Annotated in this window: 50 protein-coding genes and 1 tRNA gene (2 of these 51 running past the window's edge); 32 read left to right on the top strand and 19 right to left on the bottom strand. The window is 46.7% G+C overall.

Annotated elements, in window-relative coordinates; translation table 11 throughout:
* Both nhaA and EZ315_RS12860 read right to left on the bottom strand, forming a co-directional pair.
* Positions 1-912, bottom strand: partial view of a Na+/H+ antiporter NhaA gene (gene nhaA / locus EZ315_RS12865; RefSeq protein ID WP_135472431.1) — the 5' portion only. 543 nt of this gene lie to the left of the window's left edge; only the first 912 of its 1,455 coding nucleotides appear in the window; it begins with the start codon at positions 910-912; its stop codon lies beyond the left edge, outside the window.
* Between the two features lie 177 nt (positions 913-1,089).
* The gene (locus EZ315_RS12860) at positions 1,090-2,085 is read right to left on the bottom strand and encodes a class II fructose-bisphosphate aldolase (RefSeq protein WP_135472430.1); all 996 of its coding nucleotides are present in this window, start codon (positions 2,083-2,085) and stop codon (positions 1,090-1,092) included.
* Positions 2,086-2,302: 217 nt separating this feature from the next.
* Between EZ315_RS12860 and EZ315_RS12855 the strand changes: the two genes are divergently transcribed.
* From EZ315_RS12855 to EZ315_RS12775, 17 genes are all read left to right on the top strand, one after another.
* Positions 2,303-3,820, top strand: a complete 1,518-nt coding sequence (locus EZ315_RS12855) for a capsule assembly Wzi family protein (protein ID WP_135472429.1) — start codon at positions 2,303-2,305, stop codon at positions 3,818-3,820.
* Positions 3,821-3,824: 4 nt separating this feature from the next.
* Entirely contained in the window at positions 3,825-4,274 is a 450-nt protein-coding gene (locus EZ315_RS12850; RefSeq protein ID WP_135472428.1) for a lipocalin-like domain-containing protein, read from the top strand.
* A gap of 27 nt (positions 4,275-4,301) precedes the next feature.
* Positions 4,302-5,291, top strand: a complete 990-nt coding sequence (locus EZ315_RS12845) for an NAD-dependent 4,6-dehydratase LegB (protein ID WP_135472427.1) — start codon at positions 4,302-4,304, stop codon at positions 5,289-5,291.
* 82 nt (positions 5,292-5,373) lie between these two features.
* Positions 5,374-6,819 (top strand): RNA polymerase factor sigma-54, encoded by a 1,446-nt coding sequence (rpoN, locus tag EZ315_RS12840; RefSeq protein ID WP_135472426.1) that lies wholly within the window; start codon positions 5,374-5,376, stop codon positions 6,817-6,819.
* 2 nt (positions 6,820-6,821) lie between these two features.
* Entirely contained in the window at positions 6,822-7,439 is a 618-nt protein-coding gene (locus tag EZ315_RS12835; RefSeq protein ID WP_135472425.1) for a phosphatase PAP2 family protein, read from the top strand.
* A 47-nt stretch (positions 7,440-7,486) separates the two neighbouring features.
* Positions 7,487-7,990 carry a 5-(carboxyamino)imidazole ribonucleotide mutase gene (gene purE / locus EZ315_RS12830; RefSeq protein ID WP_135472424.1) on the top strand — a complete coding sequence of 168 codons (504 nt, stop codon included), beginning with the start codon at positions 7,487-7,489 and terminating at the stop codon, positions 7,988-7,990.
* A 30-nt stretch (positions 7,991-8,020) separates the two neighbouring features.
* Entirely contained in the window at positions 8,021-9,679 is a 1,659-nt protein-coding gene (gene ispG / locus EZ315_RS12825; protein ID WP_135472423.1) for a (E)-4-hydroxy-3-methylbut-2-enyl-diphosphate synthase, read from the top strand.
* Positions 9,680-9,696: 17 nt separating this feature from the next.
* Entirely contained in the window at positions 9,697-10,662 is a 966-nt protein-coding gene (ribD, locus tag EZ315_RS12820; RefSeq protein WP_135472422.1) for a bifunctional diaminohydroxyphosphoribosylaminopyrimidine deaminase/5-amino-6-(5-phosphoribosylamino)uracil reductase RibD, read from the top strand.
* Positions 10,659-11,225: a GNAT family N-acetyltransferase gene (locus EZ315_RS12815; protein ID WP_135472421.1), complete on the top strand. Its 567-nt coding sequence runs from the start codon at positions 10,659-10,661 to the stop codon at positions 11,223-11,225. Before ribD ends, EZ315_RS12815 begins: the two co-directional genes overlap by 4 nt.
* Positions 11,225-12,544 (top strand): Na+/H+ antiporter NhaC family protein, encoded by a 1,320-nt coding sequence (locus EZ315_RS12810; RefSeq protein WP_135472420.1) that lies wholly within the window; start codon positions 11,225-11,227, stop codon positions 12,542-12,544. The genes EZ315_RS12815 and EZ315_RS12810 overlap by 1 nt, the downstream gene beginning before the upstream one ends.
* A gap of 63 nt (positions 12,545-12,607) precedes the next feature.
* Positions 12,608-15,019, top strand: coding sequence for a TonB-dependent receptor (locus EZ315_RS12805; protein WP_135472419.1), 2,412 nt, complete (start codon positions 12,608-12,610; stop codon positions 15,017-15,019).
* Between the two features lie 124 nt (positions 15,020-15,143).
* Positions 15,144-15,506: a 30S ribosomal protein S6 gene (gene rpsF / locus EZ315_RS12800; RefSeq protein WP_135472418.1), complete on the top strand. Its 363-nt coding sequence runs from the start codon at positions 15,144-15,146 to the stop codon at positions 15,504-15,506.
* On the top strand, positions 15,507-15,776 hold the full coding sequence (gene rpsR / locus EZ315_RS12795; protein WP_170957576.1) for a 30S ribosomal protein S18: 270 nt from the start codon (positions 15,507-15,509) through the stop codon (positions 15,774-15,776).
* Between the two features lie 21 nt (positions 15,777-15,797).
* Positions 15,798-16,238: a 50S ribosomal protein L9 gene (gene rplI / locus EZ315_RS12790; protein ID WP_135472417.1), complete on the top strand. Its 441-nt coding sequence runs from the start codon at positions 15,798-15,800 to the stop codon at positions 16,236-16,238.
* Positions 16,239-16,492: 254 nt separating this feature from the next.
* A complete protein-coding gene (locus EZ315_RS12785) occupies positions 16,493-19,000 on the top strand; it encodes an SLBB domain-containing protein (protein WP_135472416.1) in 2,508 nt (835 codons plus the stop codon).
* Between the two features lie 13 nt (positions 19,001-19,013).
* Complete coding sequence (locus EZ315_RS12780; RefSeq protein WP_135472415.1) at positions 19,014-20,144, top strand: Wzz/FepE/Etk N-terminal domain-containing protein; 1,131 nt, start codon at positions 19,014-19,016, stop codon at positions 20,142-20,144.
* Between the two features lie 114 nt (positions 20,145-20,258).
* Positions 20,259-20,900, top strand: a complete 642-nt coding sequence (locus tag EZ315_RS12775; protein WP_160655878.1) for a M23 family metallopeptidase — start codon at positions 20,259-20,261, stop codon at positions 20,898-20,900.
* 33 nt (positions 20,901-20,933) lie between these two features.
* Here the strand turns inward: EZ315_RS12775 and EZ315_RS12770 are convergent, their stop codons facing one another.
* Positions 20,934-22,901: an ABC-F family ATP-binding cassette domain-containing protein gene (locus tag EZ315_RS12770; RefSeq protein ID WP_135472413.1), complete on the bottom strand. Its 1,968-nt coding sequence runs from the start codon at positions 22,899-22,901 to the stop codon at positions 20,934-20,936.
* A 20-nt stretch (positions 22,902-22,921) separates the two neighbouring features.
* Positions 22,922-23,872, bottom strand: coding sequence for a ribosome small subunit-dependent GTPase A (rsgA, locus tag EZ315_RS12765; protein WP_135472412.1), 951 nt, complete (start codon positions 23,870-23,872; stop codon positions 22,922-22,924).
* 245 nt (positions 23,873-24,117) lie between these two features.
* Here rsgA and EZ315_RS12760 point away from each other — a divergent pair, with 245 nt between their 5' ends.
* Positions 24,118-24,543 carry a TIGR04076 family protein gene (locus EZ315_RS12760; RefSeq protein WP_135472411.1) on the top strand — a complete coding sequence of 142 codons (426 nt, stop codon included), beginning with the start codon at positions 24,118-24,120 and terminating at the stop codon, positions 24,541-24,543.
* On the opposite strand, the gene EZ315_RS12755 is transcribed toward EZ315_RS12760, so the two are convergent.
* A complete protein-coding gene (locus EZ315_RS12755) occupies positions 24,533-25,156 on the bottom strand; it encodes a helix-turn-helix domain-containing protein (protein ID WP_135472410.1) in 624 nt (207 codons plus the stop codon). The two genes, EZ315_RS12760 and EZ315_RS12755, sit on opposite strands and share 11 nt — an antisense overlap.
* 908 nt (positions 25,157-26,064) lie before the next feature.
* Here EZ315_RS12755 and EZ315_RS12750 point away from each other — a divergent pair.
* Positions 26,065-26,274 (top strand): hypothetical protein, encoded by a 210-nt coding sequence (locus EZ315_RS12750; RefSeq protein WP_135472409.1) that lies wholly within the window; start codon positions 26,065-26,067, stop codon positions 26,272-26,274.
* A gap of 143 nt (positions 26,275-26,417) precedes the next feature.
* Positions 26,418-26,795, top strand: a complete 378-nt coding sequence (locus tag EZ315_RS12745) for a hypothetical protein (protein WP_135472408.1) — start codon at positions 26,418-26,420, stop codon at positions 26,793-26,795.
* A 262-nt stretch (positions 26,796-27,057) separates the two neighbouring features.
* Here the strand turns inward: EZ315_RS12745 and EZ315_RS12740 are convergent, their stop codons facing one another.
* Genes EZ315_RS12740 through EZ315_RS16405 form a run of 3 tightly spaced genes read right to left on the bottom strand, consistent with a single transcriptional unit; the run spans position 27,058 to position 30,096 of the window.
* A complete protein-coding gene (locus EZ315_RS12740) occupies positions 27,058-27,384 on the bottom strand; it encodes a hypothetical protein (protein WP_242452602.1) in 327 nt (108 codons plus the stop codon).
* Between the two features lie 25 nt (positions 27,385-27,409).
* The gene (locus EZ315_RS12735; protein ID WP_170957548.1) at positions 27,410-29,485 is read right to left on the bottom strand and encodes an outer membrane beta-barrel protein; all 2,076 of its coding nucleotides are present in this window, start codon (positions 29,483-29,485) and stop codon (positions 27,410-27,412) included.
* A 2-nt stretch (positions 29,486-29,487) separates the two neighbouring features.
* The gene (locus tag EZ315_RS16405) at positions 29,488-30,096 is read right to left on the bottom strand and encodes a hypothetical protein (RefSeq protein ID WP_170957547.1); all 609 of its coding nucleotides are present in this window, start codon (positions 30,094-30,096) and stop codon (positions 29,488-29,490) included.
* Between the two features lie 250 nt (positions 30,097-30,346).
* Here EZ315_RS16405 and istA point away from each other — a divergent pair, with 250 nt between their 5' ends.
* Both istA and istB read left to right on the top strand, forming a co-directional pair.
* Positions 30,347-31,900 carry an IS21 family transposase gene (gene istA / locus EZ315_RS12730; RefSeq protein ID WP_135471434.1) on the top strand — a complete coding sequence of 518 codons (1,554 nt, stop codon included), beginning with the start codon at positions 30,347-30,349 and terminating at the stop codon, positions 31,898-31,900.
* Positions 31,901-31,933: 33 nt separating this feature from the next.
* Positions 31,934-32,656, top strand: coding sequence for an IS21-like element helper ATPase IstB (gene istB / locus EZ315_RS12725; RefSeq protein ID WP_135471433.1), 723 nt, complete (start codon positions 31,934-31,936; stop codon positions 32,654-32,656).
* Between the two features lie 10 nt (positions 32,657-32,666).
* Here istB and EZ315_RS12720 read toward each other — a convergent pair whose 3' ends face one another.
* Positions 32,667-32,855 carry a hypothetical protein gene (locus EZ315_RS12720; protein WP_135472406.1) on the bottom strand — a complete coding sequence of 63 codons (189 nt, stop codon included), beginning with the start codon at positions 32,853-32,855 and terminating at the stop codon, positions 32,667-32,669.
* 208 nt (positions 32,856-33,063) lie between these two features.
* Here EZ315_RS12720 and EZ315_RS12715 point away from each other — a divergent pair, with 208 nt between their 5' ends.
* Positions 33,064-33,597, top strand: coding sequence for a hypothetical protein (locus tag EZ315_RS12715; protein WP_135472405.1), 534 nt, complete (start codon positions 33,064-33,066; stop codon positions 33,595-33,597).
* Here the strand turns inward: EZ315_RS12715 and EZ315_RS12710 are convergent.
* From EZ315_RS12710 to murB, 8 genes are all read right to left on the bottom strand, one after another.
* Positions 33,589-33,783 (bottom strand): response regulator transcription factor, encoded by a 195-nt coding sequence (locus EZ315_RS12710; RefSeq protein ID WP_135472404.1) that lies wholly within the window; start codon positions 33,781-33,783, stop codon positions 33,589-33,591. The two genes, EZ315_RS12715 and EZ315_RS12710, sit on opposite strands and share 9 nt — an antisense overlap.
* A 179-nt stretch (positions 33,784-33,962) precedes the next feature.
* A complete protein-coding gene (locus EZ315_RS12705; protein WP_170957546.1) occupies positions 33,963-34,280 on the bottom strand; it encodes a GNAT family N-acetyltransferase in 318 nt (105 codons plus the stop codon).
* A gap of 502 nt (positions 34,281-34,782) precedes the next feature.
* Entirely contained in the window at positions 34,783-35,157 is a 375-nt protein-coding gene (locus EZ315_RS12700) for a RidA family protein (protein ID WP_135472402.1), read from the bottom strand.
* A 49-nt stretch (positions 35,158-35,206) separates the two neighbouring features.
* Positions 35,207-36,568 (bottom strand): YihY/virulence factor BrkB family protein, encoded by a 1,362-nt coding sequence (locus EZ315_RS12695; protein WP_135472401.1) that lies wholly within the window; start codon positions 36,566-36,568, stop codon positions 35,207-35,209.
* The gene (locus EZ315_RS12690) at positions 36,558-37,412 is read right to left on the bottom strand and encodes an outer membrane protein assembly factor BamD (protein WP_135472400.1); all 855 of its coding nucleotides are present in this window, start codon (positions 37,410-37,412) and stop codon (positions 36,558-36,560) included. The genes EZ315_RS12695 and EZ315_RS12690 overlap by 11 nt, the downstream gene beginning before the upstream one ends.
* Positions 37,393-39,591, bottom strand: coding sequence for a RelA/SpoT family protein (locus EZ315_RS12685; RefSeq protein ID WP_135472399.1), 2,199 nt, complete (start codon positions 39,589-39,591; stop codon positions 37,393-37,395). The genes EZ315_RS12690 and EZ315_RS12685 overlap by 20 nt, the downstream gene beginning before the upstream one ends.
* Positions 39,592-39,632: 41 nt before the next feature.
* Positions 39,633-40,943, bottom strand: coding sequence for a UDP-N-acetylglucosamine 1-carboxyvinyltransferase (murA, locus tag EZ315_RS12680; protein WP_135472398.1), 1,311 nt, complete (start codon positions 40,941-40,943; stop codon positions 39,633-39,635).
* Positions 40,944-41,017: 74 nt separating this feature from the next.
* Positions 41,018-42,034 carry a UDP-N-acetylmuramate dehydrogenase gene (murB, locus tag EZ315_RS12675; protein ID WP_135472397.1) on the bottom strand — a complete coding sequence of 339 codons (1,017 nt, stop codon included), beginning with the start codon at positions 42,032-42,034 and terminating at the stop codon, positions 41,018-41,020.
* A gap of 85 nt (positions 42,035-42,119) precedes the next feature.
* Between murB and EZ315_RS12670 the strand changes: the two genes are divergently transcribed.
* Positions 42,120-42,206: transfer RNA gene (locus EZ315_RS12670), tRNA-Ser, on the top strand.
* Between the two features lie 325 nt (positions 42,207-42,531).
* Here EZ315_RS12670 and EZ315_RS16400 read toward each other — a convergent pair.
* Entirely contained in the window at positions 42,532-42,675 is a 144-nt protein-coding gene (locus tag EZ315_RS16400) for a hypothetical protein (protein ID WP_170957545.1), read from the bottom strand.
* Between the two features lie 651 nt (positions 42,676-43,326).
* Positions 43,327-46,548: a carbamoyl-phosphate synthase (glutamine-hydrolyzing) large subunit gene (carB, locus tag EZ315_RS12660; RefSeq protein WP_135472396.1), complete on the bottom strand. Its 3,222-nt coding sequence runs from the start codon at positions 46,546-46,548 to the stop codon at positions 43,327-43,329.
* Positions 46,549-46,804: 256 nt separating this feature from the next.
* On the opposite strand from carB, the gene purT reads away from it, so the two are divergent.
* From purT to EZ315_RS12620, 8 genes are all read left to right on the top strand, one after another.
* Entirely contained in the window at positions 46,805-47,989 is a 1,185-nt protein-coding gene (gene purT / locus EZ315_RS12655; protein ID WP_135472395.1) for a formate-dependent phosphoribosylglycinamide formyltransferase, read from the top strand.
* 28 nt (positions 47,990-48,017) lie between these two features.
* Positions 48,018-49,598, top strand: a complete 1,581-nt coding sequence (locus EZ315_RS12650) for a DUF6377 domain-containing protein (protein ID WP_135472394.1) — start codon at positions 48,018-48,020, stop codon at positions 49,596-49,598.
* 598 nt (positions 49,599-50,196) lie between these two features.
* The gene (gene folP / locus EZ315_RS12645; RefSeq protein WP_242452601.1) at positions 50,197-50,976 is read left to right on the top strand and encodes a dihydropteroate synthase; all 780 of its coding nucleotides are present in this window, start codon (positions 50,197-50,199) and stop codon (positions 50,974-50,976) included.
* A 17-nt stretch (positions 50,977-50,993) separates the two neighbouring features.
* Entirely contained in the window at positions 50,994-51,770 is a 777-nt protein-coding gene (gene cdaA, locus EZ315_RS12640; RefSeq protein ID WP_135472392.1) for a diadenylate cyclase CdaA, read from the top strand.
* A gap of 77 nt (positions 51,771-51,847) precedes the next feature.
* Positions 51,848-53,791 carry a DNA topoisomerase (ATP-hydrolyzing) subunit B gene (gene gyrB, locus EZ315_RS12635; RefSeq protein WP_135472391.1) on the top strand — a complete coding sequence of 648 codons (1,944 nt, stop codon included), beginning with the start codon at positions 51,848-51,850 and terminating at the stop codon, positions 53,789-53,791.
* Positions 53,792-53,877: 86 nt separating this feature from the next.
* Positions 53,878-56,124, top strand: a complete 2,247-nt coding sequence (rnr, locus tag EZ315_RS12630; RefSeq protein WP_135472390.1) for a ribonuclease R — start codon at positions 53,878-53,880, stop codon at positions 56,122-56,124.
* Between the two features lie 39 nt (positions 56,125-56,163).
* On the top strand, positions 56,164-57,126 hold the full coding sequence (locus EZ315_RS12625; RefSeq protein ID WP_135472389.1) for a polyprenyl synthetase family protein: 963 nt from the start codon (positions 56,164-56,166) through the stop codon (positions 57,124-57,126).
* Positions 57,123-57,671, top strand: partial view of a TatD family hydrolase gene (locus EZ315_RS12620; RefSeq protein WP_135472388.1) — the 5' portion only. Its footprint extends 219 nt past the window's final position; 549 of the gene's 768 nt are visible here — the first part of the coding sequence; the start codon lies at positions 57,123-57,125; its stop codon lies beyond the right edge, outside the window. Before EZ315_RS12625 ends, EZ315_RS12620 begins: the two co-directional genes overlap by 4 nt.

Genomic DNA, 57,671 nt, shown 5'->3' with positions numbered 1-57,671 from the left:
ATGGCTGAGTATGGTACGTGAATTCGGGTCTAGATCGTCATCCTCACGGAATCTGCGTATGTTCTCACGTATGATTTTTATGTATTTGCCTGGGGCGTAGACAGGCACTGACGGCACACACAATGCCACAAGCACTCCGGCTATAGTGGGATGTATGCCGGAATTCAGGACAAGGAACCATACAACACCGCCTATGATGAAGTAGAACATCTTGGTCTGAATCTTAAGCACTGCCCCTCCGGCAAGAAGAACAAGCAGTCCGATGGCTGCGTAACCTATAAACGCCATGTCGATATGTCCGGAATAGAACGTGGCTATGACGATTATGCCTCCGATATCGTCGACAACAGCAAGAGTGGTGAGGAAAATTTTCAGTGATGACGGCACTCTTGAGCCGAGCAAGGCTATGATGCCTAACGAGAAGGCAATGTCGGTAGCCATGGGGATGGCGGCTCCGTCAGTATAAGTTGTGCCTTGTGACATGATGAAGAATATGCTCACAGGTATGATCATGCCACCTATCGCTCCGAGTACCGGAAGCAGTGCCTTACGGAAGGAGGATAGTTCTCCGACAAGTATTTCGCGCTTGATTTCCAACCCGATATTGAAGAAGAATATCGCCATCAGTGCATCGTTGATGAACTGTAGGACGGTCATTGGATGGCCGGCGTGGGAGAACAGGTTGAAGTCTCCGATCTGCAATCGCATTTCCTGGCCCCAGAACTCACTGTAAAATGTGCTGATCCCTGGGATATTTGCTGCAAGCAGTGCGAGCAGAGTGGCTAACATGAGCACATTGCCGCCACTGGCATGGTGGGAGAGTGCCCGGCGGGCAGAGAAAAACACATTGTCAGCAAACGTCTCTTTCTCGGCATTGTGAATGTTGGGAGTTGAAGAGTGATGAGTTGTCATTGTTAGTTTTTGTGATATTAACAATCTTGATATGCAAGGTGTTTTTCGTGGAACTGAAAAAGTCAACTCAAACGGCAGAATAAAAAATTCGCCCGGAGGCATCACGCGCCCGAACGAATCATTGTCAGTGCAAAAATTATAAATAATGTCTAAAAGAATAATTTCCTTAGATAATCATTATGCTTTACCGTTGGAGCCAAGCACATTGACGATCTTGTGCTTGTAGAGTTTCTCCATGTTTTCACGAGCAGGACCGAGGTACTTGCGGGGGTCGAACTCGGCAGGCTTTTCTGCGAGGACCTTGCGTACGGCGGCTGTCATGGCGAGACGGCTGTCAGAGTCGATATTGATCTTGCATACTGCACTCTTTGCTGCCTTGCGGAGCTGCTCTTCAGGAATGCCGATAGCGTCGGGAAGCTTGCCGCCATACTTGTTGATGGTGTCAACCTCATCCTGGGGAACAGAAGATGAGCCGTGAAGCACGATGGGGAAACCGGGGAGCTTCTCCATTACAGCATCGAGCACATCGAATGCCAGCGGCGGGGGAACGAGTTTGCCCTCTTCATTGCGTGTGCACTGCTCGGGAGTGAACTTGTATGCGCCGTGGCTTGTGCCTATAGAGATAGCGAGCGAGTCGCAGCCTGTGCGGGTAGCGAAGTCGATTACCTCTTCAGGATCGGTGTATGTGTGATGGTCGGATGAAACCTCGTCCTCTACGCCGGCAAGCACACCAAGCTCACCTTCTACGGTCACGTCAAATTTGTGGGCGTATTCGCACACCTGCTTTGTGAGAGCGACGTTCTCTTCGTAGGGGAGGTGGGAGCCGTCGATCATTACTGATGAGAATCCGTTGTCGATGCAGTCTTTGCAGATCTCGAAGCTGTCGCCGTGGTCGAGATGGAGAACAATCTGAGGATTTTCCCATCCGAGGCTCTTGGCATACTCAACAGCTCCCTGGGCCATGTATCGCAGTAGTATGGCATTGGCATAGTTGCGCGCGCCTTTTGATACCTGAAGAATCACAGGAGACTTCTCTTCGGCAGCAGCCTTGACAATAGCCTGGAGCTGCTCCATGTTGTTGAAGTTGAACGCGGGAACGGCGTAGCCTCCCTTGATGGCCTTGGCAAACATCTCTTTGGTGTTTACGAGCCCTAATTCTTTATAATTTACCATTTTATACAGATAAATTTGTTATTGATGAAGTATAATATTAGAATCGTACCGAGCGCAAAGTTAGCAATTATTTTTCATTCCGCACTATGGCTTGACAAAAATATTGTTAATGTGACGTGATTTTGTTAAATTGCCACATGTGTTGGAAATCGTCATTTTGTGTATTATAAAATAATTGCTAAATTTGTGGATTGATTCCATAATTGTGCAAGTAAGTATGAAAACAAGATCCCTCATAATGCTCATGGCATTTGCCGTCGTTGTGTTACCGTCGTTCTCGCAGCAAGGGCTGGATTGTGAGGTGTCGTTTTCTGCCGGGTATGGTAGCGGAGACTTCGCTCCTTATTATATATCCTCATTGAAGCATGGACGGTTTTCCAGCTCTAAAAATTTGCAGGCTGAGATCTCTGTGTCGCGTGCGATGAATAAGGGTGACCGGTTCTCGTATGGCTACAGTGCGGATGTGATAGCCGGATATGCATCAGGGGTTGGGTATGAAAGATATGACAAAGACACCGAAGGATGGGTGTGTCATACTGAACGCCCTTCTTCCGTATGGATTCAGCAGCTATATGGAGAAGTGAAGTACAGAGGAGTATTCGCTTCATTCGGGATGAAGGAACACACCTCCGCATTGTTGAATCAACGTCTGACAAGCGGTGACCTTGTGGAGAGCGGAAATTGCCGTCCGATTCCGCAGTTAAGGGTGGGATTCGTTGATTTTCAGGATATCCCATTCACGAATGGGTGGATGCAGATTCAAGGCGAGGTGTCTTACGGAAAAAGGCTGGACAATGGGTGGTGGCGCGATCATTATAACTATTATAACGATTATCTGCCACGTAATGAGTGGTACAATTATAAACGGTGCTACTTCCGCACACGACCGTCTGAGCCTTTCTGCGTTACATTTGGCATGCAGGCTGCCGGAGAGTTTGGCGGGATTTCGGATTATTATTCAAAGGGGGTTCTGGTCAGAACAGATAACAAGCCCATCAAGCTGCATACCTTCTTTCAGATGCTGATGCCTACAGAAGATGGAGGAGAAGGCTTCTATTCCGGAAATCATCTTGGAGCATGGGACTTTAGGGCTCGATACAGGTTTAAGGGTGGTCATGAGGTGGCAGGATATTTCTCATGGCCGTTTGAGGATGGTTCCGGCATAGCCAAACAGAATGGCTGGGACGGTCTGTGGGGGCTTGAATATAAGGCTCCTAATAAGGGTGTGATATCAGGAGCGTTGATTGAATATCTTGATCTCACCAACCATGGAGGACCTATAACACATAATCCAGCCGACTATCCCGGCACATCGATCACAAGCCATGTGTCAGGTCAGGATAATTATTATAACCATGGGCTGTATGCTTCATATGCCTATTTCGGAATGTCGATAGGTACTCCTGCCATGATGTCACCTATATATAACAGAGATGGTTATATTAAATTTGTAGGTAATGTGATGCGAGCATTTCATGTGGGCATAGAAGGAGACATGACTTCGAGTGTGTCTTACAGGCTAAAAGGCGGATACCGAAAGGCCTACGGCAACAGCAGCATACCCTTTGTCAAGCCTATTCATCTGGCATCATTCTTGGCAGAGATCAATTGGCGGTCTAAAAGTGTGAAAGGGTTGAGCGTGAACACCCAGTTAGGGCTGGACCGTGGCGATATGCCATGCAATTCATTTGGTGCGATGGTGTCAGTAAAGTATAACGGACTATTAAATTTCTGAGATCATGTTTGCCAAGTTTCGCTGTATAATACTATTGCTGATGATGCTTCCTCTGTTTTTTGGAGGATGCACACACAATGACGGGGATATAGGTGACTTGTTCGGCCGTTGGAAGCTTGTGTCACTCAGTGCCGACGGAGAGGAGCTACCGATTTATAATAATGATGTGCTTCTTTACAGTTGGGATTTTCAGGGTGATATGATCATGATCCGAGAGTCCAGACTTCATAATGAGGTTTATGCAACAGGAGGAATGTGGACCAGGGACAACGATATGTTGATGCTCAAGTTCTCATCCTCAAGTTATGCCCCGATAGTTTCGGCATTGCATCTAATTGACAATGATATAACACCATTGAATATAGAGACCCTGACCTATTCGGACATGCGGTTATGGTATGTCTCGGATACTGATGGTGTTAAATACCGATATGTGTTAAGAAAGGCTTATTAAACAGAAATTTATTTGGAATCATCTATAATGCAATCAAAAAGAGAAAAAGTGCTCGTTACCGGAGCTGACGGATTCATAGGGTCTCACCTTGTAGAAGCTCTTCTGTCAGCCGGTTATGATGTAAGGGCACTCAGCCAATACAATTCGTTCAATTACTGGGGATGGCTTGAGGGAATCGAGCATCCGGGGCTTGAAGTGGTGACTGGAGATGTCCGTGACCCAAACCTGTGTCGGGAGATTGTCAAGGGCTGCACAACTGTGTATCATCTTGCTGCTCTAATCGCTATACCTTACAGCTATATAGCCCCTGACAGTTATGTCGATACCAATATCAAGGGCACACTCAATATATGTCAGGCTTGCAGGGATGCCGGGGTGAGCCGCCTTGTGGTGACATCCACAAGCGAGGTGTATGGTACAGCACGTTATGTGCCTATTGACGAGAAGCATCCCAAGCAGCCTCAGTCGCCCTACAGTGCCACGAAAATAGGGGCTGATGCCATAGCCCTGAGCTTTCATAATGCGTTCAGCCTGCCGGTAGTTATAGCCCGTCCGTTCAACACATACGGTCCGCGCCAGAGCGCGAGGGCCATAATTCCATCGATCATATCCCAGATTGCGTCAGGAAGGCGTGAGATAATGGTAGGTGATCTTACTCCTACGCGAGACTTTAATTATGTTGCCGATACAGCTGCCGGATTTATCGCATTGGGCATAACTCCGGGTGTGGAAGGTAAAGAGATCAATATAGCCACAGGCACAGAGGTGTCCATGCGTGAAACACTTGAGACCATAGCTGAGCTTATGGGCGAGGACGTGAAATATGTTACTGATCCTGCAAGGCTGCGTCCTTCAGGAAGTGAGGTGTTCCGTCTTTGCGGGGATAATACTATTATCACTTCGATGACCGATTGGCGACCCCGATACACTCTGCGTGACGGATTGAAAGCCACTATAGAATGGTTCTTAAAATCAGAAAATCTTGCCAAGTATAAGACAGGAATCTATAATGTCTGAGCGTTATGACTGTGTGTCATGTTGCCTGATTAGGGTTAAACCATGAGTGCGGTTATGTCGTTATCTTGATAAATTGTAATGTATGAAGGAAGTTCTCAGCCAATCGCTTGAACAGAGAATGCAGCTGCGTCTGTCGCCGTTGCAGATCAGGCTTGTGCGTATGCTTGAGATGTCCGAACCCGAAATCGAAGAGGAGGTGCGCCGCGAACTTGACGACAATCCTGCTCTTGAGGTAGCTGACTCCGTGGCTGGCGATGACAGTGCGGAAGAGTCGTTCAATGAAACGGCTGACGATATGCAGCTTGCCGATTATGCGAGTGAGGATGATATACCTCCTTATCGACTGGGGATAAACAACAGAAGTGCCGACGATTCTGTATTCGAGCCTGTTGCTGTTGCTGGCGGCGGGTCACTGATAGACTATCTGATGACACAGCTTGCTGAGACTGAAATGTCGGAACGCCAGCTTGACATATCAAGATATGTGATAGGAAATCTTGATGACAACGGATATATGACACGTTCGCTTCAGCAGATTGAGGACGACCTTGCTTTTGATGCCGGTATCGAAGTTACTGCTGAGGAACTAAAAACCGTCTATAATGCCATACGCCGTCTTGATCCGGCAGGAGTAGGCGCAAATGATCTCAGGGATTGTCTGCTTTTGCAGCTTAAAAGGCTCCCGGAGAATGATTCGACACGCCTTGCGAGTGAGATTGTGAGGGATTATTTCGACATCTTCTCACTAAGACATTTTGATCGTCTTGCATCAATGCTTGGCGTGAGCCGTGAATCTCTTAAGGCTGCTGATGAGGTGATACGCTCTCTTGATCCGAAGCCCGCAAGCCGGATAGGAGAGAGCGATGCCGATGACCGTACACGACATATAATCCCTGATTTCTATGTCGATGTGGATCAGAATGACCGTGTGACCGTAACCATGCCCAACAATATCCCTGATCTGGTGATAGAACGGAGCTTTGTCGCGTATGATAATGGGGGAGAGCCATGGAATGCATCTTCGGGAAAACGACAGAGCGAAGCTCAGTCATTCATAACAAAAAAGAGGGAGGAGGCTTCGGACTTTATAGAGCTCCTTAGGATGCGACGCTCCACGCTGATGAATGTGATGGAGGCGATAGTACGTTGGCAGAAAGATTTCTTTGTCTCTGAAGATGAGAGCAGACTCAGGCCCATGGTGTTGAGAGATATCTCTTCATTTACCGGACTGGATATTTCGGTTATTTCACGAGCCACAGCCGGTAAGTATGTTGCCACTCCGGGTGGCGTGTATCCTCTGAAATTCTTTTTCAATGAAAGGGTAAATGACGAGGAGGACGCTTCATCGCACGAAATTCTTTCCTCCCTAAAGGGCTTGATATCAGATGAGGACACCGCTTCGCCTCTCAGCGATGATGCTCTCACGACCATGTTGAATGAAATGGGCTACAACATAGCCAGGCGTACGGTGGCTAAATATCGTGAACGTCTCGGAATACCTGTGGCCAGACTAAGAAAAAAAATATAATTATGAAACGGATATCACAGATCATCTCCAGCATTTTTACACCGCTGTTGGTGCCCACTTATGCGATGATACTTGCATCATTCCTTTCGATGCTTGTGGTGCTGCCCTCCAAGGTACTGTGGACCACGATCGCTATAACATTCGTGCTGACCTGTGTGATACCTTTTGCCGGCATAATCGGGTTGTATAAATCAGGGGTTGTAAACGATCCAGGGCTGAATTCCAGGTCGGAGCGTTCAATACCGTATATCCTTATCATACTTTGTTATCTCGGTTGCGGATATTTCCTTTTCAGGGCAGGTGCCCCTCAGTGGCTCACATTATTTTTTGCGGGTGGCGCGATAGCCGCATTCGTGAACATAATCGTGAATCTTAAATGGAAGATATCGGCACACTCTGCCGCTATGGGAGGACTGGCAGCCATGATGTTCCGTCTTGCGGCATCTCATCAGGCTGTATGCGACCTGAATGTGTGGCTCTCGGTGACAGTGGTGCTTGTAGGGCTTGTGATGACTGCACGTGTGTATCTGCAATGCCATACACTTATGCAGGTGTTGGCGGGTGCGCTCAACGGTTTTGTCTGTGTATGGTTCTGCACAATGATACATCTCCCTCAATGATTTTTCCGTAATATTTCAATAACCAATCAATATTGCATATTTGACTGATGAAACCAATTGTGAGTATTATTATGGGGAGCACAAGCGATCTCCCTATTCTTAAGAAGGCTGCCGATTTTCTGAATGATATGCAGGTGCCTTTTGAGATGAATGCCCTTTCGGCACATCGCACTCCACGTGAGGTGGAGGAGTTTGCCACAGGGGCACAGGCGCGAGGCATAAAGGTGATAATCGCTGCTGCCGGCATGGCTGCTGCTCTGCCTGGAGTGATTGCCGCAATGACTCCGCTTCCGGTCATAGGCATTCCTATCAATTCCACACTTAGCGGAATGGATGCCCTCTACTCTATAGTGCAGATGCCTCCGGGTATATCAGTGGCGACTGTGGGTATCAATGCCGGGATGAATGCTGCTGTGACAGCCGTACAGATACTCGCTCTCTCCGATCCGGATCTTGCAGCTCGTTATGAAGCCTACCGCGCCACTCTCTCCAAGAAGATAGTCAAGGCTAATGAGGAGCTCAGAGAAGTCAAGTACGAATACAAAGTGTAATTCTCAGTCACTTCTGTGGCTTGTTTTTCTATGGAAAAATTCCAATGGACACGTCGCGTCACCTCTCCGGTCAAGGTAGGTGACGTGACTATTGGCGGAAACAATCCGGTGGTTGTGCAGTCAATGACAACTACCTCCACCAATGATACTAAAGGCTCGGCTGAGCAGACACGACGCATTGTAGAGGCCGGAGGCGAGATAGTCCGCCTCACTACACAGGGTGTCCGTGAGGCAGAGAACCTTTACGAGATAAAGAAGTCGCTTGGCACGATGGGTGTTAAGGTGCCTTTGGTCGCTGATGTGCATTTCAACCCGCGTGCGGCTTTTGCCGCTGCGGAGAGGGTTGAGAAAGTACGTATCAATCCAGGCAATTTCGTTGATCCGGGACGTACATTCAAGAAGATAGAGTTCACTGACGGGGAATATGCCGAAGAGCTCATAAAGATTGAGAATGCTCTTGTCCCGCTTCTTGACCTTTGTAAGGAGCATCACACTGCTTTGCGCATCGGAGTTAACCATGGGTCTCTTTCCGACCGAATCATGAGCCGGTATGGCGATACCCCTGCCGGTATGGTGGAGAGTGCCATGGAGTTTCTTCGTGTATGTGTACGTCATGAGTTCAATGATGTGGTCATATCGATCAAGGCCTCCAATGTGCTTGTGATGACTGAGACTGTGCGCCGTCTTGTTGCAGCTATGGATGCGGAGGATATGCATTTTCCGTTGCATCTCGGTGTGACCGAGGCCGGCGATGGAGAGGATGGCAGAATAAAGTCGGCGGTCGGAATAGGATCGTTGCTGATGGATGGTATAGGGGATACTATACGCGTGTCACTCAGTGAAGAGCCTGAACAGGAAATACCTGTAGCGAAAGCGATACTGCGTCATATCGATGAGGTGTCAGGAGCATCCGGTGATTATGTGATGAACGGATACATAGAAGATGCAGATCCGTTTGTCTGTTCTCGAAGAAAGTCGGCATGGGACGGCAGAGTCACTCAGGTAGTGGGGCTTGATCCTATAAATGATGAAACCAAGGATGGTATATGGGCTGACTTGAACGGTGATTGGGGTCTTGAATATGATAAAATATCTGCAAGGCATGATGCCGTGGTAACTGTGACTGCCGATGGTGCCGATTGGGCTTTGAAGGTAAAGTCGTTTGTAAATGGGATGTCAGCACGCGGGATTGAGAATCCTGTGATTGTAGCGAAGTTCTACGACATTGTTTCTTTCGAGGCATTGCAGATCACTGCTGCGGTCGATTTCGGTTATGTGCTCCTTTCCGGCATTGCGGATGCGATATTTATCGGTGCTCCGGATGTGACACGTGAAGAGCTGAACAGGTTGTCGCTCAATATTCTACAGGCGACTCGTCACCGCATATCCAAGACGGAGTTTATATCATGTCCGGGGTGCGGGCGCACGCTCTATGACCTTCAGTCGACATTGAAGGAAATAAAGGCTGCGACATCTCATCTTAAAGGATTGAAAATAGGTGTGATGGGATGCATTGTGAACGGTCCCGGAGAGATGGCAGATGCCGATTACGGATATGTAGGCGCAGGACCCGGGCATATAAGCCTGTACAAAGGCAAGGAATGTGTGGTGAAGAATATTCCTGCGTCAGAGGCTCTTCCTCGGCTCATTGCTCTTATTAAGGAACATGGCGACTGGGTGGAACCTTGATAAAAAAGTTCAGATGTATGGAAGTCGATGAGCGATATATGCGCCGAGCCTTGTGTCTCGCCGGCAATGGATTGCTTGACGCATCCCCTAATCCGATGGTGGGAGCTGTTCTGGTCGATCCTTCAGGAAAGATAATCGGGGAAGGGTGGCATCGTCGTTGTGGTGAAGGTCATGCCGAGGTCAATGCTGTGGCATCGGTGGCTGACACCTCTCTGTTGCGCAATGCCACAATGTATGTGACTCTTGAGCCATGTTCTCATTATGGCAAAACGCCGCCCTGTGCATCCTTGATTATCGAAAAGGGGATACCAAGAGTGGTGATAGGGTGTCTTGACCCATTCGAGAAGGTTGCCGGCAGGGGTGTAAGAATGCTTAAGGATGCCGGGGTCGAGGTCGTCACCGGATGTCTTGAGAAAGAGTGCCTTGAACTAAATGAGAAGTTTGTGACCTCGCATCGCCGGAAGCGTCCTTTTGTGACCCTCAAATGGGCTGAGAGTGCTGACGGATACATCGATGGAAAGATATCAACGCCGCTTACATCTATGCTCACTCATAGGCTTCGTGCAACGCATGATGCTATTCTTGTCGGAAGCGGGACGGTTTTGGCTGACAATCCACGTCTTGACACGCGTCTTTATGCCGGACATTCGCCATTGCGTGTAATACTTGACCGCAGAGGCAGAGTGATGGATGCGGTAGATGGCACCACGATCATATATCGAGAATTTTCATCTCTGAATGATGTGCTTGAGGATCTGTATAAACGCGGCATAACAAGTGTGCTTGTCGAGGGCGGTGCAGAGCTGCATAGATCTTTCATTGATTCTGGGCTTTGGGATGCAATGAGGATTGAACGTGGCTGCAAAAATATCAATGGGAAGGTGAAAGCCCCCTGTCTGAGCAGTGACTGTGAGGTGGAGAGTGTCGATATTGTCGACATGAACCGCATTATAAATATTAAAAACGTAAATACGCTTATATGAAAATAATACCTGCCCGACCTGAAGACAGCCATCTTATAGGTGAATCAGTGGTGGAAGCAATAGGCATTGAGATTGCGCAGAACCTTGCCGGTGAGAATCATACTTTAGAGGATGTCGTGGATATGTTTGCAATGTTGGCAAAACGTGACGACACACAGTACAGCTACACCAACACACTTGTCGCACTTGATGACCGGGGCAATCCTGTGGGGGTATGCGTGGGATATGACGGAGCACGCCTACATGAGCTTCGGTTGCCGTTTTTTGAAGCCGTTTCCTCTTGCCTTGGTCTTAGCCTTGAAGGTGTGGAGGATGAGTGTGATGCCGAAGAGTTTTATCTCGACACTCTTGCAGTGTTGCCTGAATATCGCGGCAAAGGCATTGCCAGTGAGCTGCTTAAGGAATCCATAAAGCGTGCTGCCAAGTGTGGCAAACCGGCAGGGTTACTTGTTGATCCGGTTAACCCTAAAGCGCGCCGACTGTATGAACGAGTGGGCTTCACTAAGGTTGGAGACCGCCCATTTGTTCATGTCATGATGGATCACATGCAGTATCTCGGCTGATGAGCGGACCTGTAGAGTTGTCGAGGATAGGTGCACGGCAAGGACTGTGGGCATTGTCGCCGGTCGCCGTGTTTTTGTGTATGTATCTTGCGGTGTCACTTATAATAGGTGATTTCTACAAGATGCCGCTTTCTGTGGCATTGCTTACCGCATCTATGTGGAGTGTTGTCATATACCGAAACGGGGGCTCGTTGGCTGAAAGGATCGAGACATTCTCACGCTCAGCCGGACATCCGAATATCCTGTATATGATATGGATATTCATTCTTGCGGGTGCATTTGCGTCATTGGCAAAGGAGATCGGGGCAATCGATGCCACGGTCAATTTCACAATGAGAATTTTTCCGTCGGAATATATTGTGCCCGGACTTTTTGTCGCAGCCTGTTTCATTTCATTATCAATAGGCACATCGGTTGGCACGGTGGTGGCACTCACTCCGTTAGCGGTGGAGATGGCGGAAGCATCGGAGGCAAGTCTGCCATTTTATGTCGCAGTGGTGCTCGGAGGTGCGTTTTTCGGTGATAACATGTCGTTTATATCCGATACGACGATTGCCGCGACTCGGTCGCAGGGCTGCAAGATGGCTGACAAGTTCAAGGCAAATCTGTGGATAGCCCTTCCGGCGGCATTGGCTACTCTTATGGTATACATTTTTATGAGTATAGGTGCTCCCGATGTGCCGATCAGCGATGATGCCAATCCATGGCTTGTGTTGCCGTATCTGGTCGTCATTGTGGCTGCCGTAGGTGGGGTCAATGTGTCTATTGTGCTGACTCTTGGGATACTTACGGCTGTCGGTATGGGTTTGTTGTATGGCTCTGACATGATTTCAATCTTCGGATATATGGGCAAGGGTATCGATTCTATGGGGGATCTTATTATTGTGACACTTCTTGCCGCAGGTATGCTTGGTGTCATAAAGGCGGCAGGCGGTATCCAATATCTGCTCAGAGTGCTCACAGCCAAGGTGTCAGGGCTTAGGGGCGCGCAGGTTTGTGTTGCCTTTCTTGTTGGGATAGTCAATATGTGTACAGCCAACAACACAGTAGCTATAATAACTGTGGGGGGAATAGCGCGTGAGATAGGGGAGAAGTATGGTATTGATCCAAGGAAGAATGCATCACTGCTCGATTCATGTTCCTGTATAGTCCAATGCCTTATCCCTTATGGAGCACAGACGTTGCTTGCCGCGTCTTTGGCAGGAATAGCGCCTGCTGCACCGTTCTCTTATCTTTACTATCCTTGGGCTCTTGCAGTCATGGTGGCTTTATCAATAGTATTCTTGTTCCCACGCAGGCTCAGCAGGAGAGTTCTGTGAGGTGTGGATGCAATTTTTTAATATATGTAGCGTTTTATAGTTGGACCAACCAACTATAACTAAATGTCAATACTGCGTCACATTATAATATGTATACTTTTAATTTCAGGCATACTGTTGCCTGTTATAGCTGTGGGGCAGGTAAAGGTGCATGGAAAGATCACAGATACTAAAGGTGGGCCTATAGAGTTTGCTACTGTCCGTATAGAAGGGACTGCTGTCGGCACCACATCAGGGTCAGATGGGGATTATTCTCTGTCGTGTGCCATGTCGGATACCATTACTATAATTTTTTCATGTATAGGATATAGGGAGGAGAAGCGGAGGCTGGTCGGAGCTTCAGGAGAGGTTGCATTGAATATGCGCATGCAGTTCGATTCCGAAATGCTGCAACAGGTAGAGGTGGCTGAACTGAAAAAACAGACAGGATCGATTGCTATAATTGATGCTTCACAGTTACATAGTTCGCCTGATGTATCGGGCGGGAGTGTGGAGTCGTTGATTACAACGATGGCTGGTGTTAACAGTAGCAATGAGATGTCGTCGCAATATTCTGTGAGAGGTGGTTCATATGATGAAAATTCGGTGTATATAAATGATATAGAGATATATAGGCCTCAGCTCGTTTCGGCTGGGCAGCAAGAGGGGATGAGTATTGTAAACCCTGACCTGGTAGGGTCGATCGGGTTCTCGACAGGTGGTTATCCGGCAGAATATGGTGACAAAATGTCGTCGGTGCTGGATATAACCTATCGTGAGTTGGATTCATTCGAAGGATCATTGACAGGAAGCCTTATGGGGGGTGCTCTGTCCTTAGGGCAGGGCTCCAACCGATTCAGCCAGCTTCATGGTGTGAGATACAAGTCGGCTTCATCACTACTTAGTTCAATGGACACCAAAGGGGAGTATGGCCCTCGTTATTTCGATTACCAGACATTTCTTACATATAAGTTCTCCGATAGGCTGAAGGGATCGTTTCTTGGCAATATATCTATAAACAATTATGTTTTCACACCTGTAAACAGAACCACTACGTTTGGCACGTCGATGGACGCCAGGCAGTTTACTGTGTATTTTGATGGTCAGGAAAAGGATCGCTTCGAGACATATTTAGGAGCTCTTTCGTTGGAGTATCGAGTGAACCGTGGCACAGCGTTAAGGCTTGTGGCATCAAGTTATCTCACCAATGAACTTGTTGCTTACGATATATCCGGAGAGTATTGGCTTGATCAGGCTGGGACATCCGATATTGGTGGGGAACTTGGGGTGGGGCGTTACCGTGAACATGCACGGAACAGATTGAAAGCATCAGTAATGTCATTTGCCATCAAAGGTGAGAGTGCCATAAATCCACGCCACACTCTTGGGTATGGTGTCGGTATCCAAAGAGAGTGTGTCATGGATCGCAGCAGGGAATGGGAGCTCAGGGATTCTGCCGGATTTTCCATCCCGGTATCGCCAACGGAACTTTCTATGGTGTACAGCCTTGATTCCAAACATGATGTGTCATCATTACGTTTTACGGCGTTTTTGCAGGATGCCTGGAGGTTATCAACTTCTGCCGGGTTTGTCACAGTTAATGCCGGTGTAAGGATGTGTCACTGGAGTTTCAATAAAGAAACGCTTGTGAGTCCGCGAGTGTCAGTCGGTTTTATTCCGGAGGAGCATCCGGGATGGGCATTCCGGTTTGCTACAGGATTGTATTATCAGTCACCTTTTTATAAGGAATATCGTATGGCTGTCGCTGACGGCTTTGGGAACCAGTCAATCACTCTCAATAAAGATATCAGGTCACAGCAAAGCGTCCATATAATAACCGGTACGGATTACACTTTCAGGGCATTAGGCAGACCTTTCAGATTGTCAGGGGAGGTGTATTACAAGAAGATGTCGGATCTGGTGCCGTATGAGATTGATAATCTCAAATTGGTGTATTCAGGGATGAATGAGTCTTCAGGCTGTGCAACAGGAATTGACATGAAACTTTTCGGGCAATTTGTGCCTGGCAGTGATTCCTGGATAAGCTTTTCGCTGATGAAAACAAGAGAGACGCTACATGGGATAAATGTGCCGAGACCAACTGACCGTGGCTATTCGCTGGGGATTTTCTTCACGGACTATTTCCCAAAGATCCGTCGTTTGAAGTTCGCACTCAGAGGCGTGTTTATGCAGGGGCTGCCATCTACGGCACCACGCAGCACACGTGATGAGGGCTATTTCCGTATGCCGCCTTATAAGCGTGTTGATGTAGGACTGCAATACGCTCTGCTCTCTCCGGTAAAAGATGGTGAATCACGCTTGGGTGCATGGAGGTGGCTTAAAAGTGTATGGCTCGGGGTAGATATGTTTAATCTCCTTGATATATCCAACGTGGCTTCCTATTATTGGGTTACGGATGTCAATGATGTGCAGTATGCTGTGCCAAATTATTTAACCCGCCGGCAGTTCAATATTCGCCTGAGTGTGGATTTTTGAAATAATAATGGTCTAAATATTTGGATATAGACATTATATTCACTAATTTTGCACCCGGAAAAACGCGTTGGCTTCGGATGAAGCCTGGCGCAACCATCAAATAATTCACTAATCATTCACTAAAATGAATCATTACGAAACCGTTTTCATTTTAACTCCCGTTTTATCTGACCAGCAGATGAAGGAAGCGGTAGAAAAGTTCGAGAAGGTGCTCACCGACAACGGTGCATCTATCGTCAACGAAGAGATCTGGGGTCTTCGCAAGCTTGCTTATCCCATCCAGAAAAAGTCAACCGGCTTCTACTCATTTGTAGAGTTTGACGGCGATTCCACTATCGTCAAGAAGATTGAGACCGCATTCCGTCGCGACGAGCGCGTGCTTCGTTTCCTCGTGTTCCGCAACGACAAGTATGCCGCAGAGTATGCCGAGAAGCGTCGCAGCCGTAAGTCAACCACATCTGTCAACGAAGAAGTAAAGGAGAACTAAATCATGGCACAAGCATCAGAAATCCGCTACCTCACCCCCCTGTCGGTAGACGTTAAGAAAAAGAAATATTGCCGTTTCAAGAGAAGCGGTATCAAGTATATCGATTACAAGGATCCCGAATTCCTCAAGAAGTTCCTCAACGAGCAGGGCAAGCTTCTTCCCCGTCGCATCACCGGAACTTCACTCAAGTTCCAGCGTCGCGTGGCTCAGGCCGTTAAGCGTGCCCGCCACTTGGCTCTCCTTCCCTACGTTACTGACTTGATGAAATAACTTTAAAAGCTATCAGGAATTATGAAGATCATTCTTAAAGAGGACATCAACGGCCTTGGCTACAAGGACGATGTAGTCGAAGTAAAGAACGGATACGGTCGCAACTACCTTATCCCTACAGGCAAAGCTGTGATCGCATCCGAGGCAGCTCTTAAAGTACTTGCTGAGAACCAGCGTCAGCGTGCTCACAAACTTGAGCGCATTAAGGCTGATGCGGAGGCTGCTGCCGCAGCACTTGAGGGCGTGAAGCTCACTATCGGTGCAAAGACATCTTCCACAGGCACAATCTTTGGCTCTGTTAACTCTATACAGATTGCCGAGGCTCTTGAGAAGCTTGGTCACAATGTTGATCGTAAGCTCATCTCTCTTGAGGCTGTGAAAGAAGTAGGCAGCTACACTGCTACTATCCGTCTCCACCGTGACGTGACAGTAGAGGTTCCTTTTGAAGTTGTAGCAGAATAATTATTTGCTCGCTAATAATAAACGCTCAGGAGCGACAGTATTTACTGCCGCTCCTGAGTAGTTTTTTTTAACATGTGCTTGATTGTCAGATTCCATTTGTGAAAGTTGAATAAATTTTTTAACTTTGCAACAGATTTGACCGATAATCATTATCGAGGTATTCCCGGCATGGGTTATTTCAGGTATACACCAATCATCGGCACAGTTTTGTTCTGAAATTCCGTAAAATAGAATTATCGTTTATACAGATGAAAATGAGGCGTGTTTTACTGCCATTATTTATGGTTTGCAGCCTTATGGTATCGGCTTTGACCGACCAGCAGGTGATAGATTATATAAAGAAACAGTCGGCAGCCGGAAAAACCGAGCAGCAGATAGGGAAGGAACTTCTTGCAAAGGGGGTCACTCCTGATCAGGCAAAAAGAATAAAGGCCAAATACGAGGCACAGCAGAGGGGAGAAGCTGCAGATAGCCGTAACTCTACAAGTGTCAATGGCGACCGCCGTAGAGGCAACTCAGAGAATTCTCGTCAGAAAGATAATGTTTCGACAAGAAGGAATTATGAAAAAGGTGTGTCACAGTCGAGGATACAGGGTGGACCTGTTGATTTCACATCGGCCGATGATTCTTATTATAATAATGATAACAATGGTCTACTTTACGAGAATGTGAATCTTGCCATTGATTCTCTGAACTACAAGGAGATTTACGGTCACAAAATTTTTAACACGCAGGCTTTATCATTCGAGCCAAGTGAGAATTTGGCTACCCCTCAGAACTATCGTCTTGGTCCTGGTGACGAAGTGATTATCGATATTTGGGGCACATCTGAAGATCATTTGCGTGAGATGATATCTCCGGAAGGGAGTATAATGATAGCACAGATTGGTCCGGTTTATCTTAACGGGATGACTATCAGTGATGCCAACAAGCATATTAAGAACGCTTTTTCACGTAAATACGCAGGAATGAGCGAGGCCGAGACCGATGTGCAGGTCACTCTCGGTCAGGTGCGCACGATACAGGTCGATATTCTTGGAGAGGTTGCCACTCCTGGCACTTTCCGTATGTCGCCGTTTTCGTCAGTATTCCATGCGCTTTATCTGTCAGGAGGGATAAATGATATAGGTTCACTCCGTAACATCCAGGTGCTGCGCAACAATAAAAAAGTGGCAGGTGTCGACATATACGAATATCTTTTCAATGGGAAAACCAATGGAAACATACGTCTTCAGGAAGGGGATGTGATAATTGTACCTCCTTATGAACAGCTTGTTAGCATTGACGGAAATGTGAAGCGTCCGATGTACTATGAAATCAAGCCGGATGAGACCATTAAAACGATTCTTGATTATGCCGGCGGTTTTACCGGAGACGCATATTCAGGAATGGTGCGTCTGGAGCGACAGAGCGGAACAGAAAATGAACTTTATAATATAGAGCGAGGAGAATTCGGTTCCTATCGTCTAAAGGATGGGGACATGATAACAGTGGGTACCATACTTGACCGTTATGCTAACAGGGTTGAGTTGAAGGGTGCTGTATATCGCCCCGGAATGTTCGCCATAGGGCGTGATATCCGTACTGTGTCTGACCTGATACGTAAAGCAGATGGGCTTACAGATAATGCTTATGACGACCGTGTGCTGCTTTACCGTGAGGGCCCTGACATGCAGCTACAGATAATTGCTCTTGACTTGAAGAACATTATGGCAGGGATTTCACCTGATGTGGAGCTTAAGCGTAATGATATAATCGAGATTTCAAGCATTGATGATCTTACCGACCGTGGAGATATCACAATCGCCGGACAGGTGACCAATCCCGGGACGTATCCTTATGCGGAAAACATGACGGTCGAGGACATTATACTTCAAGCCGGAGGTCTGCTTGAAGGAGCCTCCACTGCGCGTGTCGATGTGTCACGCCGAATTGTAGACCCCACCTCTGTGACAGCTACACAGCAGCTTTCGCATGTGTATTCCGTGTCGATAGACGGTGGATTTGCGGTAGGAAAGGGTGAACATTTTGTCCTTAAACCGTATGATCGTGTAGTGGTAAGGAAATCTCCAGGCTATGGAGCTCAGACCACTGTTGAAATTAACGGTGAAGTACTTTTTGATGGAGAGTATGTACTACAGAGACGTAATGAACGAGTTTCGGAGCTTGTGAAACGCGCCGGAGGGGTGATTGAAGGAGCCTATATAAAAGGAGCAAGTCTTTCTCGCAAGCTTACAGAGGCTGAATATATTGCCCGAAAGGAAACTTTGCGCCTGGCAATGGCTAACAATCAGGCGGGTCAGGCTGATTCTCTTGCCCTTAGCAAGATTGAAGTTTCTGATACATATAATGTGGGTATCGATTTGCAGAAAGCTCTTAATAATCCGGGGTCTACTTATGACCTTGTGATGCAGCCTGGAGATGTGCTTTATGTACCACAGGAACAGAGTACTGTAAAGATAACAGGAGATGTGATGTTCCCTAATGCTGTGGTGTATGAGCCGGGAAAGAAACTGAGCTATTATATAGATCAGGCTGGAGGCTATGGTCAGCAGGCTAAAAAGGGAAAGGCTTTTATTGTCTATCTCAACGGAACAGTTGCCAAAGCAAAGAAGAATACCCCGATAGAGCCGGGTTGTCAGATTATTGTGCCGAGCAAACCTAAAAATAGCGGTACGGACTGGACCAAGATTCTTACACTCGCAACAAGCTTCACTTCTGTAGCTACAATGGCTGCCACAATCACTAATATCTTTAAGTAAATTCATAAGCCCGATGCAGGAAAATGATATAAATAAGAGCCAGGAAGAGGAGATGGAGATCGATCTTCTTGAACTTGCAATGACTCTTTGGAAGAAACGCAAAAAATTGGCTGTCTGGAGTGCTTGTGGAGCAGTGTTCGGTCTGGTTGTTGCGTTCAGCATCCCTAAAGAGTATGCTACTTCGGTAAAGCTTGCTCCCGAAGTGGCAGATTCCAAGGGTGGAGGTGGCAGTCTTGGCGCATTGGCGTCAATGGCAGGCTTTTCTATGAGCTCATCATCTGGAGCAGATGCTGTGTATCCACAGCTTTATCCGGATGTCGTTAGTTCGGTGCCTTTTACCACAAGTCTTTTTGATGTACAGGTGACAACAAAAGATGACGGCAAAAAAATGACTGTGCGCCAATATCTTGAAAATGAGATTAGGGCTCCTTGGTGGAGTACGGTTATGGGGCTTCCGTTCAAACTTCTTGGAGCATTGCGTAGCAATGATGAGCCTGCCGAGGGGAAGAAACTTGACAATTTTCAGCTTACTGTAGAAGAAAATGGTCTTGTAGAGGCTCTTAATCAGCGGGTTTCTGCGTCAGTCGACACAAAAACGAGTGTTGTTACAATAGATGTGAATATGCAGGATCCCCTTGTGTCGGCTGTGCTTGCTGATACAGTGGTGGCTCGCCTTCAGGAATATGTGACAAACTATCGTACAAACAAGGCTCGTAATGACCTGGAGTATGCTTTGAAACTTAATGAGGAGGCTCAGAGCAATTATTACAAAGCACAGCAGCGTTATGCCGACTATCTTGACAGGAACCAGGGGCTTGCATTCCACTCGGCTCAGACTATGCAGGATCGTCTTGAGAATGAGGCGACTCTCGCTTTCAACCTGTACAATCAGACAGCCCAGCAGGTACAGAAGGCCCAGGCTAAAGTGCAGGAGAACACACCTGTATATGCCATAGTGACTCCGGCAACTGTGCCTATCCGGGCAATGAGTCCAAAAAAAGGTCTGATTCTTGTCGGATTTACATTTCTTGCTTTTGTGGCTTGTGCCGCTTGGATATTACTGATATCTCCACTCCTTGAGGATTATAAGAAAAAACTGGCAGAAGGTGGCGAAAAGCAACAAACGGATTGTGCAGAAGAGTAACTCACAAGAAATTGGCAGATAAGAGGAATGTCTCTCTTACGGATTTTTATTTCAATTATTATCGCGTCAGGCTCCGGCATTTCACATGCTCAGGTGTCTGACGTGCTGTCATTCATGATTTCATCAGAAAATCATGAGAAACATGATGAGATATCCGAAAAAGCGGATATCAGCAGTATTCTGTCTGCAATCTCTCATTCTGAGGATGTAAAGATATCGGCAGTGAGTCCGCTGAATTATATATCACATGCCTACTCGGGATGTGGATATCATAAGTCAGGGATTATTGGCAATAATGGGATAAAAAGCACGGTCCCTTATCCTGGATATATTGGGGCTCTAAAAGGTATGGAATGGGGACGTATCACCTCAGGTTTTGGCTATCGACCCAACTTCGGAAGAATGCACAAAGGGATAGATGTGGCAATGAATCCCGGAGACACTGTATTTGCTCCGCTTTCGGGTAGGGTTGAAAGAGTGGATTATGAGGCAAAGGGATATGGGCGTTATATCGTCCTTATTCATGATGATGGAATGGAGACGCGATATGCCCATTTGAAGATGTCGATAGTCTCGCCCGGAGATTATGTGGTTGCCGGGCAGGCGATAGCCCTGAGTGGAAATTCCGGAAATACTACAGGTCCACATCTGCATTTTGAGACACGATATAGGGGCGAGGCTATTGATCCAAGAACGGTATTTTATTTTGCCTCGGGATATCCTGTCGGCAAGCCGTCATCAATCGCTTCTGATTAAATCTTCAAAATTTGTTCATCCCCAAAGCCGAAGCTATTTTGTGGAATTTATTTCCTCATATTCGAGCGTTGCTAATTCCCATAGCGACATTGCGTTTTCGAGCTGCTTTGTTGTGGCTGCATGGCGATCGTAGATGTCGGAAGGAAAGCTTCCTGTAGATATTATTGATTCTATATCTGCCACTTCTTGTTCCAGCCGGCTTACTTCAGACTCTGCCTCATCCATTTTCTTTTTCGCTTTTCTGACAATTTTTTCATGTTCACGCTGTTCTGCATAGGAGAGCTTTCGTGTCTGTGTCTGAGTGTTGGGGCCATCCGAAGGTTTTTGCTCAGACTTTTTTGCAGAAGGCTTTTCAGTAGGTGTAGTTGAACGTTCAAGTTCTGAAAGAGAGGCGAGTTTTTTCTTTTCAAGGAATTCGTATATACCTCCGAGACATTCTTTTACTTTCCCTCCACCGAATTCATAAACCTTTTCCACCAGACCGTCAAGGAATTCACGGTCGTGGCTTACGACGATGACCGTGCCGTCAAATTCTTTTATGGCATTTTTAAGAATATCCTTGGTCTTCATGTCAAGGTGATTGGTGGGCTCATCAAGAATGAGAAGGTTGACAGGTTCGAGAAGAAGCCTTATCATTGCCAGTCGGGTCTTTTCTCCTCCGGAGAGCACTTTCACTTTCTTGTCGGAAGCCTCACCGCCAAACATGAATGCACCGAGAATGTCGCGTATCTTGGTACGGATGTCACCTACAGCAACTCTGTCGATTGTGTCAAAGACTGAAATTTCCTCGTCAAGAAGTTGTGCCTGATTCTGTGCGAAATAACCGATTTTGACGTTATGTCCTATTTTAAGATTGCCTGTAAATGGTATTTCTCCCATTATGCATTTGACAAGGGTGGATTTTCCCTCACCGTTTTTACCGACAAACGCCACTTTCTCACCGCGCTTGATGGTGAATGTCGCATTGTCAAATACCTGATGTAGCCCGTATGCTTTCCCCACATTGTCGGCTATCACCGGATAATCGCCTGAACGGGGGGCGGGTGGGAATTTTAGATTGAGATGAGAGGTGTCCACTTCATCGACTTCGATGCGGTCGATCTTGGCAAGCTGCTTGATGCGGCTCTGTACCTGCACGCTTTTGGTTGCCTTGTAGCGGAACCGCTCTATGAAATCCTCTGTTTCCTTGATCATCTTCTGCTGGTTCTGGAATGCGCGCATCTGCTGTTCCAGTCTTTCCTGTCGCAACACAACGTATTTGGAGTAATTTACAGAGTAGTCATAAATCTTTCCAAGGGAGATCTCGATGGTGCGATTGGTCACATTGTCGATGAATGCTCGGTCGTGGCTCACAAGAACTACGGCATTGGCTTTGGTGGTCAGGAAATTTTCGAGCCATTGTATCGACTCTATGTCAAGGTGGTTGGTGGGCTCGTCGAGCAGAAGCACGTCAGGACGTGTCAGGAGCAGTTTGGCAAGCTCAATGCGCATGCGCCAACCTCCGGAGAATTCTGATGTGGGGCGGTTGAAGTCCTCACGGACGAAACCAAGTCCCATGAGAGTCTTTTCCATTTCAGCTTCACAATTCTCGCTTTCCTCCATGGCGATGCGGTCGGTGAGTGCTGTCATGGATTCAATGAGATCCTGGTACTCCGTCGATTCATAATCGGTGCGGGAGGCGAGTTCGTTGCTCATGCGGTCCAGGCGAGCGTGCATCTCATGGATGTGGCTGAAAGCTGTGCGCACCTCTTCAATGACAGTAGCGGTATCGCTTATTGTCATATGTTGTGGAAGGTATCCTATAGTTGTGTCGTGTGGAGTGGCGACGCTACCGGACGTCGGTTTCTGTAAACCGGCTATAATCTTGAGCATAGTTGATTTTCCTGCACCGTTTTTACCTACAAGCGCAATCTTGTCCTTACGATTTATGATATAGGAAATATTGTCAAAAAGGCATTTAGCCGAGAATTCTACTTTGAGATTATTTATAGATATACTCATGTCAAAATATCTTCTAAATTTTAATACCCTTTACGGTATTTGTCGTCATCCTCATCTTCAAGGATTGACAGATAGGAAGCATAGCGTGATCTGGCGATGAGATTTTCATCAAGCGCGTTCTTCACGGCGCATCCCGGTTCATGTGTGTGTGTGCAGTCGCCATAGCGGCAATCTGCGCCATATCGGAATATTTCCGGGAAATAATGCCCGACCTCATGCTTTTCGAATTCGAGAGTGCCGAATCCTTTGACCCCTGGGGTGTCAATGATGTAGGTCCCTTCAGGCATTTCCGGTACAGCGAACATCTCGGAGAATGTCGTGGTGTGCATTCCGGTATCATGGATGCTGGATATCTCTGCTGTGGCGAGTTCCGCTCCAGGTATTATGTCGTTTATAAGAGTCGATTTTCCTACACCGGAGTTCCCTGAAAACAGAGTGACTTTACTGTCAAGGATCGTTTTGAGTGATTCAAGTCCGTCTCCGTTTTTTGCAGAGACGAGGCACACTTTGTATCCGATGGATTCATAAAGGTATTTTACTGCTGAGAGATATTCCAGTGCTTCCGAATCATTCTCAAGAAGATCTATCTTGTTTATGACCAATACTGCCGGAACACGGTAGGCTTCGGCTGTCGCAAGGAATCGGTCGATGAATGTTGTGGAAGTGGTGGGGTGAAATAGTGTAACTATCAAGCACACTTGGTCAAGATTGGCGGCAAGGATGTGAGCCTGTTTTGACAAATTGCTTGAACGGCGTATGATGTAGTTGTGGCGTGGTTCCACCGATATAATGTATGGAGTGTCTCCTCCAGCAGCATCGGTGACGCTGACAATGTCGCCGACTGCAACCGGATTGGTGGTGCGGATTCCTTTTAGCCGGAAGTTGCCTTTTATTTTGCAAGCCCTGTCGATGCCGTCTGTGGTGCGTACCAGGTAGTTGCTTCCGGTATTCTTTATGACTATACCTTTCATTAAAGACAAAATTACAAAAATTCCATGAAGAATGAAAAAATATTTTCAACCTTTCATGAACCTTTTTGCATCAGGCTATGTTGTAATAATGCATAGCAAAATTACTTTTTCCATTGCAAGAAATGTGATAATGATTGGTTTATTATCAAAGTGGCGACTCCGTGACGGCGTTGCCACTTTGGTGTTTATGTCAAATTTTGTAATTTTGTGTCATGTTGTCAAATCAACAGGTACATGTATAAGCGATGGATAGAAGGCATTTCTGCAAAATAGGAGCTCTCTCATTGGGGGCTGTCGTATTGGGCATAATTAAGGGTTACGCAGCTGTGAACACCCAAAAGGGTGGCGGCAGTTCTGTGATGCCTTGTGATTGCCGAATCTCAGTTGTACGTATGGAATGCTATGAAGATTTGCAGAGCATGTATCTTGATGATCCGGAGGAGGGACCGTGCAGATCATTTCATGTTGGCGAGAAGTGGAATATAAAATCCGGTGATGTATGCCCTCCTGGATTTTGCACGCATGCCTGGGATGCCTTGGTGGCATCTGTGTCTAAGGCGTTGTCATTACGAAACGGCGGGTGCTGTAAATTTTTCAATGATGGGGTGAGGGTGGTGTCATGTCCGGATGGTTCTCGGCCGGTGATTTTCAGAGTTGAGATCAACGCATGAACGGATGTTTCGCATCAGGATCGGGGATGAACGATTCATAGGTTGAATCACTATAATAGACCACGATCCCTGTAACCCTTCTGTCTTTCCCTTGAACTGTTGTTTTAGGTTTGGATTGAGGCATCGGTGCGTCCACACATTGGGCAGGCCGAGATGCATGTGGGTCGGCAGTGGCTGCCTGATGTGAGAATGAAAAAGTATTGTTGCCAAACGAAAATTCCTCGCTACTTTCCTGGATTTCCGCACTTTCAATTGTGCCTGTTTTTTCTGGTTGAGATTCTTTATCAGAAAACAAACCCTCATCAATTGTCTCAGCCGGTTTATTGTCAAGTATTTGAATCTCTGAAATGTCTTTTTTGAGAGCGTTTTCAGGCTCTGACGTTGCAATATTTCCTTCCGTTGACATATCCCCTTCGCCAAACATCAACCACGTCACAGAAAGATCAGGGTAGGTGAAGTGTATTTTACCTATGATTTCGTCGCTCACTTTTTTGTTTCGTCCTGCAAGCAATTGAGATGCTGTGGGGCGGGGTATGTCACACTCATCGGCGAATTGGGTAATGCCGATACCACGTAGCGTGAGGTATTGTTTGAGTCTGGAAACAAGATCCATGAGTTTACAAACTTAGAATTTATATTTGTTATTCGATGTGCAAATGTAATTATAATATTTTAAACTGCAAAATTTATTAATGAAAAATATAGTGTTTCGTTTTACAATCACAGATTCGGCATTGAGAACTAAAAGTGGAATAAGTGTTAATTTTAAGATTTGCAATTGCATAACACAAGGAAGTCAAAAAAGCGCAATACTAAAGTGGAACTTTAATTGATAGTTTGTATGCGCTGTGAAACAGATGATGTTTATTGCGGGTATTAGGAATGTTAGATAAATTGCTTTGAGATATGATAACTATTAAATAATTAATTTAAATATATTTTGTATATTACTGATTTATAATGCTATAAAATTAGTGTTAATCAATGTTTTATATAGATAATAAATCTACGTATGCAATTGTAAATATATTTGAAAAGGTAAAATTTAAGGCTTTGCATTAACAAGCATAACTATTTCTGAATCCGAAAAATACTATAAAGAGATGTTCGCAGAATTAAAATTAGTATGTTTGTGATTACAAATCAACAATAGTTGATATTTGAATTTGCAAATATACTTATTTGGGTTTACAAATAGTAATTGATGTTGCATTTGAGAATTTAGATATAGCTTAATTCTCAAATAATTTTCTTTTGTAAATCAGAGTGATTGTCCATTTTATGAACTCATATGCCATTTAGCTTTATAACAATCGTACCATCCGTAAATATGCTGGAAATGAGCGTATTTAACCTTTACAAGTATTTAGATTAATATTTTCACTAAAAACAAAGTAAGTTTATGCCGATGTAATACATCCGGCGATTCGCCCCATGCTGCACGAAACGCAGAAGGGGCGGCTCCCGTTGGTCACAAAACTTGCTGTTGCCAATTCAATCACCTTAACCATTACAATGATTATGAAGAATACTTTACCTAAGGATCATACGGTCTCGACCCACCTTTCCGACCCTCTCTATCGTCGGCTCTGCGCTTACTCCCGCGCAAGCGGTGAGACAAAGAGCGGTGTCATCCGCTCACTGATAGAGAAGGGATACTTCAGGTTACATGGGCGAATCCTACACCTCCGAAAGAACAGGCATCTGTGCTTGAAGAGGGTGTCGGCATGACGGTTGGTGCGATAGGAGCATTGGGCGACCTGTTCCAGACCCATGCGCCCGAAGACCCTCAAACCTTGGAGGAGTTCGACCGTATGCGTAAAAAATATGTACAAAAGCCCCGCAGGGGATTGAAACACTGACAATCAGGAATTATGAGACAGAAAGGACTTATTATCTCGTATCTTTGGACAATGCTCTCCGACAGGCTTCTCGACTTTGGCGAGGACTTGCAGCTGTGGGAGGAGCGCAATCTCGACAAACGTTTTCAGGTAGTGTGCGACCCTACAAACTGCGGATGCAATTTCTCGCTGTTCCAGCCAATGGTGTTCAATCTATATCTCCGTTGCTGGGAGCGCAGCGACGGCTATCTTGGATTGCCGGACAATCTTCTGATTGTGGCCAGCTTCGGATGCTCTCCCAAAAACATTGACCGACTATTCCCCTCGTTCCACGACTTCCTGATGGCCACGGCAATATGCACGGCTTCCGACACATCGCTTTTGATGACACAATGGTTTATTCCGCGATAGATGCCGAAGGAAAACGCAATATGTCAGAGCTGCTAATACCCCTCAACTACCATATGATACCCAACAACTACGCTATCAAACCGATAGAATGACAATAGCGTGAAAACAGCAATGCCAATAACGGGAGTGGAATCAACCGCAACCGTTATTGGCATTTGCTCTTGTTAGCCTCTCGGTGTCACTGAGGAAGCTTTTCAATCTTGGATGAATTATTTCAGCTCTATCAACCTCGATATATGGTTGATTCCCCATGTATCCGCTTTTATTGGCATACTTTGAAAGTTCTCTTTTTACCGTTAATCCGGAGGATTACTTTCGGATTTGAGAATTGGGTTATATGCGGAAATTCGAGGGTCACAGTAGCCACTCCATTCTCAACTGTTGTACTGACTGATGTGGCTTTATATTCCTTCCCTTTCCAAGAAGGAACGAAAATTACATCGGAAACTGTATATTGACTTCCAGCCTTATAATCAGTAAAGACGATAGTGACTTTGTTATCGTAGTTGTTGAACCCCTGACAGTGCGGCTTTGCGTAGGCAGCCACATTTATTGCTGCCAAAATCAAGAATATTATAAAATTTTTCATTTTCAACACGATTATAGTTTAGATTCTACCGTCCCCCGGCTGTTGATTGGTCTGTTTCTCCCGAGGCGTTAATCATCTTGTTTGCCTTACGTTTCTGAAGTCCCCATTGCAGATTGTAGTTTATACCGATGTAAGGAATTCGGAAATTGGTCCGCATGTGGCTTTCGTTGGTATTCCAATGGCTAAGAGACATTGAGCCTTGGTCGTACTTTCCGAATGGCATGATGCAGCCGATTGAGAACGACCATTTCTTCCAGTTGTAGGTGAGGTCTATGTGATTTATATCCTCTCCCCATGAGATTCTCTCGCCCCAAAGGTCTCGTTGTGCACGAACATACTGAACCGAAAGAGTGAAGCCATAGTGCATTACTTGCAGAGATACATTGCCGCTCCATGCACTGTTATGAAGATTGTAACCGGTTCCGCGCATACGTTCGGCTCGCCATTGAAGATAACCGCTCAGGACTGCCCATTTCGGCACGATTTCCACCTGAGGAGCAAGAAATAGCGAGATATTTTGCAAGCCGCGGCTGTTCTCGTAGATTGTGACCAGTTTTTCATCTTGCCATTCGAGTAAAGGTGTTATGGCGTTGGGCGATGTATAAGCACGAACACCGAACTGGCCGTAAACACGGGGGATCTGGAAATTGTAACGTAAAGTCAGCATATAGCTGTTGGATGTCTTAAGATCAGGATTGCCGATACGCCATTGGAAGCCGTCGAGCTGCTGTGGCGTGGGATTGGTCTCGGCAAGAGAAGGAGTGGATTGCCATGATTCAAAATTCAGTCGTAGCTGATGCTTCTGATTTATTGAATATGTCACGGCGGCCTGCGGGCGCATGTTCCATGAATGACTTCCGAGATTTGTTTCACGGAAAAGGAAATCGGTATATTGCGCGCCGAGTCCGGCGGTAAGGGTCACTTTGTTAATACGTTGAAAGTATTCGGCAAAAAAGTAGACTTTGTCCTGACGCTGGTGGAATATCTCTCCGCCGAGATTTTCGTAAACAGAACGGTTGCGGTTGGCGGTATAAGACACTCCGGCTGTAAGTCGCGCCTTATTCCAGTTCTTGATATAATCGGCTTCAATTGCATAGACCTGGTTGCGGTCTTTGATATTGGTGTGAATGTCGGTCAGAAAGTTGAGTGTCGATGGGTCTTGCTCTATATAGTCGGAGAAAGTTCGTCCTGTATAAAATTGACTTTTGAAATCGACTACAAATAATTGACGACCTGCAAAATGCTGTTCCCAATAAGCTGAGAACGACGGACGTATACCTTTGTCTCCTTTGATGTCGGTGAGAAAATAGTCGTTAGCCGCATCACTTGAGGACATCAACCCATAGTAAGCCTGCCTGTTGGAAGGTTTGTGCCACCCTCGTGCCTCCAAAACTATCACAGTGGTGTCGGGCTTTATATAGTTGTATGTAGCCCAAAGGTTTGCAATGGAATTATCGATATTGCCACCCCGCGAAGTCTCGTTGCGCGTCAGTGTTTTGCCGTCAGGATAGTGGAATGTCTCAGTATAGTTGCGGTGAACTTTGAGATTTTCGGTCAGTTTATAACCGCCGCCCACTTCAATCTGAGAACGTCCGAAATTAAACTTGACATTTCCATTGTATTGTCCCCATGCCTGATTTAAGGCCTGAGTTGCATAAAGCATCATCGAGCCTCCAACCGTGGGATTGGCAACGATAAAGTTCAGTACGGTGTTTGCTCCGTTATAGCGCAATCCGGGATTTTCAATCCATTCAACGCGCTTTATGGTTGTCGGCAGTAAGTTTTTGACTTGGTCTACAGAAGCCTCACGCCCGTTGATCCGTACCTGCACGGTCTGTCCGGCAGAGGTGATGGTTCCGAGGGCATCGCTAACCGATAGCGACGGTATCATCAGGTTAGAGAGAAGTTGGACACCATTTTTTGCATTGTCAACTGCGCTTCGCGAAGGATGGTAAACATCCATATCGGCTTTGTGAATTACCTTTGGAGCCTCAATTACAATCTCCTTCAACTCTTGAACGGCGATTGTATCCTTTGATTCTTGCGCCGAAACCATAACAGTTGAAGCTGCAAGCAGAAATATTGCAATAAGATTTCGCATAGTTATTCTTTCGATTGGATTATTTGTAAATTTGAAACTGCAACTGTTCTTGCAGAGTTTAAATAAGAAGCTATATGTTCGATGTTGTCTGTATTCCCAAGATCTACTCTCCAAAATATGCCCCGAGGATATTCCTCCCACCATTTACCTTTCTTCGGCATGGAGGAACATATATGGAACACTGCGATATTTTTGTCCTTGTAGGGAATGCGTTGCAGCAATACAAATTGCTTGTCTCCCTTGTTGTAATGCAAATTGGAATAAACTGATTCTACAGGTCCGTTTTCCCAACCGTCATCTTCAATATATGTATTCATCCACCCGAATATGCGTGTAAACTCTTTGCTATAGACCGTCATGGAATCATTATAAAGAGTAATCTCTGTATTGGGTTTCAATGGCTTGTTTTGATGATATGAGACAAACAACAAACCGCGCGCAGGGTTATAAAAGTATATCGAATCCACGGTAATCTCCGGGAACTGCCTTATCCCGTGTGTCAGATATTCAGCCAGTTTGGGAAATGATGCAATCTGTTCAGATGTCTGAATGGAGAGACCGGAGCATGCTGGGACAGCATGGGAGGCATAAAACAGTGCCGAAATCTGCATTTTAGAGCCGGAAGGCAGGATTGATTATCAGCTAATTGCGTCCTGAGTTCGGGGTCGACAGGCGTAAAAACCGGAGCATGCTGGGACAAATGGCCGAAAGCACGCCGCGCCGCGCAGAAAACCGGAGCATGCTGGGACAGTCGCTCTGACGCAAGTCTCTGGCTGTCGGGCGCCTGGCGCAAAAAACCGGAGCATGCTGGGACACTTTTGATGATTTTCAGCTATATTCCCATAAATAAGGAATATAGCCATGGCAACACAACCGATAAGCATGAATATCATCAAGCAGGTGCTGATACGCCTGTCGCAAAAGGAATCGATCCGTTCAATTGCTTCAGCGCTCCATATCAGCAAGAACACAGTCAGCCGCTACAAGTCGATAGCTGAGGCGGACCCTCTTACGACACGCGAACTTATAGCGCTGGAGGACACGGTTCTGAACCACCGTTTCAACGGGGGCAGCCCGGCGTATTGCGATGAGCGGATGGAAGTTCTGAAGGAACTTCTGCCCGCTTTGGAGAAAGAACTGAAAAAACCGCATGTCACATCGCAGCTGTTATGGGAGGAATACCGCAGAGATCACCCCGACGGCTACAGCCTGTCGCAGTTCCGCTATCACATATCCCAGCATATGAAAGCGGTCACTCCCTCGACGTTACTTCGCGACCTGTATCAGCCGGGACAGAAGATGCTGATTGACTTTGCCGGGGACCGTCTGTCGTATATTGACACTGACACAGGGGAGGAGGTGTTTGTGGAGACGTATGTGGCCATAATGCCGTACTCGGGCATGACTTTTGTCATGTGCGTGCGGTCACAGGGGATAGAGCAGTTTCTGATGGCCACGGTCAGGGCTCTGGAGTTTTTCGGAGGTGTCCCGAAGATACTGGTGCCTGACAATCTGAAATCGGCGGTCAAGAAGGCCGATTCCTACGAACCTGACCTGACTACAGGCATGAACGACCTTGCCAACCACTATCTGTGTGTGGCACAGCCCGCGAGAGTTCGCAAGCCCAAGGACAAGGCTCTGGTCGAGGATGCCGTCAACAAGGCCTACCGTCATATCTACGCCCCGCTGCGCAACCGCATCTTCCACTCTCTGGAAGAACTAAACGAGGCAGTCGCTGAGCTTGTCGACCGCTATAACCAGAAGCGGCTGACCGGCTGCGATTACTCGCGGCGTGAGTGCTTCCTGGCCTCCGAGAAACCGATGCTGGCTCCGCTACCGCAGGCTCCGTTCGAGTTCAAACGCCGCGCCACACTGAAGGTGGCCCCGAACAGCTTCATCACCTTCGGGGCGAACCGCAACTCATACTCCGTGCCTTACCGTCTGATCGGGCAGCAGGTGGATGTCACCTTCACAGCCACGCAGGTACGCGTATATCACTCGGGAGAATGCGTGGCCACACACATGCGCTCATACCGCCGCAACGACTACACCTATGTCGAGGAGCACCTTCCTCCAAAATCAAGGGAATACCGCGCATACAGCGCCGAGTACTTCATATCCAAAGCCGAACGCATCAGCCCCGAGTTCAAGACAATAATAGAGGCCATATTCGCCGGAGGACAGCCCGAACAGGTATACTTCCGCACTGCCCAGGGCTTCTTCAGTCTCCAACGCGACAGCGACCCGGCCCTGTTCCGTCAGGCATGTACCATAGCCGTCTGCCACGGCAATCTGCGCTACAGGTTCGTCAAGGCTCTCATCAAGACACAATGCGAGGGCTTCCGTGAGAACGCCGATGAACTGACGCCTCCCGGAAATCACTCCAACATCCGCGGAAAAGCGGCTTTCGCATAATAATCCACCATTTACATAAAAACAACACAATCAATGGAAAGAATCCTTTCTGAACTCCGACAGATGCGCCTTCCGGGAATGGCGCAGACATGGCAGAGCCTGATGGAAACACGTCAGGCAACTTCACTCAACATCGTGGACGGACTCCGTCTTCTCCTTCAGGGAGAACACGACATGCGCCGGGCAAACCGGAATGCCCGGCTTCTCAAAAACGCCCGGTTCCGCTATCAGGTGTCAGTCGACGAACTCGCATACGACTCTGCGCGTGGTCTTGACAAAGCATACATCACCCAGATGTGTGCCGGCGAATACATCAGGCGCGGCATTCCTGTGATCATAACCGGAGCCACCGGCACGGGCAAAAGCTGGCTCGCATCGGCCCTCGGACATCATGCCTGCATATCCGGCTTCAAGACCCGCTACTGGAGCATCCTCAAACTCATGGAAGACCTCGCCATGGCAAGAGTCGAGCGTCAGACCAAGAGGCTCTTCGAGAAGATAGCCTCTTACGACCTGATCATAATCGACGACTTCGGAATCAAGAAACTCAACAACGAGCAGATACTCGACCTTATGGAGATCATCGAGGACCGCCACGGCCGCAAGGCGACAATCATAGCCTCGCAAATCCCCGTCTCCGACTGGTACGACTGTCTGGAGACAAACACCACCGCCGCCGACGCCATACTCGACCGGATGGTGCACTCAGCGATACGTTTTGAGCTAAAAGGCGACAGTCTCAGAAAAAATCATTAACTTTGCAGCATCAAAAGTGTCCCAGTCTGCTCCGGCGCACTGTCCCAGTCTGCTCCGGTTTTTCCATCTGAATCAGCGCGGTATCTGTAATCATCCATTCGCAACCGAATCCGAACTCAAGACCAGTGTTGCTTTTGGCATTACCGGAATAACTGTCAATATGCCAGCTCTCAGAGGAGAATGGCGGAAGTCTTTGCATAGTACATGATGCCAAAGACAATGCTAAGCAACATATAATAAGAGTCTTGTTCATAACCAAAATTTTTCTGATGCAAAATTAATACTGAGAAAAATTCCTTGCCATACCCAAAAGTGTACAAATGCGTTTAGCTGTGAAAACATACACTTTTAGGTATGGCACAACAGAGGGGGTAGTTCTAATTTTGCAGTGAAAATAAATTATGAATATGACAAGTGAAGAAAAACGCCGGATTGCATACTGCCGGATTGCGGTTATAGGGACGATAGAGTTTATAGACAGCATCAAAGCTGAACTTAAACAGTTGGGCTTTGAGTCCATTCAAATAATAACATCTTCTGATGGAATGACTATGCCGAGTAATGTTGATGTTATTGCAGAAAGTGTCAATGAAGGCAGTTCTTGTCGGTCAAAAGATGCGATTATACCTTTAATCCTTCCATTTGACTTTGTAAATGGAGCCGGAGCTATTGTGGTAATGCCGGGCGAAGGCCGAGATCTGTTGAATAAACCGAACCTCAGACAGTGGGCGGCTAACTATATGGTGGGTTACTGCGCATTTTGGAATGTGGAGGGCTGCAACTGGTTACGCAATTCTCTGACGGATATAGAGAAAGGGGTAACTAACGATACTGCAAACAAAACGGCGGCATATATGAGCGCAAGAATAGCAGCCAACATCGCGGTCGGACGTGAGGTCAAACACTTCCCTCGATTCTACCAGTGCAAGAATTTAGAGTAACTTGTTGTTTGTAGCCGCTACGATGGCTTCAGAGATATTGCGAACATCAAGTTTCTCGAATATGCGCTGACGGTATTTCTTGATGGTGTCAGGTGACAGACAGATTCTGTCGGCTATCTCCGACATGGTATACCCTTGAATTGAAAGAGTAAGCACCGCCTTTTCCCCATCGGTAAGAGATGGCATCTGCTGTTTGTCCCATCTGCGGGTATTTCGGTTATATTCAAAATATTCCGAAGAATCGACACGGTGTATCTCGATATGACCGGGAGATGTATGGGTAGATGCCGATACGACTCATTATCGGGAATGAAGAAATCGTCGGTCGTTTTCATCTCAAAATGCGAGTTATGCGTAAGAGCTAATTATTCCAACTCCATCATATCGAAGAACATCAAACGGGTGTGGTCACTCAAAATCTTCTCTGATAATATCTTGAAATCATTCTTTTGATAGAAATCGATGGCGGATAGATACGCATCAACAGTCAGGTAACGGAAAGCGGAGTAGTTGGGATTCTCGTTGAGCATACCTTTTAGGAGGTTCATCAGGTCAGTACCGATATTACGCCCTTTATATTGTGACGATACTGCGAATCGGCCAATCTTGATAGCCGGATAACTTCCGAATTGCTTACGCTCGGGGAATCCTCCCTTAATCTTTTTCCATTGACTGTTCGTCACATCCTGACGGCTGATTCTGTCATTCAGGAGACAAAGTTACAACAAATTCGCCACTTGACCAAATGTACCTTGACGAATTTTGTCAAGACATATTTGAGTTTTAAGTTATACTACCTCTTATTTCCGTAACTTTCATGATCTCATATATCGTGTTTGAAAAATACAGTGCAACCAAAAGACAAGGCTAACAAAATATAGTACCTTTGCAGTGGCTTTGACAATGAGCTAAAATAGAAGTGGAATATCGGAAACAAACTGCACTGAAAAAAGAAGAAACCGTTCGTATTGACACCCCAAATAAGTTAAGAATCAATAAAAGCATTAAATCTTCATCCTTTAGAATGTACCGTTAAAGGTTACGACCATATTTCTGACTTATTGCTTGCAAATTATTGAGTAATAAATGGTTGTAAATACCATAAATGAATCCAACTGCATATAAAAAAGATGGTTGCGCATGATTAGCGCAACCATCCAAAAGACGTTGTTGTGTTAAAAGGCTTTATACCTCAGCTATCACTTCGATTTCAACAAGCACTTGTTTGGGAAGTTCGCGTACAGCGACAGCTGAACGAGCCGGGAATGGCTCAGAGAATGTGCGGCCATATACTTCGTTCATGGGGCCGAAAAGGCTCATGTCGGCAAGGAAAACGGTGGTTTTAACCACGCGGTCAATGCTGGTTCCCGCCGCAGCAAGGAGGGCTTTTACGTTAGCAAGAGATTGTTCTGTCTGAGCCTGGATGCCTTCAGGGACTTCGCCGGTGGCAGGATTTACAGGGATCTGACCAGAGCAGAAAAGCAGTGAGCCGCACTTGATGGCCTGGCTGTAGGGACCAATAGCTGCTGGAGCTGATGTTGTGGAGATTACTTCTTTCATAACTTTTAGAAATGATTAATAATGAATATATAATTGAAAATTGGGGTATTTAAAGATCGGTAAGAAGGGTCTTTCCCTCTGCCGAAGATATCTGCCGATATATTTCGTCGCACACTTTCACGACTTCTGGGAATTCTTTATCAAAACCAGGTATGAAGTTGTCTTCTCCATGATTGCGGAGCGTGTCGATGACAAAGGAGACAGTGTAATGATCAATGCTCAGGGAGGGCTGTATGGGGAGATCATCGGATATCTCTGTTTCCCCCAGAGGGGCGACCCTGACAAGTAGGCCACAGTTGAGCAGCCGTTCTGTGATATTGGCTGCAAGGCGTGACGGGATGTCATATCTGCTGGCTATTTGGGCTACAGTAAGTGGGGATTCGCCTGCTGCAAATCGTTTTAGGACTGTTGACAGCACTGCGATAGACACTTTGCGGCGGTAATTCTCAGATATGTTTTGCGTCTGCTTGTTGAAACTGAACAGAGATATGTTCTGTGCTGAGCAGCATATAAGAGCTCCGGCAAGGGTGATCAGCCATGACATCTGCATCCATATGAGCATCAATGGAAGGAACGAGAAAGAGCCGTAGATGGCATTGTATTTGGAGACATACAGCTGTCCTGTGACGAACAGCCATTGCAGCACCTGAAATGAGGTTCCTGCTATAGCTCCTGCCGGAAATGCGTTTTTGAACTTAACCTTGGCATTAGGTATTAGCATGTAGGCTCCTGTAAAGAATAACCATGCGAACAGGAAGCTGACACAGTCAAGGAGGAATTCGATAAAAGGCGTAACGAAATCAAACGGCAGAAGGTGCTGTATGGTTTTTGACATGAATATCTGAAGACCACCGGAGCATATCATTAACACAGGTAGAATTATGCAGATGGCAAGATAGTCAGTGACTTTGCGGAATATGGATCGGTCGACAGTGACTCCCCACACCTCGTTGAAAGTCTCTTCAACGCTGTCAAGGAGCGATATAATGGTCCATAGGAGGAAAACCAGACCCACACCTACAAATATCCCTTCCGAAGCTTGGGCGAGGCAGGAATCGACAAACGAGAAAGCCATCTCCAGTGCTTTATGCTGGGATGGAAAATAATGGAAAAGCTGTGTTTGCAGCAGGTTCTGGAATCCGAATCCTCTGCCTATGGCGAATACCAAAGCCAGAGCCGGGACTATGGCAAGAAGTGTGCGATAGGTCATAGCGCACGCCTTGCTTTGAAGATTTGAGCTTAAAAAAGTCTTTACAGTTAGATTGACGGTCTTGATGATGTTGACCTTAAGCGTGGTCCTATGGTCCTCCCACACTCCTTCTGAGCAGTATGCCCATATGGCCATTACACGAGCGTAGATGCTCTTGTAACGTGATTCAATCCTTTCGGTAAACTTCTTTTCACTTTTCATCGTCAGATGGCTCTACATATGTCTTTGCTGCCTGGGCTCTTGCTATATCGAGCGCGCGGGTGAGCTTTTCTTTTTCCAGTGATGCCACTTTTGCTCGTCGCATAGTGGTGGAGTATTCATACAAGGTGGCTATTTCCTGAGCCTGAGCCTGTGGGAGAGGCATGGAGTATGATGTGGAACCATTAAATGTCAGAGTCATGGGCTGGGAATAGTGCAGCTGGATGAAATGACCAAGGGAGTCGCATTCAGCACCCATGTATGTAATTACTTCAGCACCCATTGAACGGTCGTTCCGCTCGCCGTCGTATGCAACTGTAGAGGTCGATGCGCTTGCCCCATCGCATGCCACTGTGACCGATGTGCTTTTCACAGCCTTGGACTTGAGTGACGATATAAGATAGAAGTTGCCGTTGGGTGTAAGTCGTGCCTGAATGCCGTTGGAGCCGACTATGCCTCCGTCCTTGGCATTGATGCCTACATAGTATCCTTCTATCGGATTCTTGACATAGCGGATAAGTTTCTGCAATGAATCTCCTTTCACTCCGAGAGTCGCAAGAAGGGAGTCGGCTGTCTCAAGCCTATGGAGCGTCAGGCCTTCAGTGGCACGAGTAGTGAGATGTAATGCCTTGCGGCGTATGTCAATCTGTGAGGGATAGCTTCTTTTTAGAGAGTCCGTAATAGAGAGAGCCAGGATATAGTTGCCTGAATCGAACGCCTGAGTGGCGGAGTCAAGGAGTGCCTGTGCTCTATCCTTGTCTGCCGAGCCTGAACAGGAGGCAAGCAGGGTTAATGAGGTAAATATGGCGAGTGGTGTACGCCATTGTCTAATTGCTGCGTTGAACATCTTTTACGCCTTTTACGGTTTTTATTTTTTTGATTATATTGTTGAGCGCGGATGTGTCGTTGATACCAAGCACGAGGAAGCCAGAGAACATTCCATCATGCGACTCGATTGATATGTTGCGCATATTGACATCCTTCTCTTTGTTGATTATGGATGTGATATTGGTCACAATACTTATGTCGTCGTTGCCCAAGATGCGCACTGTGGCGGCAAACTGATTGCCTGCTTTCCCTGACCAGCGTGTGCGTATCACGCGATAAGGATAGCGTTCGCGTATGTGATTTGAATTCGGGCAATTCATGCGGTGGATCTTGATGACACCTTCTGCCGATACGAATCCGAACACATCATCTCCATAGATGGGGTTGCAGCATTTTGACAGCCGGTAATTGACCCCCTTTATGTTATCGCCGATCACAAGTATGTCATCATTGCCATCTGAAAGGCGTTCGTTCGGGTCTATTAGCTCGAACTCCTCTGCGCTTCGCCTCTCAATCTCAGCTTTATGTTCGGCAGAATAAATTAGCTCATAGGTGGCTATGACATCGTTGACATCGATCGATTCATCTGCTATGGCTTTATAGAAGTCAGTGACTGTGCGATATCCCAGTTTTTTTATGGATCGCATCAGTGTGCCCTCCTCAAGTTCTATTTTCCGGTTTTTACAGCGGCGTTGCAGCAGTTCACGACCGAATTCTGACGATCGGTTGGCTCGCTCATTGATGGTCTGGCGTATCTTGTTGCGTGCCTTGTTGGTCACTACGAAGTTGAGCCAGTCGAGTTTGGGGGTTTGCGACGGAGATGTTGTGATTTCTACTGTGTCGCCCGACGAGAGCTTGTGATTGAGTTTGCGGTTTCGTCCGTTCACCTTGCCGCCGACACATGAGCATCCGAGTTTAGAATGTACGGCAAAAGCGAAGTCGAGCACAGATGCTCCCATAGGGAGCCTGTAGAGGTCGCCCATAGGAGTGAAGATGAACACCTCTTTGTCATACAGGTCCATCTTGAAATTTTTCATGAGCTCCATGGGGCCGTCGGCGGTCTCAAGAATGTCACGAACATTGTTCATCCATGCGTCCAGTTGGCCCTCGCTCTTTATGCCCTTGTATTTCCAGTGGGCTGCGAGACCTTTTTCTGCAACGAGGTCCATCCTGCGAGTGCGTATCTGGACTTCGACCCATTTGCTGTCAGGTCCCATGACGGTGGTGTGGAGAGACTCGTAGCCATTGCCTTTAGGGATTGAGAGCCAGTCCTTGAGCCTTTTCGGATTGGAGGTGTACATATCCGTGACTATCGAGAACACCCTCCAGCACTCAGCTTTCTCATCCTCACGCGGTACATCAAGAATGATACGGATGGCGAAGAGGTCATAGATGCCCGACAGTTCCACCTGTTGCTTGCGCAGCTTATTCCAGATGGAGAATATGCTTTTGGTGCGCCCTTTGATTTCATATTTTAGCCCGGTCTTGTCGAGTTTCTCTTTCACCGGGGCTATGAACGATGCGATATATGCGTCACGAGCCGCTTTTGTCTCGTTGAGCTCACGAGCTATCTTTGTATAGGTTTCCCTTGACGAGTATTTGAGCGACATGTCCTCAAGCTCGCTCTTTATTTTGTAAAGGCCGAGGCGATGGGCGAGGGGTGCGTACAGATAATTCGCTTCAAAAGCTGTATCGATGACGAATTTTTCGTCAGGATGATGGTTGATCGCCCTCATAAGCGTCAGGCGGTCTACTATCATGATTATGATGACACGTATGTCATCGGCAAGTGCCATAAGGAGCCGACGGAAATTGTCGGTTTTTACTACAGTCTGTTTGCCGTAAAGAGTGGTCACTTTCATCAGTCCGGTGACAAGGTGAGCCACATCGGCATCCCATAGTTCTTCTATGCGGTTGATATCAAGCACTCCTGCCGCACACAGATTATATATGAGTGTTGCTACAATCATGTTGCGGTCAGGCGATACCATCTCACATAGTGCTATGCATGTCTCTATCGAGCGCACCGAAGGGTCGATACCGTGGGTGCGTGATGGCAAATATCCGGATTTGATGGCTTCTTTGTGTACCTTGCGAATCTTGGCATAGTCGGTAGGCTCGCTCACAACCGAAGCCTCAGAGGCGAGCCGGCGTACAAGTTCGCGTATATCGGACAGCTGTTTGTTGTTTCCTTCCATTTTGTAGAGTAGAGATGGGCTTGACTTGACTTGAGAGATTTCTATTCTCGCCTGGAGATGCATGCTCCGGCCGATGACAGGCGGGTGTCGATAGCTTCGTATCCACGGTCGATCTGGTCGATGTTGTCGATCGTCGACATGCCTTTCGCACTCAAGGCTGCTATTAGCATCGCTATTCCGGCTCGGATGTCGGGGGAGTGCATATTGTTGGCTCTAAGGGGCATTTTGTGGTCAAGGCCTATCACCACAGCGCGGTGAGGGTCGCATAGCATGATCTGTGCGCCCATGTCAATGAGCCGGTCGACAAAGAACAGGCGGCTTTCAAACATCTTTTGGTGTATCAGCACTGATCCTCGACATTGTGTCGCGGTCACAAGCATTACAGAAAGAAGGTCGGGGGTCAATCCGGGCCATGGAGCATCGGCTATGGTGGGGATCGATCCGTCGAGGTTGGTTTCGATCTCGTATACATCCTGTGCAGGGATGAAGATATCGTCGCCACGGCGTTCGAGTCTGATGCCTAGCCTGCGGAAAGAATCGGGGATTATACCAAGATTATCGTAGGACACATCCTTGATGGTGAGCTCGCTTTGAGTGAGTGCAGCCATGCCAATGAAACTTCCCACCTCGATCATGTCGGGGAGTATGGTATGGTCCGCTCCGCCGATATGGTCCGTCCCTGTGATGCGAAGCAGGTTGGAGCCGATGCCTTCGATCTTAACTCCCATCTGAGAAAGCATTCTGCACAGTTGCTGCACATATGGCTCGCAGGCTGCATTATAAATGGTGGTAGTGCCTTCAGCGAGTGATGCAGCCATTATGATGTTTGCGGTGCCTGTCACAGAAGCCTCGTCGAGGAGCATGTAGCATCCTTTAAGACCGTTGACTGTTACAAGGTAATATGCCTGACGCTCTTCGTTATAGGCTATCATAGCTCCGAGCTTGGAGAGTCCGGAGATGTGGGTGTCGACCTTGCGTCGGCCTATTTTATCACCACCGGGCTTGGCAAAATATGATTGACCAAGGCGTGCAAGCAAAGGTCCTACAACGAGCACAGAGCCTCGCAATCCGGCGCAACGTGCTACAAAATCGGCACTTGATATGTAGTCCTCATCAAGATCATCGGCTTGGAACCGGTAGCTGTGTTCACCGATCTTTTCCACCTTGACATTCATTGCCCTGAGGAGGTCAATGAGGTTTTTCACGTCCAGTATGTTAGGCACATTATGAATGGTGACAGGCTCCGAGGTCAGCAGCACTGCGCTAATCACCTGGAGTGCTTCATTTTTTGCTCCTTGTGGTTTTATGTTGCCGTTCAGGCGATGTCCGCCTTCGATGATGTATTTGCTCATTGTTTTAAATAGTTGATAAAATAGAGGAAGAGTGATGTGTATACAATTTTTATATTGTGCTAACGTGGTTGTGGTCAGATGTGTTCAACTTCTGGATTCAATGTGATGCCATATCTCTCTCTGACAGACGCTTTGATAGCATTTTCGAGATCCAATACCTCTGAAGCTGTAGCGTTGCGGTCAGGGTTTATAATCACCAGTGGTTGCAGATGCCATACAGCCACATTGCCGGACCGATGTCCTTTCCACCCGCATCGGTCAATCAGCCACGCTGCCGGAATTTTCCAGCCACCTTCGGTATTGAAGTGAGGGAATGAGTCGTTGCCTTCCACTTCGATTACATGCTCCAGTTGCTCATTGCTGACCACAGGGTTCTTAAAGAAACTTCCTGCGCTCGGCACTTCAGTGGGGTCGGGGAGCTTGGAATTACGAACATTGATCACCGCCTCGCGCACTTGTGAAGGAGTGGAAGGTGGGGTGGGGAATAAGTGCTTGAGTGCGGGATAGTTGATATTGGGTTTCGGTTCTTTTGAAAGCCTGTAGACAACGGAGTGTATTATCATGCATCCCCGCAATTCCTGTCGCTTGAATATTGAGTCACGATAGCCGTAATGGCAATCGTTGCATTCTATTGTCACAAATTCCTCCCTTTCTCGGTCGTAGGCATTGACTTCAACAATGGCATCGGCTGCTTCCGAGCCATATGCCCCAACATTCTGCACAGCAGATGCTCCCACTTCTCCGGGGATTCCTGACAGGTTCTCTATGCCCCAAAGCCGGCGGTCACAAGCCCATAGGATGAAATCGTCCATTTTTTCTCCGGCACCGACCATGACCTTTACTTCCGATGGTGTCTCGTCAATCACTTCTATCCCTTTGATCGCGCTGTGGACCACAACCCCAGGGAAATCGGATGTGAATAGCAGATTGCTGCCTCCTCCGATATGAATGAAGTCAACGTCAGGGCGTAAAGTGGAGAGTATGAACGGGATATCCTCAGGGCAGTCATACTCGATATAGCAGCCGCATTTTGCTGGAATAGCAAATGTGGTCACGGATGATAACTCGAAATTTTGTCGCGTAGTAATCATAGCACAAATTTAGCATAAAATTTTCAATAAAAACAGATGGAAATTAAAAAATAAATTTCTACCTTTGCACCGCAATTGACCACAAGGAGAGATGCCGGAGCGGTCGATCGGGGCGGTCTCGAAAACCGTTGTGCCCTTACGGGTACCCAGGGTTCGAATCCCTGTCTCTCCGCAATAAACATTGAAAATCAATCGTTTACAAGAATTACACCCAGTTTTACACCCTACAATGTAAAATTGGGTGTTTTTGTATTATTTAAGAAAACTGCCGAGCGACTATGCATTGATCAGTGATTCTTTCGGATCAGTCCGAAAACCCTGTGGGCATAATATTTTGAAAAAATTCCAATATTGCAATGTAAGAATACAGATTCTTTTAAGGCATTATAAATTAAGTATGTCAGACAACCGCTTGATTGGGTACCAGTATTATAACTCATCGTTTACGATTAATCACCCACATGGTTTTCGGACTGACCCATTCTTTCCATTTCCAATTACCTTATGAAGTCATGAAACAATATCATACACAAAGCCATTCCCAAACATTCCGACGCGAATCCTGCCACAGCAAACGGCAATGCGAACATCACTGCTACTGTAACGGCAATCCAAGTTATGATTACTTTGCGACTTTCCATAGCAGTATACAATTATTAGCGGTAAAATCCGTATGTGAACCTAATTGTTTGAACTCGTTCATATCCTGTTTCCGTAAAAGATTAAGTATTTCCGAATATTGCTTTTGACATATTGAAGATTATGATGTCCGGGCGATATATGATGCTCGACGCAGATTCCATGTGATATTAATTTCTTGGACAATGATTCCACCGCATTGTTGAAACCACCCTCATCTTCATCCCCTGCATCAAGAAACCACTCTTGCTTTTGATGTAGCTTTTCAAATCGCTCGAACTCCAGAGGATTGTTTTTATGAAAACTGTGTTCGTACGGTAAAAGCCAAAGTTTCGTTACTAAATCGTTACCTATTCCCTGCCGGACAAAAACGGTAACGATTTGTCCTCAAATGACCTGATAATGACTTGATTAGTCCATAGTCTGCATAACTCGAAAACGAGAGGTAAAAAATTAATTTTGCAACTAAAAAAGTGAGTTATGAAATCGACATTCAAGGTTCTTTTTTATTTGAAGAAAGGCATTACAAAATTACTAAAATATCCGCAAAAACAAATCAATCGGTTTGTTTTTGCGGATAAAATAAAGCGGACTGATGGTTAGTCCACTTTATTTGAGTACTTTATAAGATATATATTCCTTAAAGAGTAGCTTTACTTATACTCCTGCCATGACTTGATGCTAATATCATTGACATTCATGTGGCAGAAAGCCTCGATGAACGCTCCTGCAAGCCGGGCATTAGTGATAAGTGGAATATTATGGTCAATGGCTCCACGACGTATACGATAGCCGTTGGTCAGTTCTCGCTTGGTGTGGTTCTTGGGGATGTTTACAATGAGGTCGAACTTGTGATCAGCAATCATTTTCATCACATTCTCCTCGGCATCGGCACATTCGTCGGGCCAATATACCGGAATGGCAGGTATACCATGTTCGTTAAGGAATGCTGCTGTGCCTGCTGTTGCATAGATCTTGTATCCCTTAGCTGCAAGAAGACGGCTCGGGTCGAGAAGATCCACCTTGCTCTTTGCTGCACCAGACGAGAGCATTATACCACGCTCGGGTATATTAAAGCCAGTGGCGAGCATGGCATTGAGAAGAGCTTCGTCGAAGTCATCACCGATGCATCCCACTTCTCCGGTGGATGACATGTCTACGCCAAGCACAGGGTCGGCCTTGTGGAGTCGGGAGAAAGAGAACTGAGATGCTTTGACGCCGATACGGTCAATGTCGAAAGCCGACTTGTCGGGACGAGTGTAGGGGGCATCAAGCATAATACGTGTCGCGGTCTCGATGAAATTGCGTTTCAGCACCTTTGACACAAACGGGAATGAGCGTGATGCGCGAAGATTACATTCGATAACCTTGACCTCGTTGTTGCGGGCGAGGAACTGGATATTGAACGGTCCGGATATATTGAGCTCTTTGGCTATCTGGCGGCTGATCTTTTTGATGCGCCGTGCTGTAGCGAAGTAAATTTTCTGAGCCGGGAACACAAGAGTGGCGTCTCCTGAATGAACACCTGCAAACTCCACGTGTTCTGAGATGGCATACTCTACGATCTCTCCGTTCTGTGCCACAGCATCAAATTCGATCTCCTTGGTGTTTTGCAGGAACTGGGATACCACAACAGGATACTCCTTGGAGACGTCAGCTGCCATTTTAAGGAAGTTGACGAGCTCGTCTTCGTCGTAGCATACATTCATAGCGGCACCAGACAATACATAGGATGGACGTACAAGCACAGGGTAGCCCACTTTGTCGACAAAATCCTTTACATCATCGATGCTTGTAAGCTCCTGCCATGCAGGTTGGTCTATGCCGAGCTGATCGAGCATGGCTGAGAATTTGTTGCGGTTCTCGGCGCGGTCGATTGATATCGGGGATGTGCCGAGGATGGGCACTGACTGACGATAAAGCTTCATCGCCAAATTGTTAGGTATCTGTCCTCCTACAGACACAATCACTCCGCGGGGCTGTTCAAGATCGATCACATCGAGAACTCTCTCAAAAGAAAGTTCATCGAAGTACAGACGGTCGCACATGTCGTAGTCAGTCGACACGGTCTCGGGGTTGTAGTTGATCATGATCGACTTATATCCGAGCTTGCGGGCTGTCTGAATGGCATTTACCGAACACCAGTCGAACTCTACTGACGAGCCGATGCGGTAGGCTCCAGACCCGAGCACCACGACTGATTTCTCATTCTTGTAGTAATTGACATCATATCCCTCAACGGCATAGGTCATGTAGAGATAATTGGTCAGTTCGGGATGTTCGCTTGCCACAGTGTTGATACGCTTTACGGCAGGAAGGATGCCGAGCTGTTTGCGGCGTGCGCGCACCTGAAGATTTTCTTTCTCCATATTTCCTTCGGGATTGATCACGAAACGTGCAATCTGGAAGTCGGAGAATCCGAGTACCTTGGCTTCACGAAGCACATCGGCGGGGATATCTTCTATATTATTATATGTGGAAAGTTTTTCTTTGTAGTCCACAATGTTCTTTAGCTTACCAAGGAACCATGGGTCGATCTTGGTAAGCTCATGAATCCTTTCTATGGTATAACCCTCTTCGAGAGCCTGGGCTATAGCAAAGATGCGCAGGTCGGTGGGGTGGGAGAGTTCGCGTGTGAGGTCATCGAAATGCAGTCCGTCGTTGCCGACAAATCCATGCATTCCCTGACCGATCATGCGCAGACCCTTCTGGATTATCTCTTCGAATGAGCGACCTATCGACATGATTTCGCCTACCGATTTCATGCTTGAGCCTATCTCGCGGCTCACACCTACAAACTTGGTGAGGTCCCATCTTGGAATCTTGCATATCAGATAATCAAGAGATGGTGCCACATAAGCAGAGTTAGGGGTGCCCATCTCTCCGATCTGGTCAAGGGTGTATCCAAGAGCGATCTTTGCGGCAACGAATGCCAGCGGGTAGCCGGTGGCTTTGGATGCAAGGGCTGAAGAGCGCGACAGGCGGGCGTTCACCTCGATGACACGATAGTCGTTGGTCTCGGCATTGAAGGCATACTGTATATTGCATTCTCCTACGATACCGAGATGGCGGATGCACTTGCGGGAAAGTTCCTGAAGCATTTCCACCTGGTCCTGAGAGAGAGAGCAGGTGGGAGCCACAACGATTGATTCTCCTGTGTGTATGCCTAAGGGATCGAAATTCTCCATGCTTGCGACAGTGAAGCAGTGGTCGTTGGCATCGCGGATAACCTCAAACTCTATTTCTTTCCATCCTTTGAGTGATTCCTCTACAAGAATCTGGCTGGAGAATGTGAATGCGCTTTCAGCAAGCTTGACAAACTCCTCCTCATTGGTGCAGATTCCGCTTCCAAGACCACCAAGAGCATAAGCCGAACGGACCATTACCGGATAGCCTATCTCGCGAGCAGCCTTGAGGGCATCATCCATGCATTCAACAGCGTGGCTCTTCGGAGTCTTCATCGGGATCTCGTCGAGTTTCTTCACGAAGAGGTCACGGTCCTCGGTATACATGATAGCCTCGACTGAAGTGCCAAGTACTTTTACACCATATTTGTCAAGGACGCCGCTGAGATACAATTCGGTGCCGCAGTTGAGGGCGGTCTGACCGCCGAACGCGAGCAGAAGTCCGTCAGGCTGCTCTTTCTTTATGACCTCTTCAACAAAATATGGTGTCAGAGGGAGGAAATAGACCTTGTCGGCAATGCCTTCAGATGTCTGGATCGTTGCGATGTTGGGATTCATCAGCACTGAGCTGATACCTTCTTCGCGTAGGGCTTTGAGTGCCTGAGATCCGGAATAGTCAAATTCACCTGCTTGTCCGATCTTAAGTGCACCTGATCCCAGTACGAGTACTTTCTTCAGTTTCTTTTCCATAATGGTATAAGTTGTGAGAATAATTGACGAATATGGCAAATAAGAAAAAATGCGTTACCCTGCGAGTGGATAACGCATTTTTATATTATTGTATGATCAGTTTTTAAAGTGTAATAATGCATCAAAGTGATTCTTTGGCTGCAAAGTTAGTAATAAATACTCACTCCGGCAAAAATTATTGAGAACTCTCGTGGAATTTTTGTAATTTTGTATGCGGAAATAGTAATTATATTCATTAAAATCTAAAAATAGGTATATGTCTAAGATTGGAAGTAAGTGGACATCGTGTGGCAGAAAAGCTATGCTATTGGGTAGCGGAGAGCTTGGCAAAGAGGTGGCACTCGAACTTCAGAGGCTGGGAGTGGAAGTTGTGGCATGTGACAAGTATGCCAATGCTCCTGCGATGCATGTCGCTGACAAGGCTTTAGTGTTTAATATGCTTGATCCAAAAGCCTTGCGCGAGAATATTGAGAGAGAGAAACCTGACCATATAATCCCGGAAGTGGAGGCTATCGCGACACAAGTCCTTGTGGAGCTTGAAAAGGAGGGTTATAATGTTACCCCAACAGCCCATGCCGCTTATCTCACAATGAATCGTGAAGGCATACGCCGGCTGGCGGCAGAGGAGCTTGGTCTCATGACTTCCCCATATCGTTTCGCTTCGGATTACAGTGAGTTTGTCGATGCTGTTGCTGCTGTAGGCATCCCATGTGTCGTTAAGCCGATAATGTCGTCAAGCGGGCATGGGCAGAGCGTGATAAAGACTCAGGATGACATTGAACGGTCGTGGCGCATAGCCCAGGAAGGTGGCCGTGCCGGGGCTGGCCGTGTCATAGTAGAGGGTTTTGTCGATTTCGATTATGAGATCACATTGCTGACAGTGCGTTCAATAGCTGGCACTACTTTCTGTGAGCCGGTAGGGCATATTCAGGTTGACGGTGATTATCGTTATTCATGGCAGCCTCAGGCCATGGCAGCCGAGGCCAAGAACAAGGCTCAGGAGATAGCCGGCAAGATCACAAGCGCGCTCGGAGGATATGGCATATTTGGCGTCGAGCTTTTTGTGAAAGGTGACGATGTGATATTCAGTGAGGTTTCACCGCGCCCGCACGACACAGGAATGGTGACAATGATATCACAGGACATGAGTGAATTTGCGCTTCATGCCCGCGCACTTCTCGGGCTTCCTGTGCCTGAGATACGTTTCTTCGGTCCTTCCGCCTCTCGTGCCGTAGTGGTAGAGGGCGAATCGAGCTGCATTGAGATCGGCAATCTTGAAAAAGTGCTTGAAGAACCTGGTGTGCAGATGAGGATATTCGGAAAACCGGAAGTCAAAGGGCATCGCCGCATGGGTGTGATTCTTGCCACGGCCGATACAGTGGAAGAGGCTCGCGAGAAGGCTGAACGAGCTTACGGAAAGCTTGAAATAGATATACATTAGCCTCTTGGATGCATCTTCTCTCTGTAAAATGATGTTCCTGCGAATAATTATAACAATATGCGCCATATTCCCGCTCATCACGTCGGCAAAACCGACGATTGATGAGCGGGATGTGGCGCGTATGCTTAAAAGGCTTGATAGCGAGTTGGAGAGGTGTGACATATATATAGAATCGCGCACACATACAATAGACTCACTTAAATCACTGCTTTCTAATAGGAAGTTGACTGAGTCGGAGCAGATCAGGTTGATGTTTCAGATAGGGGAGGAGTATAATGCATATAAGGTTGATTCGGCATTGATATTTTATAACCGAGGTTATGAGATGTCAAAAGAGCATGGCAATGACTCGATACGTACAAGATTTGCTATCAAACGAGCCACTTTTATGCCGCTGCTTCTGTTCATAACAAACGCACAGAGCATAATGGATTCCATATCAGAAGCGTCTGTCCCTAAAGGTATGAAAGCTGAGTATTACGATGCCAGAAGGCAGATGTACAATTACATCTCAAATTTCTATTCCGATTATTCCGAAGTCTACAGAGAATATCGAGACAGGGAAATAGAAAGCCAAAAAGCTCTTATCAAGGAGCTTAATCACGAAACTCCGCAGTACAGGCTGAACTATGTCGAACACCTGTTCTATTCGAGAAAGTTTGATATGGCGGAGAGGGAGCTTACGAGCCTTGTGGCGGATATTGATGACAAGAACCCATTGTATGCACGTGCGTGTCACCTGTTGTCGGACATCTCTAATGTCAATGGTGATTACCACGGGCGTATATATTACCTGGCATTGTCGGCTATATCTGATATAAGATGCGCTACCCTTGAGGTGTCATCTCTTCAGGAACTCGGGAGGTTGTTGTATAGTCGTGATGACATCAAAAGAGCACATGATTATCTGTCGCATGCTCTTCAGAACGCCGTGAACTGCAAGGTCGCACTCAGGATTATACAGACTTCTCAGGAGATGCCTATTATAGAAAATGCTCATAGATCACAGATTCAATCATTTCGTACCAGGATATTCGTTGTGATAGCTATCCTCGCTGTATTGCTGATAGCTCTCTATCTGACTTTCAAGACTGTTAAAAAGAAAAATGAGATACAGCATCGCATGTCATCAAAGCTTGCAGAGGCAAACAGGACAAAAGATGTGTATCTATCGCAATTCCTGAATCTTTGTTCGACTTATATGGACAATCTAAACCAATTCAGCAAGCTGGTCAATCGTAAGATTTCAGCCGGGAAAGGGGAGGACTTGTTGAAACTAACCAAGTCAGGAAAGTTTGTTGAGGAGCAGTCCAAGGAGTTCTATCGGATATTTGATGATGCTTTCCTGCATATATATCCGACTTTTGTGGAGGACGTGAACAGTCTTCTTCTGCCGGAAAAGAAACTTACTATGCGGGATGGTGAAAAGCTGAATACTGATCTCAGGATTCTCGCGCTGATGAGACTCGGCATAGAGGATACTTCGCGTATTGCTCAGATGTTGAATTATTCGGTCTATACGATATACACTTATCGTAACAAATTCAAGAGTAGGGCGATTGACAGAGACTCGTTTGAGGAGGAGGTGATGAGGATAAAATCAATATGATCAAATCTGACAATATTGGTCTTTTTCGTCCGTCAAGTGTTCTGTTTAGTCCTATTTCAATTGTCTGAAGTCTAAATATTACCTATATTTTTACGAATCCACTAAAAATATAAATAACTGAGCATTAATTATATACATTTAAAATGTCTTGTAAAATATCTCAATTTTAGTCTTGTCGGCTTGATATGGGATAGGATTGGTGCTAATTTTGCATTACGGATAAGTAAGCGACGCTTTAGATCCATTCGCAGAACACATAAGGAAAAAGGTTAATGGATGAAAACTTTTTGTATTATTTCATGTATGGAATACCGTAATCGAATTGCATAATAGTAAATGTGTTTTTATGTTAGGTTTGTAGAGTCTTATTGCTAAGACGACGAAGGAGTCACTCCGTGAGGAGGGGCTCCTTCGTATCCTTTTAGAGTGCCATGAATTTATTGCCTGGCATCTGAAAAATAGTTTTTGGAATATGGATATTTTTTACTAACTTCGCATGTTGTAACAAACACAAGGACTCACAATTCAGACACCGATGTTCACTCCTTTCTCATTAAATATCCGAGGTCGTTTATTTGAATACGACAAACCGGCGGTAATGGGCATTGTCAATGTCACTCCTGACTCGTTTTTCGCAGGTTCAAGATCCTCCACCATTCCGGAAATTGCAAAAAGAGTGGAGGAGATGATAACAGCAGGGGCGGATATGCTCGATTTAGGTGCTTATTCTTCGCGGCCGGGAGCCTCAGATGTCAGTGAGGAAGAGGAGTGTCGGCGAATAGCCTTGGGCATGAAAGTGATAAGGGATATCTCACAGGATATTCCAGTGTCGGTCGACACTTTCCGTGCCGGCGTGGCAAGAGAGGCTGTGGTGAATCTTGGTGCAGACATCGTAAATGACATCTCAGGAGGAGATCTTGATCAGGAGATGTGGGCAACAGTAGCGGATCTTAACGCCCCATACATACTCATGCACATGCGTGGCAATCCGTCAACAATGCAGGCTCTTACAGAATATCATGATGTAACAGCTGATGTGATATCGGACCTTTCTGAAAAGTTGCGTCGGTTACGCCTTATGGGAGTGTCGGATATTATCATTGATCCGGGTTTCGGATTCAGCAAGACTACAGAACAGAATTTCGAGATGATGCGCAATCTTCAACTGTTTAAGTCATCACTTGGAGCTCCTGTTCTTGTCGGAGTGTCGAGGAAGTCAATGATAACGAAGAGCCTCGGCATCACTCCGATGGAAGCGTTGCCTGGAACAATCGCGCTTGACACGATAGCTCTCACAAGAGGTGCTTCAATCCTCAGGGTTCATGATGTCAGCGAGGCGGTTGCGGCTGTTAGAATGTATGAATTATCCACATTATAATCTTAATACAAACACACGTGGACCAGTTTGGTATAAGAGATGCATTTGATATCGCGATAGTAGCCCTCCTGCTTTTTTATCTTTACAGGATAATGAAGGAGAGCGGCACTATAAACATATTTTTCGGAGTTCTTGCATTCATTGTGGTCTGGGTCCTGACTTCCCAGATACTGAATCTAAAACTCATAGGCACTATTCTGGACCAGTTCATGGGTATAGGGCTGCTTGTCATAGTTATATTGTTTCAGGACCAGATCAAGCGGTTCCTTGTGGAGCTTGGTGACCATAAGAGGTGGAGGTTCCTTAAAAATCTGTTCAGGCATGAAAAAAACAACAACGGTCAGGATGCACGCAAATATGTGCTCCCAATTGTGTATGCATGCATGAATATGGCAAAGACTAAGACAGGAGCATTGATTGTGATAAGGCAGGAGATGTCGCTGGAGTCCTATGAAAAGAGCGGAGATATAATTGATGCAGACATTAATTCCAGGTTGATAGAGAATATTTTTTTCAAGAACTCACCGCTTCACGATGGAGCCATGATCGTCGATCGAGGCAGGATATGCAGCGCAGGGTGTATTCTCCCGGTAAGCCATGACCGCAATGTCCCGAGAGCTCTCGGATTGCGGCATAGGTCGGCACTTGGCATCTCGCAAGCTACCGATGCTTTTGCAATAGTAGTGTCGGAGGAGACCGGGAACATCTCTGTTGCACATAAAGGAGTGCTTCACACCCGCCTTAGCTCGACTGACCTTGAACATCGGCTTTCGCAGATTATGGTCAATGATTAAGTGGGCTGCACGCTTTTGCCGATTTGGGAAATTTTTAGTAATTTTGTAGACAGAAAAAGAAAATAATAACATCAGATATGTCAGAAGAAGAAAAGTTGAGAGAAGAACAATACAGTGCCAGCAATATTCAGGTTCTCGAAGGACTTGAGGCCGTCAGGAAACGCCCCGCGATGTATATCGGCGATATCAGCGCGAAGGGCCTTCACCATCTTGTGTATGAGGTTGTGGATAACTCCATCGATGAGGCACTGGCAGGGTATGCTTCTCATATCGAAGTGACTATAAACACCGACAATTCCATCACCGTTGTCGATAACGGCCGTGGAATCCCAGTAGATATGCACGAAAAAGAGCACAAGAGTGCACTTGAGGTGGTATTGACTGTGCTTCATGCCGGTGGAAAGTTTGATAAAGGGAGCTATAAGGTGTCAGGTGGCCTGCATGGTGTGGGTGTGAGCTGTGTGAATGCTCTTTCGACCTATCTTCGTGCTGAGGTACGCCGTTCCGGCAAGATATATATGCAGGAATATTCATGCGGCAAACCTACTACCGAACTCCAGGTGGTAGGGGATAGTGATACTACAGGTACCACCATTACATTCAGGCCGGATGACTCCATATTCACCGTTACTGAATATGACTATAACACTCTTGCTATACGTCTGCGAGATCTCGCATTCCTTAATGCCGGTATCACATTGACTCTTACAGACAAGCGTAATCTTGATTCGGAGGGGAATCCTCGTAGCGAGACTTTCTATTCCAAGGACGGTCTTCGTGAATTTGTTGAATACATCGACTCCAACAAAGAATCTCTTATAAATGACGTGGTACATCTTAACACCGAGCGTCAAGGGATACCTGTGGAAGTTGCTCTGACTTACAACAGTACATACAACGAGAATGTACATTCGTTTGTAAACAACATCAATACCATAGAGGGGGGCACACATCTCACAGGCTTCCGCCGCGGACTCACCACTACACTGAAAAAATATGCGGAAGAGCATAAACTTCTTGACAAGGTGAAGGTTGATGTCGCCGGTGACGATTTCCGTGAAGGACTTACCGCTGTTATTTCAGTCAAAGTGCTTGAGCCACAGTTTGAGGGTCAGACAAAAACCAAACTTGGCAATAGTGAAGTTGCCGGTGCTGTTTCTTCTGCTGTCAGCGAAGCTCTGCGGTATTACCTTGAGGAGCACCCGAAACAGGCAAAAACTATTGTAGAGAAAATAGCTCTTGCTGCACAGGCACGTCATGCAGCCTACAATGCACGCAATAAGGTGCTTCGCAAATCACCCCTCTCCGGAGGCGGTCTTCCAGGCAAGCTTGCTGATTGTTCCTCACGTCATGCAGAGGATTGCGAGCTGTTTCTTGTCGAGGGTGACTCCGCAGGCGGAACAGCAAAGCAGGGACGAGATCGCACCTTCCAGGCAATACTTCCGCTGCGAGGCAAGATCCTGAATGTGGAGAAAGCTATGGACCACAAGATCCTTGATAACCAGGAGATCACTAACCTGTACAGAGCTATGCGAGTGTCGATCGGAACTGAAGAGGATCCCAAGGAGATAAATCTTTCAAAACTTGCCTATCACAAGATCATAATCATGACCGATGCCGATGTCGACGGAAGCCATATCGCCACATTGCTTATGACATTCTTCTTCCGCCGTATGCGCCCGATTATCGAGCAGGGATATCTCTATCTTGCCACACCTCCGTTGTATAAGTGCTCACGTGGCAAAAATGAGGAGTATTGCTGGACTGACGCCCAGGTGCAGCAGTTCATAGCTGTGAACGGTGAAAAGACTAAGGTGCAGCGTTACAAGGGTCTCGGTGAGATGTCGGCTGAAGAGCTCCGTGACACCACAATGGACCCGGAACAGCGACTGCTCAAGCAGGTGAACATTACTGATGCTGCTGAGGCTGACCGAATCTTCTCCATGCTAATGGGTGAAGATGTGGCTCCTCGCCGTGATTTCATCGAATCCAACGCCAATTATGCGAATATTGACGCATAAAGCAAGGAGCGGTGAACCTTTTTGCGGCAAACAATATTATTAAGTTATAATTAGTGGGACCAAGTCCCTGTATAATATCATCCACTATGTCAAAATCATCTTCAGGAAATGCTTCAGGACGCAAGGCGTCAGCCTTGAATAAAAAAGTCGGGGAGTTTGTGTCCCAACAAAAAGGCAATACCTATAATTATAGGCAAGTCTCTCACGCCATCGGAGCATCAACAGCCGCACAGCAGCGCAATGTGGCACTACTGCTTGTTGAGATGGCATTCAATGGTGATATTATAGAGGTCTCACCAGGAAAATACAAGTCTCCACAAAGAGGCAATGAGGCTGTAGGGACCTTTGTCCGCCGAAACAACGGTAAGAATTCGGTTGTCACCGACAATGATGGTGAGACTCTTATGATTGCAGAGCGCAATTCCATGCATGCCCTCAATGGGGACAAAGTGCGTGTAAATATAGCTGCTCATCGTCGGGGAGCCGAGCCGGAAGCTGAGGTGATCGAGATTATAGAGAAGAAAGAGCAGACCTTCATCGGAACTCTAAAAGTGGAGCGTCATTTCGGATATCTGCTCACGGATTCGAAATTTCTCGCCACGGATATCTTTATACCAAAAAGTAAGCTTAAAGGTGGAAAGACTGGCGACAAGGCTGTGGTAAGAATCTCTGAATGGAAACAGGATTTCAAGAATCCTTCTGGCGAGGTGATCGATATTCTTGGTGAAGCCGGAGAGAACAATGCCGAGATCCATGCAATCCTTGCGGAATTCGGACTGCCTTACAAGTATCCGTCATCTGTAGAGACCGCCGCCAACAAGATTGAGGCCGGCATAACCGATGAAGAGGTGGAGAAGCGCATGGATATGCGTGATGTGCTCACTTTCACTATTGACCCCGCAGATGCTAAGGATTTTGATGACGCGCTGTCATTCAGGGTCCTGCCTAATGGACGTTATGAAGTGGGTGTTCACATTGCTGATGTGACCCATTATGTCAAGCCTGACGGAATCATCGACAAGGAGGCTCAGAAGCGAGCCACATCCGTATATCTTGTGGACCGTGTCGTGCCTATGCTCCCGGAGCATCTCTGCAATGGGATATGCTCTCTTCGTCCTGATGAAGAGAAACTGGCATTCTCTGTGATATTTGAGATGGATGCGCAGGCTCGCGTGTACAACTCAATGATTGCAAGAACTGTAATCAAGTCCAATCGTCGATTCAGTTACGAGGAGGCTCAAAGCGTGATAGAGACCGGAATGGGTGATTGCGTGGAAGCTATCCTTGCGCTTGATTCGATGGCTAAACAGCTGAGAAAGGAACGTTACGAAGAGGGTTCGGTGGAATTTGACCGTGCCGAGGTGAAATTTGAAATTTCTCCGGATGGAACACCTTTAGGAGTGTTCTTCAAAGTGTCGAAAGATGCCAATAAGCTTATTGAGGAGTTCATGCTGCTTGCCAATAAGACAGTCGCATCATATGTCGGGAAACCAAAGGACAAGAAAAAGCCAAAAGCTTTTGTGTATCGTATCCATGATGTTCCGGATGCCCAACGCCTTGCCGATTTTTCAGCCATAGCCCGCGGCTTTGGCTATAAAGTCAAGTCATCAGGAACTCCGCGAGAGATCAATAGGTCAATAAACAGGATGCTTGCCGAAGTGAAAGGAAAGGGAGAAGAAAATTATCTTGCCACCCTTGCCATCCGTTCAATGGCAAAAGCTATATATTCGACTGAAAACATAGGGCATTATGGTCTCGGTTTCGATTACTATACGCATTTCACATCTCCTATTCGCAGATATCCGGATATGATGGTGCATCGCCTGCTGGAGCGTTATCTTGCCGGTGGCAGAAGCGTGGTTGTACAGAAACTTGAGGAGCAGTGTAAGCATTCAAGCGAAATGGAACAGCTGGCAGCAAGTGCCGAGCGTGCGTCCATCAAGTACAAACAGGTAGAGTACATGCAGTCACACCTCGGAGAGACGTATTCCGGAATCATTTCGGGTGTCACCGAGTGGGGTCTGTATGTGGAGCTGAAAGAGAATCTTTGTGAGGGACTTATACCCATGAGGGATCTTGCTGACGATTATTATGATTTCGATGAAAAGAACCATTGCCTGGTAGGCCGTCGTCACAATCATCGTTACAGGCTTGGTGACAATGTGGATGTCAAGGTTGCTCGTGCCGATCTGGAAAAGAAGCAACTTGATTTTGTCCTGTTGGATGACAAAGGCCTGGCTATAAAGGGCGAGGACTACATGGGTAAGAAGGCGTCAGTTAGAGAAGCTCTTGCCGATAAGTCGCATGGGAAGAAGAAACGCCGCCGTAAATAACCCATACCTCCATTTTTAATCCGACCAATCATAATTGCAATGAAAGAGTATAATGAATATCTACAGATCGTGACGGATGCCATATCCAATCTGAGATTGCCCGGACATCCAAGCGGTCTGTATGATCCAATACGCTACACCCTCAATTGCGGAGGAAAGAGACTTCGGCCAGTGCTTGCCCTTGCTGCTTGTGAGGCATTTGGCAAAGAGGCTATGACTGCCATACATCAGGCTATAGCAATAGAGATGTTTCATAACTTCACTCTTCTTCATGATGATGTGATGGATAAGGCTGAGGTGCGTCGAGGTCGTCCTACTGTTCATGTTAAATGGAATGAAGAGACTGCCATCCTTTCAGGCGATGCGATGCTTACGACCGCAAATATGCTGCTTGCTGTGAAATGCGGCGAACGGCTTCCGCAAGCTCTTGAGCTATTCAATGGCACAGCCATGAATATCTATGAGGGTCAGCAGTATGATATGGATTTTGAGAGCCGTACAGATGTTACAGTCGAGGAGTATATGGAGATGATACGTCTTAAGACATCAGTGCTACTCGGATGTGCTTGCGGGATGGGCGCGCTTATGGCTGATGCCCCTTTCGAAACTCAGGTGCGGTTCTTTGATTTCGGAGTCAATCTTGGGCTTGCATTTCAGCTTCAGGATGATTATCTTGACACTTATGGAGACCCAGAGACATTCGGAAAATCTATTGGCGGAGACATTCTGAACGACAAGAAGACATGGCTTCTTATAATGGCTATGAATGAGGATAAGTCAGGTCGAATAAAATCTATGCTTGGTACCACTGACGATCCTGAGTCAAAGATAAAAGCTGTAAGGAGTATCTATGACGAGCTTGATCTTCCCCAGCGTATCCACGAACTGATAAGCGCATATATCGATACTGCAATAAAATGTCTCGATCATCTGGAACTTGCTCCTGAGGCCCGCTCATTCTTTATGGATCTTGCTCTAAAGTCAGCCACCAGGAACAAATGACGCTATTTGATTCTCATACTCATTTATATCTTCCTGAATTTGAAGAGGACAGATATGAGGCTGTCAACAGGGCGATTGATGCCGGTGTAACCCGCATGCTGTTGCCTAATGTGGATTGCGGCACAATTGAGCCCATGAAACAACTTCATAGATTATATCCTGACAATACATTCATGGCCATGGGGCTGCATCCCACAGAAGTGGGGCCGGACTGGAGGGATAGTATTGAAATTGTGTCGAAAGAACTTGGCTGTGATGACTATGTGGGAATCGGAGAGATCGGTATAGACCTTTATTGGGACAGGACTTTTGAGAAGGAACAAATGGAAACATTCGATATTCAGGTAAATTGGGCCGTCGAAAAAAATCTTCCGATAATCGTTCATTGTAGAGATGGTCTTGACCAAGTGATAGAGGTGCTTGGCGGATACAAAGGGAATGTGAAAGGTGTATTCCATAGCTTCGGAGGCTCTCCTGATGATGTTGAAAAGATAAGAAAAACCGGGGACTATTATTTCGGGATCAATGGGATAGTTACGTTTAAG

Origin of the sequence: Duncaniella freteri, from assembly GCF_004766125.1 — a bacterium.
Taxonomy (GTDB): Bacteria; Bacteroidota; Bacteroidia; order Bacteroidales; family Muribaculaceae; genus Duncaniella; species Duncaniella freteri.
The sequence above is the reverse complement of the archived record's forward strand: the minus strand, read 5'-3'. Positions and strand labels throughout refer to the sequence as shown.

What these genes read in the sequence shown, in the direction of transcription:
- EZ315_RS12740 (WP_242452602.1), bottom strand. Translation starts at nt 27,384, where the DNA reads ATGAAAAATTTTATAATATTCTTGATTTTGGCAGCAATAAATGTGGCT.
- EZ315_RS12690 (WP_135472400.1), bottom strand. Translation starts at nt 37,412, where the DNA reads ATGTTCAACGCAGCAATTAGACAATGGCGTACACCACTCGCCATATTT.
- murB (WP_135472397.1), bottom strand. Translation starts at nt 42,034, where the DNA reads ATGATTACTACGCGACAAAATTTCGAGTTATCATCCGTGACCACATTT.
- EZ315_RS12845 (WP_135472427.1), top strand. Translation starts at nt 4,302, where the DNA reads ATGCAATCAAAAAGAGAAAAAGTGCTCGTTACCGGAGCTGACGGATTC.
- murA (WP_135472398.1), bottom strand. Translation starts at nt 40,943, where the DNA reads ATGAGCAAATACATCATCGAAGGCGGACATCGCCTGAACGGCAACATA.
- EZ315_RS12860 (WP_135472430.1), bottom strand. Translation starts at nt 2,085, where the DNA reads ATGGTAAATTATAAAGAATTAGGGCTCGTAAACACCAAAGAGATGTTT.
- EZ315_RS12650 (WP_135472394.1), top strand. Translation starts at nt 48,018, where the DNA reads ATGATGTTCCTGCGAATAATTATAACAATATGCGCCATATTCCCGCTC.
- EZ315_RS12775 (WP_160655878.1), top strand. Translation starts at nt 20,259, where the DNA reads ATGATTTCATCAGAAAATCATGAGAAACATGATGAGATATCCGAAAAA.
- gyrB (WP_135472391.1), top strand. Translation starts at nt 51,848, where the DNA reads ATGTCAGAAGAAGAAAAGTTGAGAGAAGAACAATACAGTGCCAGCAAT.
- EZ315_RS12815 (WP_135472421.1), top strand. Translation starts at nt 10,659, where the DNA reads ATGAAAATAATACCTGCCCGACCTGAAGACAGCCATCTTATAGGTGAA.
- istA (WP_135471434.1), top strand. Translation starts at nt 30,347, where the DNA reads ATGGCAACACAACCGATAAGCATGAATATCATCAAGCAGGTGCTGATA.
- folP (WP_242452601.1), top strand. Translation starts at nt 50,197, where the DNA reads ATGGGCATTGTCAATGTCACTCCTGACTCGTTTTTCGCAGGTTCAAGA.
- EZ315_RS12750 (WP_135472409.1), top strand. Translation starts at nt 26,065, where the DNA reads ATGAAGAATACTTTACCTAAGGATCATACGGTCTCGACCCACCTTTCC.
- EZ315_RS12710 (WP_135472404.1), bottom strand. Translation starts at nt 33,783, where the DNA reads ATGCCATCTCTTACCGATGGGGAAAAGGCGGTGCTTACTCTTTCAATT.
- EZ315_RS12780 (WP_135472415.1), top strand. Translation starts at nt 19,014, where the DNA reads ATGCAGGAAAATGATATAAATAAGAGCCAGGAAGAGGAGATGGAGATC.
- rpoN (WP_135472426.1), top strand. Translation starts at nt 5,374, where the DNA reads ATGAAGGAAGTTCTCAGCCAATCGCTTGAACAGAGAATGCAGCTGCGT.
- EZ315_RS12835 (WP_135472425.1), top strand. Translation starts at nt 6,822, where the DNA reads ATGAAACGGATATCACAGATCATCTCCAGCATTTTTACACCGCTGTTG.
- EZ315_RS12695 (WP_135472401.1), bottom strand. Translation starts at nt 36,568, where the DNA reads ATGAAAAGTGAAAAGAAGTTTACCGAAAGGATTGAATCACGTTACAAG.
- carB (WP_135472396.1), bottom strand. Translation starts at nt 46,548, where the DNA reads ATGGAAAAGAAACTGAAGAAAGTACTCGTACTGGGATCAGGTGCACTT.
- ribD (WP_135472422.1), top strand. Translation starts at nt 9,697, where the DNA reads ATGGAAGTCGATGAGCGATATATGCGCCGAGCCTTGTGTCTCGCCGGC.
- EZ315_RS12625 (WP_135472389.1), top strand. Translation starts at nt 56,164, where the DNA reads ATGAAAGAGTATAATGAATATCTACAGATCGTGACGGATGCCATATCC.
- EZ315_RS12760 (WP_135472411.1), top strand. Translation starts at nt 24,118, where the DNA reads ATGGATAGAAGGCATTTCTGCAAAATAGGAGCTCTCTCATTGGGGGCT.
- EZ315_RS12785 (WP_135472416.1), top strand. Translation starts at nt 16,493, where the DNA reads ATGAGGCGTGTTTTACTGCCATTATTTATGGTTTGCAGCCTTATGGTA.
- rsgA (WP_135472412.1), bottom strand. Translation starts at nt 23,872, where the DNA reads ATGAAAGGTATAGTCATAAAGAATACCGGAAGCAACTACCTGGTACGC.
- EZ315_RS12755 (WP_135472410.1), bottom strand. Translation starts at nt 25,156, where the DNA reads ATGGATCTTGTTTCCAGACTCAAACAATACCTCACGCTACGTGGTATC.
- EZ315_RS12770 (WP_135472413.1), bottom strand. Translation starts at nt 22,901, where the DNA reads ATGAGTATATCTATAAATAATCTCAAAGTAGAATTCTCGGCTAAATGC.
- EZ315_RS12805 (WP_135472419.1), top strand. Translation starts at nt 12,608, where the DNA reads ATGTCAATACTGCGTCACATTATAATATGTATACTTTTAATTTCAGGC.
- EZ315_RS12700 (WP_135472402.1), bottom strand. Translation starts at nt 35,157, where the DNA reads ATGAAAGAAGTAATCTCCACAACATCAGCTCCAGCAGCTATTGGTCCC.
- purT (WP_135472395.1), top strand. Translation starts at nt 46,805, where the DNA reads ATGTCTAAGATTGGAAGTAAGTGGACATCGTGTGGCAGAAAAGCTATG.
- rplI (WP_135472417.1), top strand. Translation starts at nt 15,798, where the DNA reads ATGAAGATCATTCTTAAAGAGGACATCAACGGCCTTGGCTACAAGGAC.
- EZ315_RS12855 (WP_135472429.1), top strand. Translation starts at nt 2,303, where the DNA reads ATGAAAACAAGATCCCTCATAATGCTCATGGCATTTGCCGTCGTTGTG.
- EZ315_RS12810 (WP_135472420.1), top strand. Translation starts at nt 11,225, where the DNA reads ATGAGCGGACCTGTAGAGTTGTCGAGGATAGGTGCACGGCAAGGACTG.
- rpsF (WP_135472418.1), top strand. Translation starts at nt 15,144, where the DNA reads ATGAATCATTACGAAACCGTTTTCATTTTAACTCCCGTTTTATCTGAC.
- istB (WP_135471433.1), top strand. Translation starts at nt 31,934, where the DNA reads ATGGAAAGAATCCTTTCTGAACTCCGACAGATGCGCCTTCCGGGAATG.
- purE (WP_135472424.1), top strand. Translation starts at nt 7,487, where the DNA reads ATGAAACCAATTGTGAGTATTATTATGGGGAGCACAAGCGATCTCCCT.
- EZ315_RS16400 (WP_170957545.1), bottom strand. Translation starts at nt 42,675, where the DNA reads ATGGAAAGTCGCAAAGTAATCATAACTTGGATTGCCGTTACAGTAGCA.
- EZ315_RS12715 (WP_135472405.1), top strand. Translation starts at nt 33,064, where the DNA reads ATGACAAGTGAAGAAAAACGCCGGATTGCATACTGCCGGATTGCGGTT.
- EZ315_RS12735 (WP_170957548.1), bottom strand. Translation starts at nt 29,485, where the DNA reads ATGCGAAATCTTATTGCAATATTTCTGCTTGCAGCTTCAACTGTTATG.
- rnr (WP_135472390.1), top strand. Translation starts at nt 53,878, where the DNA reads ATGTCAAAATCATCTTCAGGAAATGCTTCAGGACGCAAGGCGTCAGCC.
- EZ315_RS16405 (WP_170957547.1), bottom strand. Translation starts at nt 30,096, where the DNA reads ATGCAGATTTCGGCACTGTTTTATGCCTCCCATGCTGTCCCAGCATGC.
- EZ315_RS12720 (WP_135472406.1), bottom strand. Translation starts at nt 32,855, where the DNA reads ATGCAAAGACTTCCGCCATTCTCCTCTGAGAGCTGGCATATTGACAGT.
- EZ315_RS12850 (WP_135472428.1), top strand. Translation starts at nt 3,825, where the DNA reads ATGTTTGCCAAGTTTCGCTGTATAATACTATTGCTGATGATGCTTCCT.
- ispG (WP_135472423.1), top strand. Translation starts at nt 8,021, where the DNA reads ATGGAAAAATTCCAATGGACACGTCGCGTCACCTCTCCGGTCAAGGTA.
- EZ315_RS12685 (WP_135472399.1), bottom strand. Translation starts at nt 39,591, where the DNA reads ATGGAAGGAAACAACAAACAGCTGTCCGATATACGCGAACTTGTACGC.
- EZ315_RS12745 (WP_135472408.1), top strand. Translation starts at nt 26,418, where the DNA reads ATGAGACAGAAAGGACTTATTATCTCGTATCTTTGGACAATGCTCTCC.